Source organism: Salinispora pacifica DSM 45544, assembly GCF_000378845.1.
GTDB lineage: Bacteria > Actinomycetota > Actinomycetes > Mycobacteriales > Micromonosporaceae > Micromonospora > Micromonospora pacifica.
The window spans coordinates 3481875-3538534 of record NZ_KB905359.1 but is presented as its reverse complement, the minus strand read 5'-3'; the positions used below and the strand labels follow the sequence as shown (position 1 = coordinate 3538534).

General features: G+C 71.3%; 53 protein-coding genes and 1 pseudogene (2 of these 54 cut by a window edge). 25 read left to right on the top strand and 29 right to left on the bottom strand.

Features of this window, described 5'->3' with window-relative positions:
* The 3 genes from SALPAC3_RS0116100 to SALPAC3_RS0116090 form a co-directional block, all read right to left on the bottom strand.
* Window positions 1–262: the 5' portion of a glycine betaine ABC transporter substrate-binding protein gene (locus SALPAC3_RS0116100; RefSeq protein WP_018222239.1), read on the bottom strand. The gene continues 743 nt to the left of window position 1, outside the view; 262 of the gene's 1005 nt are visible here — the first part of the coding sequence; the start codon lies at window positions 260–262; the stop codon falls past the left edge of the window.
* Between the two features lie 174 nt (window positions 263–436).
* The gene (locus SALPAC3_RS0116095) at window positions 437–1171 is read right to left on the bottom strand and encodes an ABC transporter permease (protein WP_018222238.1); all 735 of its coding nucleotides are present in this window, start codon (window positions 1169–1171) and stop codon (window positions 437–439) included.
* Window positions 1168–1857 (bottom strand): ABC transporter permease, encoded by a 690-nt coding sequence (locus SALPAC3_RS0116090; protein ID WP_018222237.1) that lies wholly within the window; start codon window positions 1855–1857, stop codon window positions 1168–1170. Before SALPAC3_RS0116090 ends, SALPAC3_RS0116095 begins: the two co-directional genes overlap by 4 nt.
* 2 nt (window positions 1858–1859) lie before the next feature.
* On the opposite strand from SALPAC3_RS0116090, the gene SALPAC3_RS0116085 reads away from it, so the two are divergent.
* On the top strand, window positions 1860–2915 hold the full coding sequence (locus tag SALPAC3_RS0116085) for an ABC transporter ATP-binding protein (protein ID WP_018222236.1): 1056 nt from the start codon (window positions 1860–1862) through the stop codon (window positions 2913–2915).
* Here the strand turns inward: SALPAC3_RS0116085 and SALPAC3_RS0116080 are convergent.
* From SALPAC3_RS0116080 to folP, 6 genes are all read right to left on the bottom strand, one after another.
* Window positions 2893–3198 (bottom strand): hypothetical protein, encoded by a 306-nt coding sequence (locus tag SALPAC3_RS0116080; RefSeq protein WP_018217470.1) that lies wholly within the window; start codon window positions 3196–3198, stop codon window positions 2893–2895. The two genes, SALPAC3_RS0116085 and SALPAC3_RS0116080, sit on opposite strands and share 23 nt — an antisense overlap.
* 49 nt (window positions 3199–3247) lie before the next feature.
* On the bottom strand, window positions 3248–4450 hold the full coding sequence (locus SALPAC3_RS0116075; RefSeq protein WP_018811518.1) for an ABC transporter permease: 1203 nt from the start codon (window positions 4448–4450) through the stop codon (window positions 3248–3250).
* A 120-nt stretch (window positions 4451–4570) separates the two neighbouring features.
* Window positions 4571–5062: a DUF3180 domain-containing protein gene (locus SALPAC3_RS0116070; RefSeq protein WP_018222234.1), complete on the bottom strand. Its 492-nt coding sequence runs from the start codon at window positions 5060–5062 to the stop codon at window positions 4571–4573.
* A 67-nt stretch (window positions 5063–5129) separates the two neighbouring features.
* Window positions 5130–5657, bottom strand: a complete 528-nt coding sequence (folK, locus tag SALPAC3_RS0116065; RefSeq protein WP_018222233.1) for a 2-amino-4-hydroxy-6-hydroxymethyldihydropteridine diphosphokinase — start codon at window positions 5655–5657, stop codon at window positions 5130–5132.
* Window positions 5654–6016 (bottom strand): dihydroneopterin aldolase, encoded by a 363-nt coding sequence (folB, locus tag SALPAC3_RS0116060; RefSeq protein ID WP_018222232.1) that lies wholly within the window; start codon window positions 6014–6016, stop codon window positions 5654–5656. The genes folK and folB overlap by 4 nt, the downstream gene beginning before the upstream one ends.
* Window positions 6013–6909: a dihydropteroate synthase gene (gene folP / locus SALPAC3_RS0116055; protein ID WP_018222231.1), complete on the bottom strand. Its 897-nt coding sequence runs from the start codon at window positions 6907–6909 to the stop codon at window positions 6013–6015. The genes folB and folP overlap by 4 nt, the downstream gene beginning before the upstream one ends.
* A 339-nt stretch (window positions 6910–7248) precedes the next feature.
* Between folP and SALPAC3_RS0116050 the strand changes: the two genes are divergently transcribed.
* Genes SALPAC3_RS0116050 through SALPAC3_RS0116020 form a run of 7 tightly spaced genes read left to right on the top strand, consistent with a single transcriptional unit; the run spans window position 7249 to window position 15472 of the window.
* Complete coding sequence (locus tag SALPAC3_RS0116050) at window positions 7249–7560, top strand: hypothetical protein (RefSeq protein WP_018222230.1); 312 nt, start codon at window positions 7249–7251, stop codon at window positions 7558–7560.
* A gap of 15 nt (window positions 7561–7575) precedes the next feature.
* A complete protein-coding gene (locus SALPAC3_RS0116045; protein ID WP_018217477.1) occupies window positions 7576–7938 on the top strand; it encodes a hypothetical protein in 363 nt (120 codons plus the stop codon).
* 34 nt (window positions 7939–7972) lie between these two features.
* A complete protein-coding gene (locus SALPAC3_RS0116040; RefSeq protein ID WP_018222229.1) occupies window positions 7973–11227 on the top strand; it encodes an ATP-binding protein in 3255 nt (1084 codons plus the stop codon).
* A 1-nt stretch (window position 11228) separates the two neighbouring features.
* Complete coding sequence (locus SALPAC3_RS0116035) at window positions 11229–13154, top strand: hypothetical protein (protein WP_018222228.1); 1926 nt, start codon at window positions 11229–11231, stop codon at window positions 13152–13154.
* Window positions 13151–13705, top strand: coding sequence for a hypothetical protein (locus tag SALPAC3_RS0116030; RefSeq protein WP_018222227.1), 555 nt, complete (start codon window positions 13151–13153; stop codon window positions 13703–13705). Before SALPAC3_RS0116035 ends, SALPAC3_RS0116030 begins: the two co-directional genes overlap by 4 nt.
* Window positions 13702–14865, top strand: coding sequence for a M23 family metallopeptidase (locus SALPAC3_RS0116025; protein WP_018222226.1), 1164 nt, complete (start codon window positions 13702–13704; stop codon window positions 14863–14865). Before SALPAC3_RS0116030 ends, SALPAC3_RS0116025 begins: the two co-directional genes overlap by 4 nt.
* A 13-nt stretch (window positions 14866–14878) precedes the next feature.
* Entirely contained in the window at window positions 14879–15472 is a 594-nt protein-coding gene (locus tag SALPAC3_RS0116020) for a hypothetical protein (protein ID WP_018222225.1), read from the top strand.
* Window positions 15473–15474: 2 nt separating this feature from the next.
* Here SALPAC3_RS0116020 and SALPAC3_RS25885 read toward each other — a convergent pair whose 3' ends face one another.
* Entirely contained in the window at window positions 15475–16050 is a 576-nt protein-coding gene (locus SALPAC3_RS25885) for a hypothetical protein (protein ID WP_033774863.1), read from the bottom strand.
* Between the two features lie 201 nt (window positions 16051–16251).
* Between SALPAC3_RS25885 and SALPAC3_RS0116010 the strand changes: the two genes are divergently transcribed.
* Both SALPAC3_RS0116010 and SALPAC3_RS0116005 read left to right on the top strand, forming a co-directional pair.
* Window positions 16252–18783, top strand: coding sequence for an FtsK/SpoIIIE domain-containing protein (locus SALPAC3_RS0116010; RefSeq protein ID WP_018222223.1), 2532 nt, complete (start codon window positions 16252–16254; stop codon window positions 18781–18783).
* On the top strand, window positions 18780–19610 hold the full coding sequence (locus SALPAC3_RS0116005; RefSeq protein ID WP_018222222.1) for a hypothetical protein: 831 nt from the start codon (window positions 18780–18782) through the stop codon (window positions 19608–19610). Before SALPAC3_RS0116010 ends, SALPAC3_RS0116005 begins: the two co-directional genes overlap by 4 nt.
* Window positions 19611–19668: 58 nt before the next feature.
* On the opposite strand, the gene folE is transcribed toward SALPAC3_RS0116005, so the two are convergent.
* The 6 genes from folE to dacB all read right to left on the bottom strand — a co-directional run bounded on the left by folE (window position 19669) and on the right by dacB (window position 27319).
* Window positions 19669–20328 (bottom strand): GTP cyclohydrolase I FolE, encoded by a 660-nt coding sequence (gene folE / locus SALPAC3_RS0116000; RefSeq protein WP_026185632.1) that lies wholly within the window; start codon window positions 20326–20328, stop codon window positions 19669–19671.
* 59 nt (window positions 20329–20387) lie between these two features.
* The gene (ftsH, locus tag SALPAC3_RS0115995) at window positions 20388–22397 is read right to left on the bottom strand and encodes an ATP-dependent zinc metalloprotease FtsH (RefSeq protein ID WP_018222220.1); all 2010 of its coding nucleotides are present in this window, start codon (window positions 22395–22397) and stop codon (window positions 20388–20390) included.
* Between the two features lie 356 nt (window positions 22398–22753).
* Window positions 22754–23326, bottom strand: coding sequence for a hypoxanthine phosphoribosyltransferase (hpt, locus tag SALPAC3_RS0115990; RefSeq protein ID WP_018217488.1), 573 nt, complete (start codon window positions 23324–23326; stop codon window positions 22754–22756).
* Between the two features lie 135 nt (window positions 23327–23461).
* Window positions 23462–24463, bottom strand: a complete 1002-nt coding sequence (gene tilS / locus SALPAC3_RS0115985) for a tRNA lysidine(34) synthetase TilS (RefSeq protein ID WP_026185631.1) — start codon at window positions 24461–24463, stop codon at window positions 23462–23464.
* An 8-nt stretch (window positions 24464–24471) separates the two neighbouring features.
* The gene (locus SALPAC3_RS0115980) at window positions 24472–25542 is read right to left on the bottom strand and encodes a zinc-dependent metalloprotease (RefSeq protein ID WP_018222217.1); all 1071 of its coding nucleotides are present in this window, start codon (window positions 25540–25542) and stop codon (window positions 24472–24474) included.
* Window positions 25543–25651: 109 nt separating this feature from the next.
* Complete coding sequence (gene dacB, locus SALPAC3_RS0115975; protein ID WP_408640413.1) at window positions 25652–27319, bottom strand: D-alanyl-D-alanine carboxypeptidase/D-alanyl-D-alanine endopeptidase; 1668 nt, start codon at window positions 27317–27319, stop codon at window positions 25652–25654.
* A gap of 236 nt (window positions 27320–27555) precedes the next feature.
* On the opposite strand from dacB, the gene SALPAC3_RS0115970 reads away from it, so the two are divergent.
* From SALPAC3_RS0115970 to SALPAC3_RS0115960, 3 genes are all read left to right on the top strand, one after another.
* Window positions 27556–28062 carry an inorganic diphosphatase gene (locus SALPAC3_RS0115970; RefSeq protein ID WP_018222215.1) on the top strand — a complete coding sequence of 169 codons (507 nt, stop codon included), beginning with the start codon at window positions 27556–27558 and terminating at the stop codon, window positions 28060–28062.
* Window positions 28063–28329: 267 nt separating this feature from the next.
* Window positions 28330–29757, top strand: a complete 1428-nt coding sequence (gene mycP / locus SALPAC3_RS0115965; RefSeq protein WP_018222213.1) for a type VII secretion-associated serine protease mycosin — start codon at window positions 28330–28332, stop codon at window positions 29755–29757.
* Window positions 29758–29766: 9 nt separating this feature from the next.
* A complete protein-coding gene (locus SALPAC3_RS0115960; RefSeq protein ID WP_018222212.1) occupies window positions 29767–30489 on the top strand; it encodes a phosphatase PAP2 family protein in 723 nt (240 codons plus the stop codon).
* A gap of 5 nt (window positions 30490–30494) precedes the next feature.
* On the opposite strand, the gene SALPAC3_RS0115955 is transcribed toward SALPAC3_RS0115960, so the two are convergent.
* From SALPAC3_RS0115955 to SALPAC3_RS0115930, 6 genes are all read right to left on the bottom strand, one after another.
* A complete protein-coding gene (locus SALPAC3_RS0115955) occupies window positions 30495–31673 on the bottom strand; it encodes a MarP family serine protease (RefSeq protein WP_018222211.1) in 1179 nt (392 codons plus the stop codon).
* A gap of 63 nt (window positions 31674–31736) precedes the next feature.
* The gene (locus SALPAC3_RS0115950) at window positions 31737–32426 is read right to left on the bottom strand and encodes an NUDIX hydrolase (RefSeq protein ID WP_018222210.1); all 690 of its coding nucleotides are present in this window, start codon (window positions 32424–32426) and stop codon (window positions 31737–31739) included.
* Between the two features lie 43 nt (window positions 32427–32469).
* The gene (locus tag SALPAC3_RS0115945) at window positions 32470–33114 is read right to left on the bottom strand and encodes a TlpA family protein disulfide reductase (protein WP_018222209.1); all 645 of its coding nucleotides are present in this window, start codon (window positions 33112–33114) and stop codon (window positions 32470–32472) included.
* Window positions 33111–33926: an endonuclease III gene (gene nth, locus SALPAC3_RS0115940; protein WP_018222208.1), complete on the bottom strand. Its 816-nt coding sequence runs from the start codon at window positions 33924–33926 to the stop codon at window positions 33111–33113. The genes SALPAC3_RS0115945 and nth overlap by 4 nt, the downstream gene beginning before the upstream one ends.
* 42 nt (window positions 33927–33968) lie before the next feature.
* Window positions 33969–35108, bottom strand: coding sequence for a CapA family protein (locus SALPAC3_RS0115935; RefSeq protein ID WP_026185628.1), 1140 nt, complete (start codon window positions 35106–35108; stop codon window positions 33969–33971).
* A 93-nt stretch (window positions 35109–35201) separates the two neighbouring features.
* Window positions 35202–35927: an adenosylcobinamide amidohydrolase gene (locus tag SALPAC3_RS0115930; protein ID WP_018222206.1), complete on the bottom strand. Its 726-nt coding sequence runs from the start codon at window positions 35925–35927 to the stop codon at window positions 35202–35204.
* Window positions 35928–36142: 215 nt separating this feature from the next.
* Here SALPAC3_RS0115930 and SALPAC3_RS0115925 point away from each other — a divergent pair, with 215 nt between their 5' ends.
* The 8 genes from SALPAC3_RS0115925 (at window position 36143) to SALPAC3_RS0115890 (ending at window position 46255) form a co-directional block, all read left to right on the top strand.
* The gene (locus tag SALPAC3_RS0115925; RefSeq protein ID WP_018222205.1) at window positions 36143–36820 is read left to right on the top strand and encodes a Crp/Fnr family transcriptional regulator; all 678 of its coding nucleotides are present in this window, start codon (window positions 36143–36145) and stop codon (window positions 36818–36820) included.
* A gap of 142 nt (window positions 36821–36962) precedes the next feature.
* On the top strand, window positions 36963–37568 hold the full coding sequence (locus SALPAC3_RS0115920; RefSeq protein WP_018222204.1) for a TetR/AcrR family transcriptional regulator: 606 nt from the start codon (window positions 36963–36965) through the stop codon (window positions 37566–37568).
* A gap of 37 nt (window positions 37569–37605) precedes the next feature.
* Window positions 37606–38415 carry a TIGR03084 family metal-binding protein gene (locus tag SALPAC3_RS0115915; RefSeq protein ID WP_018222203.1) on the top strand — a complete coding sequence of 270 codons (810 nt, stop codon included), beginning with the start codon at window positions 37606–37608 and terminating at the stop codon, window positions 38413–38415.
* On the top strand, window positions 38412–40184 hold the full coding sequence (locus SALPAC3_RS0115910; protein ID WP_018222202.1) for an acyclic terpene utilization AtuA family protein: 1773 nt from the start codon (window positions 38412–38414) through the stop codon (window positions 40182–40184). Before SALPAC3_RS0115915 ends, SALPAC3_RS0115910 begins: the two co-directional genes overlap by 4 nt.
* On the top strand, window positions 40181–41353 hold the full coding sequence (locus tag SALPAC3_RS0115905) for an acyl-CoA dehydrogenase family protein (protein WP_018222201.1): 1173 nt from the start codon (window positions 40181–40183) through the stop codon (window positions 41351–41353). The genes SALPAC3_RS0115910 and SALPAC3_RS0115905 overlap by 4 nt, the downstream gene beginning before the upstream one ends.
* Window positions 41350–42951, top strand: coding sequence for an acyl-CoA carboxylase subunit beta (locus SALPAC3_RS0115900; RefSeq protein ID WP_018222200.1), 1602 nt, complete (start codon window positions 41350–41352; stop codon window positions 42949–42951). Before SALPAC3_RS0115905 ends, SALPAC3_RS0115900 begins: the two co-directional genes overlap by 4 nt.
* Window positions 42952–43010: 59 nt before the next feature.
* Window positions 43011–45095, top strand: coding sequence for an acetyl/propionyl/methylcrotonyl-CoA carboxylase subunit alpha (locus SALPAC3_RS0115895; protein WP_018222199.1), 2085 nt, complete (start codon window positions 43011–43013; stop codon window positions 45093–45095).
* On the top strand, window positions 45092–46255 hold the full coding sequence (locus SALPAC3_RS0115890; RefSeq protein ID WP_018222198.1) for an acyl-CoA dehydrogenase family protein: 1164 nt from the start codon (window positions 45092–45094) through the stop codon (window positions 46253–46255). Before SALPAC3_RS0115895 ends, SALPAC3_RS0115890 begins: the two co-directional genes overlap by 4 nt.
* Before the next feature lie 250 nt (window positions 46256–46505).
* Here the strand turns inward: SALPAC3_RS0115890 and SALPAC3_RS25880 are convergent, their stop codons facing one another.
* A complete protein-coding gene (locus tag SALPAC3_RS25880; RefSeq protein ID WP_018222197.1) occupies window positions 46506–46802 on the bottom strand; it encodes a hypothetical protein in 297 nt (98 codons plus the stop codon).
* A gap of 473 nt (window positions 46803–47275) precedes the next feature.
* Between SALPAC3_RS25880 and SALPAC3_RS0115880 the strand changes: the two genes are divergently transcribed.
* Entirely contained in the window at window positions 47276–47755 is a 480-nt protein-coding gene (locus tag SALPAC3_RS0115880) for a hypothetical protein (RefSeq protein WP_018222195.1), read from the top strand.
* Window positions 47752–48972, top strand: a complete 1221-nt coding sequence (locus SALPAC3_RS0115875) for an MAB_1171c family putative transporter (RefSeq protein ID WP_018222194.1) — start codon at window positions 47752–47754, stop codon at window positions 48970–48972. The genes SALPAC3_RS0115880 and SALPAC3_RS0115875 overlap by 4 nt, the downstream gene beginning before the upstream one ends.
* 204 nt (window positions 48973–49176) lie before the next feature.
* Here SALPAC3_RS0115875 and SALPAC3_RS27285 read toward each other — a convergent pair whose 3' ends face one another.
* Entirely contained in the window at window positions 49177–50007 is an 831-nt protein-coding gene (locus SALPAC3_RS27285; protein ID WP_026185626.1) for an epsilon-toxin family protein, read from the bottom strand.
* A 1229-nt stretch (window positions 50008–51236) separates the two neighbouring features.
* Window positions 51237–51722: a helix-turn-helix domain-containing protein gene (locus SALPAC3_RS0115865; RefSeq protein ID WP_018222191.1), complete on the bottom strand. Its 486-nt coding sequence runs from the start codon at window positions 51720–51722 to the stop codon at window positions 51237–51239.
* Between the two features lie 361 nt (window positions 51723–52083).
* Between SALPAC3_RS0115865 and SALPAC3_RS25870 the strand changes: the two are divergent.
* Window positions 52084–52343: pseudogene (locus SALPAC3_RS25870) on the top strand (SigE family RNA polymerase sigma factor); the annotation flags it as partial.
* Window positions 52344–52543: 200 nt separating this feature from the next.
* On the opposite strand, the gene SALPAC3_RS0115855 reads toward SALPAC3_RS25870, so the two are convergent.
* The gene (locus SALPAC3_RS0115855) at window positions 52544–53089 is read right to left on the bottom strand and encodes a hypothetical protein (protein WP_232430513.1); all 546 of its coding nucleotides are present in this window, start codon (window positions 53087–53089) and stop codon (window positions 52544–52546) included.
* Between the two features lie 207 nt (window positions 53090–53296).
* Here SALPAC3_RS0115855 and SALPAC3_RS0115845 point away from each other — a divergent pair, with 207 nt between their 5' ends.
* A complete protein-coding gene (locus tag SALPAC3_RS0115845) occupies window positions 53297–53527 on the top strand; it encodes a GntR family transcriptional regulator (protein ID WP_018222188.1) in 231 nt (76 codons plus the stop codon).
* Between the two features lie 224 nt (window positions 53528–53751).
* Here the strand turns inward: SALPAC3_RS0115845 and SALPAC3_RS0115840 are convergent, their stop codons facing one another.
* The 3 genes from SALPAC3_RS0115840 to SALPAC3_RS0115830 all read right to left on the bottom strand — a co-directional run.
* A complete protein-coding gene (locus SALPAC3_RS0115840) occupies window positions 53752–55161 on the bottom strand; it encodes a hypothetical protein (protein ID WP_018222187.1) in 1410 nt (469 codons plus the stop codon).
* Between the two features lie 240 nt (window positions 55162–55401).
* Window positions 55402–56391, bottom strand: coding sequence for an ROK family protein (locus SALPAC3_RS0115835; RefSeq protein WP_018222186.1), 990 nt, complete (start codon window positions 56389–56391; stop codon window positions 55402–55404).
* Window positions 56388–56660 carry the final stretch of a M81 family metallopeptidase gene (locus tag SALPAC3_RS0115830; RefSeq protein ID WP_018222185.1) on the bottom strand. The gene runs 1197 nt beyond the window's last position, so only the last 273 of its 1470 coding nucleotides appear in the window; its start codon lies off the right edge, out of view; the stop codon is at window positions 56388–56390. The genes SALPAC3_RS0115835 and SALPAC3_RS0115830 overlap by 4 nt, the downstream gene beginning before the upstream one ends.

Genomic DNA, 56660 nt, shown 5'->3' with positions numbered 1-56660 from the left:
AGACCTGATCCAGGGCGGCGATGAGCGGCGGGGTCGCGGCGTCGGCGTTGACCACGGGGATGATGTTGTCGCTGTTCTGCAGCGACTTGTCGTCGGTCAGCACGACCAGCTCGTCGCCGGCCACCGGGGCGCAGCCCGCCCCCGTCGCCGCTGTTTCGGGCGCGTCCGTGCCCGACGAACCGGCCTGGCCACAGCCGGTCAAGAGCCCGGCGGTGGTCAGGACGCCGACAGCGCCGATCCCCAAACGTGTGCGTGCGTGCATCTCTGCCCGCCTTCCGTGTCCCGGCACGGCTCCTGCGCCGGCCGCGTGTCCGACGGGCGATCGATGCCCGTGCTCCCACCCAACATCCTCGCGCCGGGGTACGACAAACTCCGGTCATACTTCGTCACCGGATCGTCACCGACACGTTGCCGGCGCCTGACTCCGTTGCCGGAGTCAGGCGCCGCTGACCGCGTCGGCCGCGCGCCGCCCCGCCCGCCGGCCGCGGCTGCGCAGCGGTCGCGGGGTGACCAGCCGCTCAACCAGCGCCAACACCAGCTCCACCAGCATCGCGAGCCCCGCCACCAGCAGCCCGCCGGCGAGGATCTGCCCGCCGCCGGCGGCGATGTCCAGGCCGAACCCGGCCCGGATGATCTGCCCCAAGCCGCCGCCGTTGACGAAGGAGGCCAGCGCGGCGGTGGCCACAACCTGCACCGCCGCGGTGCGAAAACCCGCCGCCAGGTACGGCACGGCGAGCGGCAGCTCGACCCGACGCAGTAACTGCCAGCTGGAGAAGCCCATCCCCCGGGCCGCGTCCCGCGCCTCCGGATCCACCGCACGCACCCCGGTGTACGCGTTGGCCAGCAACGGTGGGATCGCGAAGACCGCCAGCGCCACCACCACCGGGGGCCGACCAAAACCCAGGAAGGTCAACGGCAGGATGGTGAGCAGGGCCAGCGTCGGCATGGCCAGCGTCAGGTTGGCTACCAGCACGACCGACCCGCCGCCGCGCCCGGTGTGCCCGAGCCAGAGCCCGATCGGCCACGCGACCAGGCAGCCCAGGAGCACCGCCGCCGCGGAGATGGCGAGATGTTCGCCGGTCCGGTCCAGGATGCCGCCCGGATTGGTCCAGTTCAGCGGGTCGTTGAGCCAGACCAACGCCGCCTCGATCGGCCCCGTCGCCACGGTCATGCCGCGCTCCGGCGACGCAGCCAGGGGGTGAGCAGCCACCCGGCACCGGCCAGGGCGAGATCGAACACCAGGGCGAGCAGGACGCAGAGCAGCGTACCGGTCATGATCTGTGCTTTGTAGAAGTTGTTCTGGAAGCCGGCAAAGATCAACTGACCGAGTCCGCCCTGCCCCACGACCACCCCCACGGTGACCAGCGCCACCGTCGAGACCGTCGCCAACCGCAGCCCGGTGAGGATGCCCGGCAGGGCCAGCGGCAGATCGATCCGGAACAACCGCCCCCAGCGGCCGTACCCCATGCCCTCCGCCGCCTCCCGCACCTCGGGCGGCACCTGGGTGAGACCGGCCAGCGCGTTGCGGACGATCACCAGCAGCGCGTAGAGCACCACCACGGTGAGCACGGTCACCACCCCGATCCCCAGGTACGGCGCGAGAAAGGCAAACAACGCCAGCGACGGGATGGTGTAGAGCACACCGGTGACCGCCAGGATGGGCCCGGCCAGCGCGCGGAACCAGTACGCGGCCACGGCCAGCGGCACCGCGATCAACACCGCAATGAGCACCGCCCGCAGGGTAAGCGAGGTGTGCTCGCGCAGCGCGGCGAGGATCGTGTCAGAGTTGTCCCGCACGTACTGCCAGGAGAACCACGGGTTACCCGGGTCGGCCCGGTAGCTCAGGCGGAAGGACATGTGTGGACGTTACCCCGCGGGGATCCGCTGCCAACGAGGCACGTGCGGCCTCGATCTTCCTTGACGAGATCGGCAAACGCTACCCGGACGGCACCGAGGCGGTCCGCGAACTGACCCTGGAGATCGCCGCCGGCGAACTCGTGGTGCTGATCGGCCCCTCCGGCTGCGGCAAGTCGACCGTGCTCCGGATGGTGAACCGCCTGATCGAGCCGACCGACGGCCGAATCCTCCTCGGAGGGGAAGACGTCACCCGGGTGGACCCGGTACGGCTGCGCCGCCGCATCGGCTACGTGATCCAGAACGTCGGCCTCTTCCCGCACCAGACCATCAACGCGAACGTCGCCACCGTGCCGCAGCTACTCGGCTGGCCCCGGGAACGTCGCCGGCAACGGGTCACCGAGCTGTTGGAGCTGGTCGGCCTGGACCCGGCCCAGTTCGGCGCCCGCTACCCGCACGAGCTCTCCGGCGGTCAGCGGCAGCGGGTGGGCGTGGCGAGGGCACTCGCCGCGGACCCGGTGGTCCTGCTGATGGACGAGCCCTTCTCCGCGGTCGACCCGATCGTCCGGACCCGGCTCCAGGAGGAGTTCCTGCGGTTGCAGGCCGAGGTTCGCAAGACCATCGTGCTGGTGACGCACGACCTCGACGAGGCGGTTCGGCTGGGCGACCGGATCGCGGTGCTCTCCGAGGGTGGCCGCCTGGAGCAGTTCGACACCCCGGCCGCCGTGCTTGGCGCACCGGCCACCCCGTTCGTCCGGGAATTCGTCGGTGCCGACCGAGGTATCCGACGCCTGGCCGTCACCCCGGTCACCCGGGAGACGGTCGAGCCGGTCTCCGCCACCCCGATCTCCGCCGAGCTCCCCACGGTGCCACTCGGGTCGTCGGCGTACGACGCGCTGGGGGTCCTGTTGACCACCATGGCGGACCGGGTGGTGGTGACCGACCAGGAGCAACCCGTGGGGGTCCTCACCCGATCCCGCCTGCTCGGCCTGGGCCACGCCGACGACCAGCGCCGGCCGCCCGCCCCCAACGGGGCAGCTACCTCCGCAGATAGTCGATGAAGGCCGCCCGCAGCACCGGCGCCAACTCCTCGTAGCCGTGGCCGGTCAGCTCCCGCCACAACGCCACCGCCTCGTCGATGGTCGGACCGACCGAGTTCGGCGCGCCATCCAGGGCAGCGGCCTCGTCGGCATTCGGCAGGTGCCGCAGAACTGACCAGAAAAACCGCACGTCACGGCGCTCCCGCGCCACCGCGAACGCCTGCTTGCGCAGCTCCTCGGTGGAGAGTGCGTCCAACTCCTCGAACGACCGGCCGGCGGGGAAGGTCGAAGGTGTGTCGGTCATGCGGCTGAGCCTAGCCGGCACGCTCCCCGCCGACCTGCGAGACGCGGGGTCAGCGGCGGCTGGGGTCCCAGTGCCGTCCGGTCCCCCAGTCCGGGAGATCCCACTGATTGGTTGGGCGCTCGGCGGGCGGAGGCGGCAGCGTCGCGGCCCAGTCCGTGAGCGGCTCGGGACGGGGCATGCTCCAACCGGCATGCAGCTGCTCGTCCGCGCCGGGGCTGTCGGCAACCGCCTCCCGGTCGTCCCGCGCGCCCCCGTACGCCTCGACCATCCGGGTCACCACCAGCCCCACCCCGAGCGCTACCGCCCCGACGGCCCAGCGACTCGCCGCCAGGCCGCTCGCCTGCAGGTCCGCGCGGACGAGCGTGATCAACGAAACGGCGAGCAGGGTGCCGAGGATGCCACCTCGGCGGCCGAAGGCACTGGTGCCGGCGAGCAGCGCCGTCCCCACCGCCAGGACGGTCCAGTCCAGCCCCGACCCCACCGCGACCGGACCAGCGGCGGGAGTCCCCAGTAGGGAGCCGGCCAGCACGGCCAGGACGCTGGAGGCGACCAGCGCCCCGCCGGCCACCACCGGGCCCAGCGCCCCCTGCCGGCGGGCCGGATCGGTAACCGGTCGAAACCGGCCGATCAGCCGACGGATCGGCCGTACCGCGCCGAACAGCCCGCCGAGCACGGCGAGCGCTGCGAACCCGGCGAACAGGTAGAGCGCGTCGCTCGTCGGGTCGTAGCTACCCTGCGGCAGGACCGGGTCACCTCGCCGCTCGATGTACCCGACCAGCGCCGCGCCAGCGGCGAGGCTGGCCGCCCAGGCGGGGACGTGCAGCACCGTCACCACGAACGCCAAAAGCAGCCCGCCGAGCGCCCCGGCGGCGATCGCCGGGCCGAGGGCGGCCACCGCACCCCGGTCCCCCTGCTCCGCCATGTGCAGCGCCGCCGCGACGGCCGCCGGACCGATCGCCAGATTCACCGTCGCGGTACGCAGGCTCAGCCCGGCGGCGAGGGCCAACAACCCGAGGACGGCTCCAGCAACGAGCAGCGACCGCAGGCCGTCGCCCCGCAGCGTCTCCGGGTTTTCTCGCCAGAGCAGGTACCCGACCCCGACCGCGCACACCAGGAGCAGGAGTTCCCAGACGAGGTGCACGCCGAGCCGGTCCCCACCGGACTCAACCTGGTCCGGATCCGGGTCGGGGACGACGGTGTTCGCGCGGGGGGAGGTCTCCGAGCTTCCTCGCCCCGATTCGTCGTACCCCATGCAGCCGCCCTCCACCTGGCCGTCCGTCCCGGGTCCAAACGCGCGGAGCAGTCCGGGGCGGCCGATACGCTCCGGTGGCAGGCACCGTACCCGCGCGGGAAGCACGGCGGAAGCCCATGCTCAGCGCTGGCCGGCGCGGCCTCCCCGGTCGCCGGGCTCGCGGTCCTGGTCGTCCTCCTGCTCGGGAACCCGGCAGGAGCGCTCCAACCAGAGCGCGGCGGCCACCAGTGCCAGGGCGGCGAGCAGGCTACTCCCAGCCACGTTCCGGTCGCTCGCCGCGGCCTCGGTGCGCTCCACGAACAGCCACCCGGTCAGGCCCGCGTAGAAGCCGGCGAAGATCGCGCCCACCAGCGCGGACGCCTTGGCCAGCACCACGAAGCGGGCAACCAACAGCGGGTTCACCGGCTCCTTCCCCGGCCGGCGCGCAATCCGGGCCCGGGTGTTCACCGCGACGTACGCCTCCAGCACGGCGAGCCCGGCCAGGGTGATCACCGGCAGCCAGGGCAGGTCGCCGGGGAGATAGTCGTAGTAGAGAAAGCTGATCAGCAGCCACGCCACCCCGGCGGCGGCGAGGCCGGCGACCACCAGTGTGGAGATCCGGGTAGGGCCCATCCGGCCGGGACCCGCGCCGTCCGGAGGTGATGACCTCGCCTGCATCATGCCCGCCGGCTCCGTTGCCTCATGCCGTTGACTCTAGCCCCACTTCGGGGCAGGGACGCAGCTCCAACGCGTCCGCACCGACCGACGCCGAGTTCAGCAGGTCGGTCAGCCAGCCGTGGCCCGGCAGCCGCCCGTACGGTTGCAGGTCGAGCCAGGGCCGCAGGACGAAGGCGCGCAGGTGGGCGCGGGGGTGCGGCAGCGTCAGTTCGGGATCGTCCCGGAGCACCGGCGTGCCGTCCTGCGCCCAGACCGCGATGACGTCGACGTCGAGGGTGCGGGGCCCGAAACGCCGGGCCGGATCGCGCTCCCGGCCGGCCGCACGCTCGGCCGCCCGGGCCCGCGCCAGCCAGTCCTCCGGCGCCGCTGTGGGATCTACGGCCAGCACCACGGCGTTCAGGTACGCGGGCTGGTCGCGGTCGCCCCAGGGCGGAGTCTCGTAGACGCCGGAGACCAGGAGCACGGACTCACCCAGCGCGGTGACCGCCGACTGCAGGTGGTCGGCGCGATCGCCGAGGTTACTGCCGAGCGAGAGCAGGGCCCGGGTCACGAGGCGGACCTGGTCATGGTGACAGCCACGTCGGTGAAGCTACCCGAGATCGGGGCCTGCGGCTTGTGCACCGTCACCGTGGCGGTACGGACCCGGGCATCGGCCAGGCAGACCGTGAGCAGCCGGTCGGCGAGGGTCTCGATCAGGTTGACCGGCTCCCCGGCCACCACCGTCGCCAGCCGCTCGGCCAACTCGCCGTAGTGGACGGTGTCGGTCACCTCGTCCGAACGGGCGGCCGGGGCGAGGTCCAGCTCCAGCCGCGCGTCCACGACGAAGTCCTGCCCGTGCTCCCGCTCGAAGTCGTACACCCCGTGCCGGCCGTGCACCCGCAGGCCGGTCAGCTCGATCCGGTCGGTCATCGCTGCTCTCCTTCGGCCCGGGCACCGCCGGTGGTGGCCGGACCGGACGATCCGGTGGCGGCCAGCCGGGGCGATCCCGTGGCCCGCCAGACGGCCAGCGCGTCCGCGGTGGCCCGGACGTCGTGCACCCGCACTCCCCAGGCGCCGGCCGCGACCGCGAGCACGCTGGTGGCGACGGTGGCGACCTCCCGGCTCTCGGTCGGCCGCGGCGCGCCGTCAACGGCGAGCAGCGCGCCCAGGTGGGCCTTGCGGCTGGCGGCGAAGAGCAACGGGTAGCCGAGCGCCAGCAGCTCCGGCAGCCGGGCACTCAGCTGCCAGTTGTGGGCGGCGGTCTTGGCGAAGCCGAGCCCCGGGTCGATGACGATACGGTCGGCCGCCACCCCGGCGGCGAGGGCCGCCTCGACCCGCTGCGCCAGCTCGGCCTTGACGTCGGCGACGACGTCGCCGTAGCGCGCCAGCTCCCGCATCTCGCGGGAGTGCCCACGCCAGTGCATGAGCACCCAGGGGCAGCCGGCGTCCCGGACCACCCGGGCCATGTCCGGGTCGGCGAGCCCACCGGAGACATCGTTGACCACCTGCGCCCCGGCGGCGAGCGCCAGCTCGGCAACCCGGGCCCGGGTGGTGTCGATGCTGACCGGCACGCCGGCGGCGGCCAGCTCGCGGATCACCGGCCGGACCCGGTCCGCCTCGGTTTCGGCGGCCACCCGATCCGCCCCGGGTCGGGTGGACTCGCCGCCCACGTCCACCAGGTGGGCACCGTCGCCGCGTAGCCGCACGCCGTGTGCGATGGCGGCATCGAGATCGGCGTAGCGTCCGCCGTCGGAGAAGGAGTCCGGCGTGACGTTCAGGATGCCCATCACCACCGGGGACGCGGCCTGCACCAGATCGGTCACAAGGAGACCGTACCGGTCCTCGTTGGCGCTCCCGCGCCACCCGGCCCGAGGGGGCTGACATGCGGTTCGGTGCAGGTGTGGGGTCGGACGACAGAGTCGGATCGGGGTCATTCTTCGTGGCTTGTCGCAGACAGTGGGTGGCCGTACGCTTTGGGAATTGCCGAGCATCGAGATGGCGAAGCCTGGAGGGAGGGCCGAAGCGGGAAAATCCGCCCAGGACCCACCCGCTCGTGGTGGGCGACGACCGCGGCGGCCTAGCCGCAACGTGAGCACCGTTCCCGCCAGGCATGCCTACTGCACCGCCGCGGCGCCGCCGGCCGCGAAATGGGGAGGTTTCCAGTGATCGCCATCGAGCTGACGGAGGCGGCGTCGTCCGCCGCCCACGCTCTCACCGCCCTGAGCTCGACACCGCTCGCCGAGCCCGCGCCCACCGGCATCGCCACCGACAACATCGTCGCCTTCTTCGCCAGCAAGATCGCCCCGATCCTGCTGGCCGTGCTGGGCGTCATCTTCATCGGGCGCGCGAGCCGGGGCGAGATCTCCAAGGTGTTGACGAGCTCAGCCATCGCGATCGTCGGCCTGGCCTTCATCGCCGGGGCCGCCACCCTCTTCTTCGTCGGCGACTACCTGATCGCCCTGATCTTCGAATAGGCGCGGGGCACGATCATGCGGCTGCGCACCGACGACGACATCTACCGGGCTCGTCTGGTCTACCTCGGCCCCCCCGGCTACACCCTCCCGGTCCACCTCCCGTACGCCCAGTACGGGCTCTTCATGCTGCTTGTTCCCCTCTACATGTTCGTCCACTGGTTGTTCACGCTGCAGGTCGAGCTCTTCCCGGCGTGGGAGATCGCCCTCGCGATCGTGACCACCTCGTTCGTCTTCCGGTACGTCGACCCGGACCGGCCCGCGCGCATGGTGATCCACACCGCGCTGACCGACTGGCGACGCACCCGGGAGCCGGCCGCCGAGCAACGCGACCCCCGCCTGGTCGGCAGTCGGATCAGGATCCGAGAGGAACTGGCATGACCGGGCAGTACAACGACGCGGGTGAGGCGGTCGCATGAGTTCCCACTACGCGCCGGGATCCCCGGCCGGGCAGCCGGCCGCGACCCCAGGTGACGCGACGCAGCCTGTTGGCTACGTCGCGGAGCTCGATGAGGCCTGGCCCGACGCGGCCCGGGCCACCTCCCCGGGCCACGGTGGGGTCGGTGTCTTCCCGGCGCCCCGCCCACTACACCAGCGGACGCCCACCGAGCCGGCGCCGGCCGCCGGCACCGACATCGACTCCCCCTTCCTCGACCTGTTCGGCGCGACCCGCCCGGCCCGGTCCGCGTCGGTCGGATCAGCGGCGCGCGAACAGCCGCAGCCGCAGCCGACCATCCCACAGCAGTTCGTCGCCGCGGATCCACTCGCCGCACCGGCCGCTCCCGCCGCACCGACTGAGGTGGAGCGGTCGCCCGCCGGGCCGGCCTGGCGCGCCACCCGAGTACCGCACCAGGTCGGTGAGCGACTCGCCCGGACAGAGACCGAGGAGGCAGCCCCACCGGCAGCCGAGGTGACGCCGCGGCCAGCCGAGGTGACACCCCGCCGTCGCCTCGCCGAGCGGTCGGAGCCGGACGCCCGAGAGGTACCCCCGTCCGATCAACGCTCCACCGACCAGCGGGATCGCGCCACCAAAGGCGGCCGGCGGGATCGCGCCACCAAAACCGACCGGCGGGATCGCGCCACCAAACCGGCGCGAATTCGGCCACCGAAGATCAATTTCAGGGACCGGGACCCGTCGGTGGAGCTGGCCATCACCGAAATCGCCGGCCACCTGACCTTCACCCCCAACACGGTCACCGCCTGGTACTGGCTACCCGAGGTGCGCTGGGCCTTCCGCCCCGACGCCGAGCGGGAGGCGCTACTCGCGGCGATCTCCGAGCAGTACGCCGGGCTGGCCGGCTTCCGCCTGCATCTGCGACGTACCACCCGCCCCTTCCCGGCCGACGAATGGGCCCGCACCATCGACACCCACACCCGGGCACCGCTACCCGACGTCCCGGGGACACCGAGTTGGGCAGATCATCTGGTCGCCGCGCAACGGCACCTGCTCTCGGTCAACCACGCCGAGGGGCAGACGTACCTGGGGGTGACCTTCGCCCGGCGCTCCCTGGGTGACTCGCTGGTGGAGCGGGTACGCCGCAGCTTCGGTCGCGGCGTCGCCGAGGGCGAACGACGCAAGCTCAGCCGCACCGTCGAGCAGTTCGACGAGGTACTGGGCGCCTTCGGAATGCGCGGACGCCGGGTCACCACACCGGAACTGGAGTGGCTCCTCTACCGCTCGGTGGCGCTCTGCATGGCCCCACCCGGACGGCTCTCCCCGGTCACCAACGGGCACTGGGAACGCGGCGACCTACTCGCCCTGACCGAACAGGTGGAGCGCTACCGCACCCCGTACGGGTCCACGGTCAAGCTGGTCAACCGGATGACCGGGGAGGAGGGGCACGTCGCCGTCCTCGCCGTGGGCCGGATGGAGCCGCTGGAGATCCCCGAACGACACGAGCCCTGGCTGCACTTTCACGAGCGGCTGCCCTGGCCGATGGAGCTGTCCAGCCGGGTCGACATCCTCGGCTCCGGCGACTCCTTCCGCAACCTGGAGCACCGGCTGCGGATGATCCGCTCCCAGCAGCTCGACTACGCCGAGCACGGCATCGACGCCCCACCCGAATTGGAGCGCCTCGCGGAGCGGGCCCTGGTCATCGGCGACGAGATGACCACCGGGCTGCCGGTCGAATCGGCCCGCGCGCACGGCTGGCACCGACTCGCCGTCGGCGGTCGGACCCGAGAGGAGTGCCTGGAACGCGCCCGTCGGCTGATCCAGCTCTACTCCCGAGAGCTGCGGGTATCGCTCCAGCACCCGAAGAACCAGGACTGGCTGGCCCGCGAGTTCATCCCCGGGGAGCCGATCGCCAACACCGGCTACGTCCGCCGGATGCCGGTCAACCTCTTCGCCGCCGCGCTCCCGCAGGCCGCCTCGACCGTCGGCGACCGCCGGGGCGACCTGATCGGGCGTACCGCCGGCACCTGCCGTCGCCCGGTCTTCCTCGACCTGCACTTCCCGATGGAGGTCCGGGAACGCTCGGGGCTCGGGGTCTTCGTGGCCGAGCCCGGCGGCGGCAAATCCACCCTGCTCGGTGCCCTCGGCTACCTCGCCGCCCGCCGCGGGGTGCAGGTAACGCTGCTCGACCCCTCCGGCCCGCTCGCCCGGCTCTGCGCCATGCCGGAGCTGGCCCCGTACGCGCGGGTACTGAACCTGACCGGTTCCGAGCCCGGCACCCTCGCCCCGTACTCGCTGATCCCCACGCCGCTACGCAGTGAGTTCAGCGCCGGTGACGCGGGCGAGCGGGAGTTCGAGATCGCCGTCTCCAACGCCCGGGCCGAGCGCCGGATGCTGGTCCAGGACATCTGCATGATGCTGGTGCCGCCACAGGTCGCGCGGGAGGCCTCCACCGCCACGCTCTTCCGGCACGCCGTACGCCAGGTCCCGGCGGAGGAGACAGCCACCCTGGACGATGTGGTCGCCACCCTGGGCAAGCTCGACGACGACGCCGGCCGGGAGCTGGCCAACCTCCTGCTGGACACCGCCGAGATGCCGCTGGCCATGCTCTTCTTCGGTCGCCCCCCGGAGGGGCTACTCGGGCCGGACGCCACCCTCACCGTGATCACGATGGCTGGCCTCCGCCTCCCCGACCTCAAGATCGAACGAGAGTACTGGTCGGCGGAGGAGGCCCTCGCCCTGCCCATGCTGCACACCGCACACCGGCTCGCCGTCCGCCGCTGCTACGGCGGCTCGATGTCGTCGCGCAAGCTGGTCGGGCTGGATGAGGCGCACTTCATGGAGGGCTGGCGGTCGGGGCGGTCGTTCCTGGTGCGGCTCGCTCGGGACTCCCGCAAGTGGAACCTGGCCGCGCTGGTCGCCTCGCAGAACCCGAAGGACATCCTCGGCCTCGACGTACAGAACCTGGTCTCCACGGTCTTCGTCGGGCGGATCGCCGAGGACGAGGAGATCGCCTCCGAGGCACTGCGCCTGCTGCGGGTCCCGGTCAACGACGGGTACGAGGCCACCCTCGCCTCCCTCTCCGCCGCCGACAGCACCTCAGCCGCCCGTCTCGGCTACCGCGAGTTCGTCATGCGCGACGTTGACGGGCGGGTGCAGAAGGTCCGCGTCGACGTCTCGTACGTCGATGGGCTGCTCGACCACCTCGACACCACACCCGCGGCGGTCGCTGCCGCAGCGGGCGTACTGCCCGTCGTAGCCGAGCTGGAGGCGTGAGATGGCCGGGGCCCGGGCTCGGACGGTGGCGCTGTTGCTGGCCCTCGGCGTCCTCGCCGGGGCCACGGTCAGCTGGCCGGGGGTCGGCGCGGCGGCGGCACCGGAGCTGTCCACGCAGGCCCCAGCCGGTCCCTGCCTCACCGAGGAGTGGCAGGCCGACTTCCGCTCCTGTGTAGCCCGGCTCGGCGAGGTCGCCGAGGATGAGGTCACCTGCCGCAACGCCCCGACGCCGACGGCGCCGGACTCCGGCCTCGCCGGCTGGTTCGCGGCCCGCCCGGACTCCGCGAAGGAGCCCGGCCCGAAGGGGCTCTACAGCGACTACGGCTACGCCGGATACGGCTACACCACCTACGACATCGACACCGGCTGCGCCACCGCCGTGCTGCACCCGGACTACAAGTTCACCAACACGATCGCCAACGGCGAATTCATGATCGCCACCGCGATCATCGGTGCCTCGAACGCGCTGCGGGAGCGGGCCTGGGATCCGCGGTCGATGTGGGGCTGGGCCGATCCGCTGGTGAAGCAGGCGACCACGGCGGTCTACCAGAAGGTGTTCAGCGTCTTCGGGATCGTCACCCTCTGCGTGGTCGGGCTCTATCTGCTCTGGCGTTCCCGCCAGTCGGACATGAGCAACGCCATGACGACCGCCGGCTGGGCCCTGCTCGTGATGGTGGCGGTGACCGCGCTGGCCGCCTGGCCGGTGAAGTCCGCCAACGTCGCCGACGGCACCCTGGTCACCACGCTGGGGGTGGTCCACGACGCGGTCGGACCAAGCACCAGGGACGCCCCGCCGGACCAGTGCCCGGTCCCGAATCCGGAGGCCTGTGTCGACAAGCGCCCGCCGGCGGTGCGGGCGAGCGACACGGCCACCGAGACGATGCTCTACCGCAACTGGCTGCGCGGGGTGCTGGGCTCGGCCGACAGTGAGACCGCGCAGAAGTACGGGCCGGCGCTCTACGACGCGAAGTCCTTCTCCTGGGAGGAGACGGAGAAGCTCCGCGCCAACCCGGCCACCCGGGAGGCCACCGTTCGGGCCAAGCAACAGCAGTGGGCGCGGGTCGCCCAGCAGATCAAGCAGGAGGATCCGGAGGCGTACGAGTACCTGCAGGGGATCCGGGACATGGACCGGGTCGGCGCCGGCTTCATCGCGGTGCTCGCCGCGCTGCTCTTCGCGATGTTTGATCTCACCGCGTCAGTGCTGGTGCTGCTCGGCTTCCTGCTCTTCCGCTGGGCGGTGATCGCCGCGCCGATCCTCGGCACCGTCGGCCTGCTCCGGCCGGCGAGCGCCGGGCTGCGCCGGCTGGGTAACGCCGTGGTGGCGGCGGTCTTCAACATCGCCATCTTCGGCACCGGCGCCGCGATCTACCTCTTCGCCGTGGACCTCATCATGAGCACGCCGACCCTGCCCGGCTGGCTCCAGGTGGTGCTGGTCTGGCTCTGCGGCGTGGTCGGTTGGCTGCTGCTGCGCCCCTACCGGCGGGTCACCCAACTCGGCGGCAAGGGTGGTGGCGAGTCGGGCGGCTCGGCTGGCTCCTGGCACCGCCGGTTCTTCCGGGACATGCGCACGGCGTCCCGCCTCGACGCGGAGCCCCGCGGGGCCGGCGAGCCGAGCTCGGGTCGCCGCGGCGCGGTGGTGGCGACGCAGAGCAGGCTCCGGCCGGAGGCCCGGCACGAGGAGCTGGCGCCCGTGGCCGAGGGTGGGGCCCGGCCGGAGCGCCGCGAGCGGCCGGACGGGGCGCCGACGTCCGGGGAGCGCAGTTCCCCGGACCGCACCACTGCCGCACCGCGGCAACGGCGGACGCCGGCCAGCTGGACCGAGCCGGAGGGCCCGCGGGAGAGCCCCTCCTTCGTCATCTACCGACCCGGTGCGACGAAACCCGCGCCGGAACGGAGCACCCCCCGGGTCCGCTCCGAGGCCCGGTGATCGCGGTGCGGCGGGCCGGCGAACAGCTCCTCACCCGGGTGCTCCGGTCCCGGGTGGGGATCGCCCTGGCGCTCGCCGTGGTGGTGGTGGGCATCATCGGCACCACCCGGCTGGTCGTCGGGGCGGCGGAGCCGGGGAGCGGCCTCAGCAACCGCCCGGAGCAGCCAATCACCACGGTGCACCCGACGACCGGCGACGACGGGCTGCTCAACACGCGCTCCCCCACGCCGGTGACCCGGCCCGGGGAGGCGACACCGGAGCAGGTCGCTGACCAGTTCGTCACCGCCTGGCGGGGGCAGCCCGGGATGACCGCCGAGCGCTGGCACGCCGAGCTGCGCCCCCTGACCACCCCAACGTTGGCCGAGCAGCTCGCCGACGTGGACCCGGCCGATGTCCCGACCGGCGAGGTGGCGGGCGCCACGACGGTCACGGCCCGGTCGGACGCGGTCGTCGAGGCACGGGTGCCCTTCAACACCGGGCGGCTCCGGCTGGAGCTGGTGGCGCCGGACGGTCGGTGGCGGGTGGACGCGGTGGACTGGGAGCAGGAATGAGCAGCGCAGCCGAGCCGAAACGCCGTCCGCTGCGCGTCGGGGCGCTGGCCTTCGCGCTCACCGCAACGCTGACCCTGCTCTGCTGCGCCGGCGGTGCTGGCGCCTTCTTCCTCACCGAGCTCGGCGGCGATGACCGGCTCCGGCTCACCAACCAGGAGTGCACCGACGACTTCCGGGTCGAGGTCACCGGGGCGATGCCGCAGATGTCGCAGTACGGTGAGCTCCAGCTCCGCAACGCCGCCCGGATCATCCAGGTCGGGCAGGAGCTGCAGGTGCCGCCCCGCGGTTGGGTGATCGCCGTGGCGACCGCCATGCAGGAGTCCCGGCTGCGTAATCTCGCCAACCCCACGGTCCCCGGGTCGGAGCAGCTCCCCAACGAGGGCGTCGGCTCGGACCACGACTCGGTGGGCCTGTTCCAGCAGCGGGCGGGCTGGGGCTCGGTCAAGGAGCGAATGACGCCGGAGTACGCGGCCCGCAAGTTCTACGAGAAGCTGGTGGAGGTCCCCGGTTGGCAGCAGCTGCCGCTGACCCGGGCCGCGCAGGCCGTGCAGGTCAGCGCCTTCCCGGACGCCTACGCGAAGCATGAGGCGCTGGCGTCAGAGATCGTCAACTCACTGGCTGGCGGCGCGGCCCGGACCGTGCCGGTCAACGGCGGGCACGCCTGCGACGCCGCCGAGGATGGCCGGATCTCCGCCTCCGGCTGGACCGCCCCGATCCCCGGTGATGTCGGCTCCGGCTTCCGCACCCAGGATCGGCCGGCGCACCACGGGGTGGATATCGCCGCGCCGAAGGGCTACCCGCTCCGCGCCGCCGCCAGCGGGCGGGTCCTGGTCGCCCGCTGCGATCCGGACCGGGCCGGGGAGCTGAGCTGCGACGCGGACGGCTGGCCGGGCAAGGGCGGCTGCGGCTGGTTCGTCGACATCGAACACCCCGGCAAGATCATCACCCGCTACTGCCACCTGGTGGAGAAACCCGAGGTCAGCGCGGGTCAGACGGTGCGCGCCGGGGAGCAGATCGGGAAGATCGGTAGCAGCGGCAACTCCTCCGGCCCGCACCTGCACTTCGAGGTGCACACCAACGGCGACCGGAGCAGCGACGGCGCGATCGACCCGGTGCGCTTCATGCGGGAGCAGGGCGCGCCGCTGCGAAGCGTGGAGTGAGGCACCGACGGCGATGACAGACCCCCTCCCCGACCCCTTCCTGGAGCAGCCGGACTGGGCGCCGCTGCCGCCCCGACCGATCGCGGTGCTGCCGGCCTCCGGTCGGGTCGAGCTGCGTGGGCGTCGGGTGCGGGTCGGCCAACCCGGGCTGGGCTGGCGCGGCGACCTCCGCGCGGACGACCGCGTGGTGCAGGGCAGCCGCACCTACGTGCCGGTCATCGCCGAGCACGAGTGGTACCGCGCCGAGGCCGATCAGGTCGAGGTCTTCGCCCCCCTCGTTCCGGTCGACCGAGTCTGGGTGGAGACGGTTGGGCTGCGATCGGAGCAACCGCCCGCGGAGGCGGATCGGCTGGTCTCCCTGGACGCGCCCACCCATCGGGCGCCGACGCCGGTCTTCGAGGCCGACGCCGTCGCCGGCCGACGGGTCGTGCACGTGGTGGGCTCGGTCGAGCACCGGGACCTACGCGCGGTCACCGAGACCTACTCCAGCGCCGAGGGCGACATCTGCGTCCGGGTCACCCCCGAGGTCGAGTGGTACCGGTGGGCCTGGGGCGGGCAGACCCCGACCACGCTCGAGGTCCCCGTCCACCTGCTCTGGATCGAGTAGGGTCAGTCACTCCGCGCGCCGGTACAGACCCGCCAGTCCTCGCCCAGCCGGGTGGTGAAGCGCCACGGCTGTCGGTCGCTGTAACTGATGCCGTCTACAGAGGCGGAGATCACCAGCTCCAGCTCGACGACCGCCTCGTCCCCGTCCCGTTGGACCGCGAGGCTCCCCCAGCTGACGGAGATGGGCACCGCGAAGCGCGCCTCCCGCGCGGCCAGGTCCTCGCGCAGCGCCCGCAGCTCAACGGTGGGCGCCCCGCCAGCGCAGACGAACACGTCTGCGCGAATATCGTTTCGGTCCACGAGATAGGCACGCAGGTAGTTGTCCACGACCACATCGGGTGCGCTGCGGTCGGGGGTGGTGGCCCGGGCGTAGAGGACGTAGCCACCGACGATCCCGCCCAGCACGAGCGCCGCCAGCACGGCGGCGGTCACGGTGAGGATGGTGCGCAGTCGTCGCCGCGGCGGCGGGACCGGGGCCCCCGCTCCTGGCGCGGGCGCCGAGGGTGGGGCCGCCAGCTGCTCCGAGGGAGGCCGCTGCGCCGGTAGGCGGGACACCTGGGAACCGGCGGGGGGCTGCACTGATTCCACCCCCTGAGGCTAACGGCTGCCGCTCGCAGACCCAATGCCCAGATTAAGCGGATCGTGACGGCTTCCTCTCCACCGGTGACACCGGCAACAACACCGGCGCAGCACCGCGGTGCCTCCGCCGGAAGCAGGTCATCCTGCGCTACGGTCTTCGCGCGGGGTGGGTCGCCGACCTCGCGAAGAGGGGGTGGACGGGTGGGTCCGAGGAGGCGGGCGAACCGGGCCGCCGCCCTACACCGGCAGGCTGCCGCCACCGCGCTCGCCGCCGCCGACGTCCTCGACGACATCCGCCCCGCTCCCGCCGACCACGCCCGCCAGTACGAGCTCGCCGACCGGCTGCGGAGCGCCGCCGGTCAGCTCGCCCCCGGCTGGGCGGGAGTCGCGCTGGAGACCCTGCCGGCGGAGACCGTCGCCGGGGAGGGGCCGCCGCGCTTCGTCCGGGTCGGCACCGCCGCCCCCCTCGACGAGGCGCGCTTCCCCGCACTGGTCCCGCTGATCGGCACCGGGAACCTGACGATCGACGCCGACGCCGGAGATCCGCGGGCGGCGGGCCTGGTCCGGGGCGTCCTGTTCCGACTGCTGGCGGCCACACCGGCCGGGGCGCTGCTGGTCCGGGCGGTCGACGGTACGGGTACCGCGCTGGCCCCGTTCGCGGCGCTCGCCGATGCCGGCCTCCTGCCGCCCCCGGCTACGGACCTCGCCGGCCTGCGGACGGTGCTGGCGGAGGCGGAGCGGTGGATGGCCCCGGTCGCCGACGGCCGGCGCCGGCACGACCGGACCCTGCTCCTGGTCATCGCCGCGCTGCCCGAGTCCACCGATCACACCGACCTGACCCGTCTGGCCGCGCTCGCCGAACAGGGCAGCGCGAGCGGGCTGCACCTGGTGGTGGCGGGGTGGCCGGCTGGCCCTGCTCCGCTGCCACGCGCCGCCTCGCTGACGATCCGCAGTGCGTACGCGCTGCTCACTGGCCCTCCCGGCACGGACTTCGGGACGCCGGAGGCGGATCCGTCGGGCGGCTTGAACTCGCCGGTCTTTCTCGAGCCGGATCCCCCGGCGAACCTCGTGGACGAGGTCTGCCGGCGCCTCGCCGAGCAGGTGGAGGAGGGCTCGCGGCTGGCCCTGGCCGAGCTGCTTCCGGAGCCGGGCGAGCCGGTGTGGACAGCGAGTTCCCGCGATGGGATGGCGACGACGGTGGGGGGCGCCGGGGGGCGGCCGGTCTCCCTGGGTTTCTCCGAGCTGACGCCGCACTGGTTGGTGAGTGGCCGTTCCGAAACCAGCCGATCGACGTTCCTCGCCACCGCTCTGCTCGGCCTGACCGCCCGCTACGGTCCCGAGGAGCTCGTCGTCTACCTGGCCGACCTCGGCGCCGGGGAGTCCTTCGCCGAGTTCCTCCAGACCGAACGCGACCGCTCCTGGATTCCGCAGGTCCGTGCCGCCGCCATCACCGCGGACCGGGAGTATGTGCTGGATCTGTTCGACCTCCTGGCCACCGAGGTCCGCCGCCGCGCGGAGGCCGGCGCCCGAGCCGGCGGGCAGCGCTACCAGGAGCTGCGGCAGCACCGGGAGCTGCCGCGGATCGTCGCCGTGGTGGACGGTCTACCGCGACTGCTCACCGGCCGGGACCGGATCGCCACCGAGGCCCGGGCCCTGCTCGAGGCCGTGGCGCGCACCGGCCGGTCGTACGGCGTGCATCTGCTCCTGGCCGGGGAGGGGGACCTGGGTCTTCGGGCGCGCAGTGACCGGGATCCGCTGCTTGGGCAGTTCCCGGTGCGGGTGGCGCTTCCCGGTGGGGGCGCGGTGTTGGCCTCGACCAACGACTCGGCGGCCGGGCTGGCGGTGGGGAGCGCGGTGGTCAACACCGCTGGTGGTCTCGGGGGGCCGCGTGGCGCCATCCGGGGACATGAACGGGTGGTCCGCTTCCCCGATCCGCTGGAGCACGGCGAGGTGGTGGCGGGCCTGCGGCACCGGCTCTGGGCGGCCCGCCCGGAGCGGAGCGCCCCACCAGTCGTCTTCGCCGGTTATGCCCAGCCGCAGCTCCGCAACGATCCCCGGTACCGGGCGGCGGTGGCCGGCGGGGCAACCGGGCCGGTGGCGCTGCTGGGCCGTGCGGTGGATGTGACCCGCTCGACGGTGGCGGTGCCGCTCGGCCCCGCCCCGGGGCGCAATCTGGCGGTGCTCGGCACCGGTACGGCGGCCGCTGGCCTGCTGGTCACCGCGGCCCGCGGTCTCGCCGCCCACCACCGGCCAGGTTCCGCCCGGTTCGTGGTGGTGCCTTCCGCGGATGAAACGGGGCCACTCGCCGCGGCACTCGCCGCCGAGTTGGCCACCCAACACCCGGTCGCGGTGGTGGATCCGGCTGATCTGCCGGCCGCCCTCGACTCCGCCGAGCCGGCCTACCTGGTCGTTTTCGACCTGGACGGGCCGGGTGCCGGGCGGGTGCCGCCGGACCGGCTCGCCACCCTGCTCCGGGAGGGGCCGCCAGCCGGTCGTCACCTGCTCGGCCGGTGGGGCACCGTACCCGCGTTCGCGTCCCTACTCGAACCAGGAGACGAGTTGGCCAAGCTCGCCACAGTCGCCGTCGTGGACATACCGGGCGTCCAGCTCGGGGCGCTCTTCGGCCGCCCGGTGGAGTGGCGTCCTCGACCGGACCGGGCGCTGCTCTGGGACGGGCACAGCGAGCAGGGCGTCGTCCTGGTTCCGTTCGCCACGAATCCGGTCCTGACGTGAGCCGGATACCCATCCAGGATCGGGACCCGGATCGGCAGCATCCCCCGGCTGCCCCGCCGCCGCCGATCCACGTACCGCAGCCGGTCCCTCCGCCGGGTACGGCCCATCAGCCGCTTCCCGACCCCACGCCGACCGAGGCGACCCACGAGTCCGAGCCGGACCATGCTCCCGAGCCGACCCACGAGCCCGCGGCGGCCGAGGCGGCATGGGCCGAGTACCTCGCGGCGACCCGGCAGCTCGACGAGGTACGCCGCGGTGCGGCCACCGCCGCGGGCGAGCAGGCCCGCGCGGTCGCGGCTGCCCGGGAGGAGCTGGCGACGGTCCGGGCCCGGCTGGCTGGGCAGGAGGCGCGGCTGCGCGAGGCCGGCGTACCGCCGATCTCGCTGGCGCCGACACCACCGGAGCTCTCGGCGGCGAACCGGTCGATGGCGAGTGGGCCGGCGCCGGTGCTGGCCGCGCTGCGGGGGGCGGCCGACCGGGTGGAGTCGGCGGACGCCGCACTGGCCGCCCGCGGGCTGGTCAACCTGGCCGGCTGGCCCGTCGTCGCCCGTAACCTGCTCTGCTACGCCCCGCTGGCCCTGCTGATGCCGCTGGTCCAGCTGGTCCTGCTCGCCGTCACCGGCCCCAGCACGGTGAGCGCCGCCGCGCTGATCGTCGGGCTGGCGACGCCGGCGGCGGCGTTCGCAGCGGGCTGGTGGTGGGTGGGGCGCCTCGCCGTGCCGGACGCGGGCGGGCAACCGGACCGCACTCCCCGGCTCGGGGCGTTGGTCTGCCTGGTCCCGGCGGTTCTGGCCAGTACGGTGCTCCTGCTCGCCCTGCTGGGCTGAGTTCGGCGGAGGCGTAGCGATGTCCCGGGGTGGCTGGTGAGCCGCCGGGCGGGCGAGGTCAGCGCGAGTTGATCAGGGCCATCGCCTCGGCGCGGGTCCTCGCATCCGCCTGCAGGCTGCCGCGTACGGCGGAGGTGATCGTCCGGGCCCCCGACTTCTGGATGCCGCGCATCGCCATACACATGTGTTCGCACTCCAGGACGACGATCACGCCACGCGGCTGGAGCTGCGCCATCAGCAGGTCGGCGACCTGCGCGGTGAGCCGCTCCTGCACCTGGGGGCGACGCGCGAAGACCTCTACCAGCCGGGCCAGCTTGGACAGACCGGTGATCCGGCCGTCCGTGCCGGGGACGTACCCGATGTGGGCGCTGCCCCGAAACGGCAGCAGGTGGTGCTCGCAGAGGCTCATCACATCGATGTCCCGGACCAGCACCAGCTCGTCGTGGCTGGCCTCGAAGGTGGTGCTGAGCACCTGCGCCGGGTCGACCCGGAGCCCGGCGAACAACTCGGCGTAGGCCCGGGCGACCCGGGCCGGGGTCTGCTGGAGCCCGTCGCGGTCCGGGTCTTCGCCGACCGCGATCAGGATCTCGCGGACCGCCTTCTCCAGCCGGATCAGGTCAACGCTCTCCTCGACCGGACGGCCGGCGAGCCGACCGCTGACCAGCCGAGCGGCGACATGGTCCAAGTCGCCGTCGGGTTCGGTGGCGGAGGCGGCCAACCCCGGCGGGAGGTTGGCCGCCTGGTCCCCCTGCACGGGGTTGGCCGCCTCGTCGCTGTTCAGTGCGAGCCGTCCGAGTTGTTCGAGGCGGCGCCGCTGATGGAGGCGGTGTCGGCCGAGCCCTGCGCCTTGAGCGCCTCGTTCTCGGCGGGCGTGCGCACCGGCGGCTCGGTGGAGGGCTGACGCTTGCCGAACCCGTTGTACGGAGCCATCGGCGGGCGCTTCGCCACCCGGTCGCAGATGCGGGCCATGTCGGCCGTCGAGAGGGTCTCCTTCTCCATCAGCTCGAGCACGATGTTGTCCAGGACATCGCGGTACTCGACCAGGATCTCCCAGGCCTCGTCGTGGGCCAGTTCGATCAGGGCCCGCATCTCGGCGTCGATCTCGGCGGCGACGGCGTCGGAGTAGCCCCGCTCGTTGCCCATGTTGCGACCGAGGAACGGCTCGTCACCGCTGCTGCCGTACTTGAGCGCACCGAGCTTGGAGCTCATCCCGTACTGGGTGATCATCGCACGGGCCAGCTGGGTGGCCTTCTCGATGTCGTTACCGGCGCCGGTGGTCGGCTCGTGGAACACCAGCTCCTCGGCGGCCCGACCACCCAGCGCGTAGGCCAGGGTGTCGACCATCTCGGCCCGGGTCTGGGTGTACTTGTCCTCGGTCGGCAGGACCAGGGTGTGCCCCAGGGACCGGCCGCGGGACAGGATCGTCACCTTGTGCACCGGAGCCGCGTGCGGCAGCGCCCAGGCGACCAGCGCGTGCCCACCCTCGTGGTACGCCGTGATCTTCTTTTCGTTGTCACTCATCACCCGGGTACGGCGCTGGGGGCCGGCGATCACCCGGTCGATGGACTCTTCCAACGACTCGTCGGTGATCGCCCGCTTGTCCCGGCGGGCGGTGAGCAGCGCCGCCTCGTTGATCACGTTGGCCAGGTCGGCACCGCTGAAGCCGGGGGTACGCCGCGCCACCGCGTCGAGATCAACGTCGGGGGTGAACGGCTTGCCCTTGGCGTGCACCCGCAGGATCGCCTTGCGGCCCTCCATGTCCGGCGCGTCCACCGGGATCTGCCGGTCGAAGCGGCCCGGCCGCAGCAGCGCCGGGTCGAGGATGTCCGGCCGGTTGGTGGCGGCGATCAGGATGACGCCGCCCTTGGTGTCGAAGCCGTCCATCTCGACGAGGAGCTGGTTCAGGGTCTGCTCCCGCTCGTCGTGACCGCCGCCCATTCCGGCACCCCGGTGCCGACCGACCGCGTCGATCTCGTCCACGAAGACGATCGCCGGTGCGTTCGTCTTGGCCTGCTCGAAGAGGTCCCGGACCCGGCTGGCGCCGACACCGACGAACATCTCGACGAAGTCCGAGCCGGAGATGGAGTAGAAGGGCACCCCGGCCTCGCCGGCGACCGCGCGGGCCAGCAGCGTCTTACCGGTGCCGGGCGGGCCGAAGAGCAGCACACCCTTCGGGATCTTGGCGCCGAGCGCCTGGTACTTCGCCGGGTTCTGCAGGAAGTCCTTGATCTCGTGCAGCTCCTCGACGGCCTCCTCGGAGCCCGCCACATCGGCGAAGGTCGTCTTCGGCGTGTCCTTGGTGATCATCTTGGCCTTGGACTTGCCGAAGTTGAGCACCCGGGAGCCGCCGCCCTGCATCTGCGACATGAAGAACAGCAGCAGGGCCACCAGCAGCAGGATGGGAAGCAGGCTGATCAGCAGGGTCATCCAGACGCTGTCGCGGGAGACGTCCGCGTCGACGGTGCCGGTGATGCGGTCGTTCGCCTCGGCGTCGCGGACGTCGTTCCAGATCTGGTCGCCGACCTCGTACGGGAACTGCGCCTCGATCCGGTCGGTGGTGGTATCACCGAACTTGGCCGGCGCGGCCAGCTTCAGCTGGAGCGTCTGCTCCTTGTCGGCGAAGACGGCCTCCTCAATGCCACCCTTGTCGAGCTGCTCCAGCGCAACGGAGGTTTCCACCTGGTGGTAGTCGGGCTCATTGAAGGCCACGTTGTATAGCAAAAAGGCGCCGAGGCCGACCAGGAGGACCCAGACCAACGGTCGGCGGAAGAAACGCGTACGTTCCATACTATTGTCGAGCGCCGAGACGCTCGCATCCTCCTGATCGACGTCCGGACCGTCTGAATAGTGTCGCCGCCAGCGCGGCGGCTGAGCCGCCGTGCGGGCCGGTCTGACCCCGGGGCACCACATCGCGCCACGGTCACTCGACGGTACACCGTTCGTGCCGGATGCGAGCATGCCAGCCCCAGCACTTACGCGTAGGGCGAACCGGTTCCCGCCAGCGGGACGCGAGCTCCGCACCCGGCCACCCAACCGCCCGGTCTCGCGGTTACGGAGGTCAGGCCTGGAGATTACCTCCACCCCACCGGACCCAACCCTAGTCCGTCCGGCTGAGAGTCCGCTGAGCGTCGAAGCAAGCGCTCCTACCGGGCATAGACCTCGGGTCGGAGTACGCCGACGAAGGGCAACTCCCGGTAGCGCTCACCGAAGTCGAGCCCGTAGCCGACGACGAACTCGGTCGGGATGTCGAAGCCGACGTACTTGACCGCGACCGGCACCTTCACCGCCTCCGGCTTGCGGAACAGCGCGACCACCTCGACGCTCGCCGCCGAGCGGGACTCCAGATAGCGCAGGAGCCAGGAGAGGGTCAGCCCGGAGTCGACGATGTCCTCCACCACGACCACGTGCCGGCCGGCGATGTCCCGGTCCAGGTCCTTGAGGATCCGCACCACACCGGAGGAGGTGGTGCCCTGCCCGTACGAGGAGATCGCCATGAACTCCAGCTCCGCCGGGGGGCCCTGCCGGCCCAGCGCCCGGGCGAAGTCGGCCATGAACATCACCGCGCCCTTGAGGACGCAGACGAGCAGCAGCCCGTCCTCGACGTCGGCGTAGTCCGCCGATATCTGCTTGGCCAACTCCGCGGTCTTGTCGCGGATCTGCGCCTCCGAAATGATCACGTGGTCGATATCGGCGTCGTACCAGGAGCCGTCAGCCATGACTCCTAGCCTGCCGTACGCACGATGGTCTCCGTCGGCGGGGCCGCTCCTTTTATCCGACCCAGGCCGGGTTTCTCCGCAAAGACCAGCAAACGGGACCGATCGCCCCCCACTGACCAGGAGGACCTCCTCCGGTCACACCTGCGCGTCCGAGTTGACGGCGGCGAGCCGACCCGCCCGGCGGAGCACCCGTAGCCCGCCCGGCAGGTGTGCCGCCCCCTGCCCACGCCAGTCGATGACCAGGGCCTCCAACGCGCCCACGTGCCGGTGTGACAGGGCGGCGGGGCGAGCCCCCAACTCCCGGGCCCAGGCATGCAACACCCGCCCCCGGATCGCCGGCGCCAGCTCCGCGAGCCCGGCCACGCGGAGCCCGCCATCGGGGTGCCGCACCGCGTCCAGCGCGATGCCGGCCTGTTCGTCCAGCGCCGCCGTGTCGACGGCGACCAGCCGGGCGGTACGGGCCAGGTTGTCCAGCACCGCCGGCCCGAGTGCCCGCACCAGCACCGGCAGCACCTCGGCCCGCACCCGAGCGCGGGCGTACGCCGGGTCGGCGTTGTGCGGGTCCACCCAGGGTTCGAGCCCCAACGCCGTACAGGCCGCCCGGGTCTGCTCCCGACTCACCTCCAGCAACGGACGCAGCAGCAACGCCGCGCCGAGCCGCCGCCGAGCCGGCATCCCGGCCAGCCCGCGCGGGCCGGCACCGCGCGCCAACGCCAGCAACACCGTCTCCGCCTGGTCGTCGCGGGTGTGTCCGGTCAGCAGCGCCGCCGCCCCAAGCCCATCGGCCACCTCGGTCAACGCTCGGTAGCGGGCTGCCCGGGCAGCGGCCTCCGGGCCACCGGGCTGGCCGGACACGTCAACCCGGACTGCCGCAACGGGGGCGAGGCCGATCGCCCGGGCCCAGGCGGCCACCGCCGCCGCCCGCCGCGCGGAGCCCTCCTGCAGGCCGTGGTCAACGGTGACCAGACCGGCGGACCGCCCAAGTCGGGGCGCCACGAAGGCGGTCGCGGCGGCGAGTGCGAGCGAGTCGGCTCCCCCGGAACAGGCCACCAGGACCGGCCCCGGACCGGGTAGCTCGGTCAGCGCGTGCCGGATCGCCCGGCGGATCGCGGCGACCGGTGGGGCGAGTGCGGCCACGGGTCGGGTCAGTCGCCGGCCGGAAGCGGACCGGCGGGCCCGTGCACCCGGGCCACCCAGGCGTCCGGGTCGCTGAGCTCGGCGAGCCGGGGCAGGGTCAGCGGTGAGGCGAAGACCCGGTTGAAGCCCGCCATGCCGACCCGTTCGACAACACCGTGCACGAACCGCCGCCCTTCGGCGTACTGGCGCAGCTTGACCTCCACCCCAAGCAGCCGACGCAACGTCTTCTCCACCGGGTTGCCCGACTCCCGACGGCGGTTGAACGACGCCCGGATCCGCTCCACGCTCGGGATCACCTGCGGCCCCACGCCGTCCATCACGAACTCGGCGTGCCCCTCGAGCAACGTCATCAACGCGGTGAGCCGGTCCAGCACCGCCTTCTGCGCCGGGGTCTGGACGATGTCCAGGACGCTGGTGCGACCGGCCGGCTCCCGTACCGCGTCGGCGAGGAGGGCGACGCCGCGACGCAGCCGCTCGACCAGGGGGTCGGCGCCGCTGCTGGAGGCATCCACGAACGCCTGCACCTCGCCGAGAAAGTACGCCCGTAGCCACGGCACCGCGGTGAACTGGGTGCGGTGGGTGACCTCGTGCAGACAGACCCAGAGCCGAAAGTCGCGGGGATCGGCCGCCAGCTTCCGCTCCGCCTCGACGATGTTCGGCGCGATCAGCAGTAGCTGGCCCGGTTCGCCGGAGAAGACCTCGTACTGGCCGAGGACCCGGCCGGAGAGGTACGCCAGCACCGTGCCGGCCTGCACGCCGGTGATCCGCGAACCGATCGCCTCGGTCAACACACCGGGCTGTTTGTCTCCTGCCAGGCGACCGACCAGGGGGCCAATGACCTCGCGCAGACCGGCGATGTTGGTCGCCGCCCAGTCTCGCCGGTCCACCACCTGCACCGGCGGGTGCGACACCTGCGATCGGAGCCCGGTGAAGTCGCCGACGTGCTCGGCCGCCTCGTCGGTCAGCCGTCGCAGCTCACCGACCACCTCCGTGGCCTCGACATAGGAGACGCGCGGGCCCGTCTTGCCGAGCGTCCCCGCGGTCGCTGCGGCCAGATCCCAGTCCACGAACTGCGCCATGGGCCCACCGTACCCGCGCGGCCGTCCGCCGGCCGGGCCACGACCCGTCCCGGCCGGTCCCCAATCCCCACCGCGCCCCCACCTCCAGGTCGGAGCGCAGAAGCTGAGCTCAGCGGCAGCCGCAGGCGGCGAGGGCCGCGGCGATCCGGTCCAACGTCATCCGGGCCGCCGTCAGCCCGTCGCCGGGCGCCTGGTCGGTGAGCACCGCGAAGGTGAGCAGGCGCCCGTCGGCGGTGGTCACCAAGCCGGCGATCGCGTGCACTCCGGTCAACGTGCCGGTCTTGGCACGGACCATTCCGGCACCGGCCTGCGCCGCGACATCGGTGTAGCGGTCGGTGAGGGTGCCCGACCAGGCGGCGACCGGCAGGCCGCCGAAGAGCGTCGCCAGCTCCGGACGGCTCCCGTCGGCGGCGAGCCGCATCAGGTCGGTCAGCAGCGCCGGACTGATCCGGTTGGCACGGGACAGGCCGCTGCCGTCGGCGAGCGTGAGCGCGTCAACCGGCAGCCCCAGCTCCTCCGCCACCGCCTCCATCGACTCCCCCGCACCGGAGAACGACGCCGGCTGCCCCCGGGCCAGGGCCACCTGCCGGGCCAGCGCCTCGGCCACCACGTTGTCGCTGTCAGCGATCATGATGTCGACCAGTCGCACCATCGGCAGCGACTGCACCACGCCCAGCTCGCCACCCGGCGTACCCGCCGTCGCATCCGCTCCGGCCTCGGGTGCCCGGCCCCGCTCGACCGCGTCCGTCGGCACGCCCAGCAGCCGGGCGAACGCCTCGCCGGCGTGCAGGTCCGGCTCCGGCACCCGTTCGGCGGCGTGGGTGCCGTTGTCGTGGTCCCGCTTCGCCTGCTCCAGGTCACCGCGGGCGCCGTCGGTCATCAGCGCGGTGATCGCTGAGCCGTACCCGCCGGTGGGAATGTCGTCGTCCCAGCCGGGCGCGTGCACCGGCCCGGAGTACAGCGACGAGTCGACCACGACCCGTGACGGGGTGGCGTCGCCGAGCGCGGCCTTCACCTGCGCGGCCAGCTCATCAAGGCGCGCCGCGCCCGGATAGAAGCCGGTGCCGTCCACGGCAAGCGTCGGGTCACCCCCGCCGATGAGCACGACCTCACCGGGAGCGGCCCCGGCGACAGCCCGGGTGGGGATCCGGTGCCCCGAGCCGCGCGCGGTCAACACGGTCGCGGCGGTGACCAGCTTGGTCACCGAGGCGGGTACGGTGCCGTCGGCAGCACCCCGGTCATACAGAACCGACCCGGTCGCGACATCCGCGACCGAGACGTTCACCCGGTCGCCCAACGCGGCGGAGCTGACCAGCGGGTCGAGCGCGGCGCGCACCCCGGCGGCGGCGGGTTCGAGCGCGTTCACGTCGGCCATGGCCAACACCGCCGGCGGCGGCTCCGCGACGATGTCGCCGGCGCGCCACTGGGCCGCCGGGCCCGACCGCGTCACGGTGACCCCGACCGCGGCCAGCGCGAGGAGCAGCACCGCGGCCAGCACGGCCGGCAACAGCCAACGCCGGGGCCGGGGCCGACCGGTCGAGGTCGAGTCGGACGGCACGGGGACGTGAGTGCCGCCGTTGCCCGCGGGCTCGCGCGGTGCGCCACCCGGGTGCGGAGCGGGTTCATCGGATCCTCCGGGGGCCGAGGGACCGGCGGCATCGCCGCCGTTGTCAGAAGCCACCGCTGGCTGTTCGGCCGGGCTTGGTCCATCCGACGGCGCTCCCGGCGGCGACCCGACGGGAGGCCGCTTATCAGGGTGGGCATCAGGCACCGGCACCCGCCCGACCGCGCCGCCGCGAGCAGATTCGCCGGTCTCCCGTCCAGCACTCTGCTCCGGACGGTAGTGTGAATCTTCCCTCCCCACGGCCCCCTCCTCGCCCCGCGGAACCTGCTTGGGTGACACTACTTCGGTCCGAAGACTATGCGGCCACCGGACCGTCAGGCGGGAGTTCCGCCTGTCCGGCGACGGATACCGCCGGTCATTGCCAGCGTGGGCAGACGAGGAGCGTGCAGATGGATTTCGACGTCACGGTTGAGATCCCGAAGGGTCACCGCAACAAGTACGAGGTTGACCACGTGACCGGTCGGATCCGACTGGACCGTACCCTCTTCACCTCCACGCAGTACCCCGCCGACTATGGCTTCATCGAGGGCACCCTGGGCGAGGACGGCGACCCGCTGGACGCCCTGGTGCTGGTCCCGGAGCCGACCTTCCCGGGCTGCCTGATCCGGTGCCGCACCATTGGCATGTTCCGGATGACCGACGAGAAGGGTGGCGACGACAAGGTTCTCTGCGTCCCGTACGAGGACCCGCGTCAGGAGCACCTCCGCGACATCCACCATCTCGGCGAGTTCGACCGCCTGGAGATCCAGCACTTCTTCGAGGTGTACAAGGACCTCGAGCCCGGCAAGTCCGTCGAGGGCGCCACCTGGGTGGGCCGGCAGGAGGCCGAGGAGGAGATCGTCGCGTCGATCCGGCGCGGCCGGGAGGCCGCGGAGCACGGCGACTCCGCGCACTGACCGACACACCGACACACCGGCGGGCCCGGGGGGCGCTCAACCGAGCGGCCCTCGGGCCTGTTCGTACCGGTTGAACCACCCGCCGACCGAGACCACCGGGGCGGCGTTGACCGGCTCGGCGCGCTTCGGCCCGTCGTCGCCGGTGGCACTCGTCGCCTCCGGCAGCCACGTCTGACCTCGGCTCGCCAGCTGCCGCCGCCAGGACCGAGGGCGCCGGGTACACCATCGGGGCCGCGGGAGCCGGTAATCTCCGAACGTTATGACTAGATGGGTCGAACGCGAGGGATCAAGGACGTGACCGGGGTACGGCGTGGTAACAGGTCCGCCACCCGGCGGGGGGCCGCCGGGCGGGTGTTGCGCTCGCTGACGTCGGTCGCCCTCGTCGTACCGGTCGCCGCCGTCGTGCCGGCCAGCACCGCCCTCCCCAGCCCGGGGCAGGTCGCCACCGTGGGCCCCGGCCACTCGGCCAGCAGGGCCCTGGTGGAGCTGACCGGGAGCTCCGCCGACCAGGTTCGCGACGACCAGTGGCAGCTGGACATGTTGCGCGCCAGTACGGCGTGGCGCCACTCGACCGGGGCCGGGGTGGTGGTGGCGGTCATCGACTCCGGTGTGGATGGCGCGCATCCGGACCTGGCTGGACGGGTGCTACCCGGTCTCGACCTGGTCGGGTCGTCGCGCACCGCCAACCCGGATCCGGTGGGCCACGGTACGACTGTGGCCGGGTTGATCGCGGGTCGCCACGACGGCAGCAGCGGAGTGGTGGGCCTCGCGCCCGACGCCCGGATCCTGCCGGTACGGGTCCTGGACGCGGAGAACCGTTACGACGACGCGTTGATCGTGGCGAACGGCGTACGGTGGGCGGTTGACAATGGCGCCCGGGTGATCAATCTGTCGCTCGGCGGCAGCAATACCAGCCCGGCCCTGGCCGCCGCGCTGGACTACGCGTTCGCCCGGGACGTGGTGGTCGTCGCCTGCACCGGCAACGAGACCGCCGCGAACTCCAGCACGGTCTGGTACCCGGCCCGGGAGCCGGGGGTGGTCGCGGTCTCCGGGCTGGACCGGGAGGGTGAGAAGCTCTGGTCCGGCGCGATCACCGGCCGGGAGACGGTGCTCACCGCGCCCGCGACCGGTCTGGTGGGCGCGCGGCCGCCGGACGGGTACTGGCGGGTTCAGGGCACCAGCTTCGGCGCGCCACTGGTCTCGGCCACCGCCGCGCTGATTCGCGCCCGCTACCCAGAGATGCCCGCCGGCGACGTGATCAATCGAATGCTGCGCACCGCTTCGGACATCGGCCCCGCCGGACGGGACGACAGCTTCGGGTACGGGCTGGTCGACCCGGTCGCGGCGCTGACCGCCGAGGTGGAGCCGGTCGGGCTCAACCCGCTGGACGACCAGTCCTCGCCGGGGGTGGTGGGCTTCGGTCCGGCGCCGACCACAGCCGGCGCGGCTACCGATGGCGCCGGGCTCGAATTCCTCCCGGCCGTCCCGTCGGCGTCGTGGAAGCCGTGGTCGATGGGAGCTGGCGGGGGCGACTCCACGTCGGAACGGCCGTGGTCCGGGCTGGCGTTTCCGGTCGCGCTGTTCGCCGGGGGTGGGCGGCGCGCTCGCTCCTTCCCACCACCGCCGGTTCCGCCGGTGGGGACGCCGCGCCGGGCCGGTCCGCCGCGCCGGAATGGCCGCTGGCGATCCGGGTAGACGGGGGCCATGTGCGCGCCCGGCCCCGGCTCGGCCGCCCGGCCATCGTGGCGCCACCGCCGCCTGCACCCCGACAACGGGCTGGGGTTGCGGCTGACCCTAGCCGTTGTCTCCGCGTTCCTGGTGTTGGTGCCGTTCCTGCTCGCGCTGCTGGTACTGGCGTCCTGGCCGCCGTTACGGCGGCTGGATCGGGCGGTGACCGAGGCGCTCGTCGACTACGGCCTGCGGCATCCGGAATGGGCCAGGGCACTGAACGTGTGGACCGAGGTCTTCGCGCCGATGCCGCTACGGTTGGCCGCGCTGGTGGTGGTTGGCTGGCTGGCCCGGCGTCGGGCCCGACAGCTGGCGCTCTGGGTCGTCGTCACCATGACTGTCGGCGGGCTGCTGAGCCCGCTGCTCAAGTTGCTCGTCGGGCGACCCCGGCCGGAGTTCCCGAAGCCGCTGGCCCAGGCGGTCGGGCTCGCCTTTCCGTCCGGGCACGCGCTGAACGCGGCGCTCGCCGCCGGCGTGCTGCTGGTGGTCTTCCGACCCCGACCGGGCCGCTCCGCGAAGCGGTACGCGGTCTGGGCAGCCGCGCTTCTCCTCGCCGTGGTGACCGGGTTCAGCCGGGTGGCGCTGGGCGTGCACTGGAGCAGCGACGTGGTTGCCGGGTGGCTGCTGGGTACCGCCGTGGTGGCCGCGACCGCCGCGGTCTTCACGGTCTGGCGGGCTACCCCACCGCAGCGTCGTTGACGCGCTCAGGTGCACTCACCGGTGCTGACGCCGCGCACACGTTCGGCTCCGGCCAGGGCGACCGAGTGGGCCTCGGCCGCGGTCACCGCGAAGCCGGTGTTCGGGTCGTCGGCCGCCGCCGCGAAGATCACCCCGAGTACCAGGCCGTTCGTGGAGACCAACGGGCCGCCGGAGTTCCCGCTCTGCACCAGGGCCCGGATCGTGTAGACCTCCCGGGTCACGTTCCCGCTTGAGTAGATGTCCGGGCCGGTGATCTCGTCCACCTCCCGGACCCGGGCGGACTGCGCGTTGTACGGGCCGTCGAGCGGGAAGCCGAGCACGATCGCGTCCGCGCCGCTGACCTCGTTGCCGGCGGCGAAGCGCATCGACGGGCCGGGCAGGCCCGGGACGTGCAGGACTGCCAGGTCCCGGTCCGGGTCGTACACCACCACCTGAGCGTTGTACCGTTCGCCGCCGAGCTCGACGACGGTGGAGCGGGTTCCGGCAACCACGTGCGCGTTGGTCATCACTCGGTCGTCGGCGTAGACGAAGCCGGAGCCCTCCAGGCGGCGGGAGCAGCTCGGGGCGGAGCCGAGCACCTTGACCACGGACTTTTCACTGTTGGCGACCACCTGTGAACCGGCGAGGGCAGGGTCGGGCGGGGCGACCTGCCGGGCGCGGGTGGGCGCCAGACCACCGAAGACATCCGGGAAGCCGTTGGTGTCGACGGTCTCCCGCAGCGCGGTGGAGAGCTCCTGCGCCTGGTCGGGCAGGACCCGGTCGACCACGGTGAGTAACGCGCTGTTGCGAACCGCGGAGGCCAGCCAGGGCAGCGACGACGAGCCCAGTGGGACCGCGACCAGCCAGGCGACGAGGAGCACGGCGAAGAGCGAGACGAAGGCGCCGCCGATATCGTCCGCCTGCCGCCCGAAGTCACTGCTGATGGTGCGGCGCAGATGCGTACCGATCCAGCCGGCGAGCGCCTGCCCCACCACCGCCAGCCCAAAGATCGCCACCAGGGAGACCAGCACCCGGGTGCCGCTGTCCAGGAACTGCTGTGCGAGCCGGGGGCCGAGCTGTAGGCCGGCCAGCGCTCCGAGAAAGAACCCGGAGAACGACAGCACGCCGGTGACGAAGCCCTGGCGGTAACCACTGATCGCGAACACGAGCATGAGCAGGAGCAGTACGAGATCCACGACGGACACGGGTCCAGCCTACGGGGCGCGGGCCCACGGGGCCGCTGCTGCCGCTACGCAAGGTCACGGGAGTCAGCGCAGAGCGCTCTCGTCCGCCTCATCAGTCCCGGCGGAGGGCGCCGGGTCGGCGGCCACCGGGGGAAGGTCCAGCACCCGCTCCCGGCGCCATGGGCGGGCCCAGCCCCCCATGTCGAGCAGGGTGGAGAGCACCGCTGCGGTGAAGCCCCACACCAGCATGCCGCGGGCGGAGAAGGCCGGGCCGATCCAGCCGCTCGGGTGGCGTACGCGCAGCCGATTCTCCGGGTCAACCAGTTCGGTGATCGGCATCCGGGCCACGTGCGCCACCTCGGCCGGCTCCCGGGGGTGCACCGGGTGGGGGGCGTGCCACCAGCCCAGCACCGGGGTCACCACGAAGTCGCTGACCGGAATCCACAACTTCGGCAGTTCGGCGAGGACGGTGACGGTTCTCGGATCGAGATCAACCTCCTCGTTCGCCTCGCGGAGCGCGGTCGCGGAGGCGTCCGCGTCCTCCGGGTCGGCGGCACCACCGGGAAAGGCGGGCTGCCCCGCGTGGTTGCGCAGGGTGGCGGCTCGCTGAAGGACCAGCACGTCCGGCCCGGCGCCGGGGTCCTCGCCGAGCAGCACCAGCACGGCGCTCTCCCGCCCACCGCTGCTCGGGGTGGCCAGCCGGGTGAAGTCCTCCGTCCGGGCGCTGCCCAACCGGGTCAGCAGCGGGTCGAGCCAGGATGGCGGCTGACTCATCCCACCACCGCCGTACTCCGGCAGCGGGCGAGCGGCGGGCGGCTCATTCCGGCACCGCCACGCCCAGGTGTACCCGGACCAGCTCGGCTAGGCGGGCGTCGTCGAGCGCCCCGGAGACATCGACGTGCCGGATCCGGCTGTTCGCATCAACGAGGACGGTCATCGGAATGGCTTTGCGCCCCAACGACCGCTGCAGCGCCTCGCCCTGGTCGATCAGGCTGGGGAAGCGGACCCCGAAGTCCTCGCCGATCGACTGGGCGCCGCTGCGGGTGTCCCGCATGTTCACCCCGACGACCGTAAGCTGCCCTTCGGCCCGCTCACTGAGCCGCTGGAACGCCGGCAGCTCGGCTCGGCAGGGGGCACACCACGAGGCCCAGAGGTTGATCACGGCTGGGCCCCTGATCTGGTGCAGATCGACCGGGGCGCCACCGGTGAAGCAGGCCAGCGTCAGCTCCGGCAGGGGCGTGCCGGCGGCGGCCGGGGTGGCGGAGGCCGTGCCGGCGGCGGTCGGGGTGGCCGGCGGGGCGCTGGGCCGGTCGGTGGTCAGACCGGAGCAGTCCGCGAACGGGGACGGCCGGCTCTGCGCCGCCTCGTCCCGGGTGCGGGGGGCGTTCTCCGGCCCGGCGTCGGTGCAGCCGGCCACCGCCAGCAACGCCGGGACGAGCAGGGCGACGAGCCGCTTCCTCACGGCGCCTCCACCGCCCCGTCCTGGGCCGGCACCAGCTCCGGATCAACGCCGGCGGCCACCGCGAGTTCTCGGGCCCGGGGGCCCTTGAGCAGCCGCGCGGTCACCGCCGGATCGGTCGGCCCGATCCCGTACGACGGGCAGAGCTTCGTCAGGGTGCAGGCGCCGCACGCCGGCTTTCGGGCCAGGCAGACCCGGCGCCCGTGGAAAATGATCCGGTGCGACAGCATCGTCCAGTCGCGCTTCGGATAGAGCGCCCCGATCGCGTGCTCGATCTTGACCGGGTCGGTCTCGGTGGTCAGCCCCCACCGCCGTACGAGTCGGTTGAAGTGCGTGTCGACGGTGATTCCCGGCACGTTGAAGGCGTTGCCGAGAATGACGTTCGCCGTCTTACGGCCGATACCGGCCAGGGACACCAGGTCGGTCAGCTTCCCGGGAACCTGACCGTCGTGTCGTTCGACCAGCCCCTGGCCCAACCGGATCAGGGAATCGGCCTTGTTGCGGTAGAAGCCGGTGGAGCGGATCAGCTCCTCCAACTCGGCCCGGTCGGCGCCGGCGTAGTCGGCCGCCTGCGGGTAGCGGGCGAACAACTTCGGGGTGACCTCGTTGACCCGCTTGTCCGTGCACTGGGCGGAGAGGATCGTCGCGACCGCCAACTCCAGCGGGTTGGAGTGGTCGAGTTCGCAGTGCGCGTCCGGGTGGGTGTCGGCCAGCACCCGCCCGATCCGCCGGGCGCGGCGGGTCCGACCGAGGTCGGTCTCCCTGAGGCTGATGGTCACGCCGGCCAGCCTACGTCGCCGGCCGGCGGTCCCCATTCGTACCCGCGCGATGGAGCCGACCGCCGACCCCCAACCCGGCTACGGCGGGCTGACCTGTCCCAGGTGATCGAAGACCGCACCGGTCTCCGGGAAGTCCGCGGCACTGAGCTCGCGCACCAGCCCCAACCCCCGGTTATCTGGGTCCGTTGCCGGCAGCCCCGACTCGCTCAGGTAGGTCGAGGCGAACGACCCACCGGCCCAGGTGCCGTCGGGCTGCAGCGAAACCTTGAGCACGCCGCCCCAGCCGAGCTTGCCGCTGCGGTTGAACGTGTTGCCGCCGCCGGCGAAGTTGCCCAGGCTGTACGCGATCAGCCGACCCTGGTAGAACTCCATGCCGCGCAGGACGTGCGGGCCGTGCCCGACGATCAGATCCGCGCCGGCGTCAATCATGGCCCTGGCGAACCGGACCGGGTCGCCCCGGTTCTCCCCCAGGTACTGCTCGGTGCCCGGTTTGACCTGGGTCTTGTCGGCCCCCTCCGCGCCCATGTGTACCTGCACCACCACCAGATCCGCCTGCGCGGCGGCCTTGGTGACGACCTGTTCCGCCGCCGGGATGTCGGTCAGCGGGTTCGACCACGCGTACGACGAGAAGCCCGCCACCGCCACCTGGACGCCGCGTACGTCGATGAGGGTGATCTGATCGGGTGCTCCGGTGTGCGCGAGTTCGTACTGTTCAAGTGCCTGCCGGGTGTTCTCCAGGCCCTTCGGGCCGAAGTCGTTCCCGTGGTTGTTGGCCAGGTTGAGCAGGTCGAACCCGCCATCGCGCAGGTGCGCCGCGTACTCCGGTGGGGCCCGGAACTGGTAGCAGTTGGTGGAGTCGCCGCACTTGCCGGTCCCGGTGTCGACGGTGAGCGGCTCCTCCAGGTTGCCCATCACCAGGTCGGCATCGAGCTCCGGGCGCACCTCGTCGAAGAAACCCTCGCCATCGTTGGGGGGCAGCCGGTCCGGGGCGTTACCCAGGAGAATGTCGCCGGTGGCGCTGAGGGAGACCACCGCTGCCTCGGTCGGGGAGGCGGAGGGGGCACCGTCGTCGGGGCCGGACTGCCAGACCCCGCCGGACCTGACCGCATCGGAGTCGACCGCGCCGCAACCGGCGACAACCAGCACGGCGAGCAACGCGCCGGCCGACCAAAGCCGACGTCGGGTCGCGAATGTGAATGTTTTGGGGTGGGCGCGCATCGCCCGAGACACTACCGGGCCCGCGCCCTGCCGACGAGGCCGATTCGGCCACTGCTCAGCGTCAACACCTGATCGGGTTCCTGGTGGGGTCACTCAACCGGCTGACCGCTGCGACCACGGCCGCACCGGGCGGGCGCCACCGGCCAGGACCGCCCGGTGCACCGCCCGGGCCAGCGGTGCGCCCCAGGTGGAGCGGGGGCCACCGTACGGCGCCTCGGGCCCCTCGGTCGGGCAGCAGACGGCGACCGCGTCGGTCGGGGTGCCGGTACCGGGCACGCCCAGTTCAGCGATGGCCTGCGCCTTCGCCTCCGTAGCGGTCGCCACGGCGTTGATCAGGGCGGCGGGACCGAGCCGGGCCGGCACGTACACCACGATGTTGACGGTGCCGACCGGATGACCGTCCGCGCCGGGCACGGCCGGGGCAGGCACGGCCGAGGCAGGCACGGCCGAGGCAGGCACGGCCGGGGCGCACTCGGGTGGGGCGGCGGCCCAGATCGGAACACCGAGCCCGACGGTCGCCCAGACCCGTACCCCGGTGTCGGTTCGGGCCACCACCTCCGCGACGTCCACCCCGGTCAGCAGCCCCACTCCAGAACTGTCGAGGCCGAACCCCGCGGCCAGTTCGGCCAGGTGTTCGATGGGGTCGTCCCGGTCGTACGACATCGGGACGGTCGCGTTGATCACCCAACTCCGTACGCCCAACCCGCCGCCGAGCGCCGCTGAACTCGCGCTGAGTAACGGCCGCTCAGCTCGCCAGACCAGCACCGGAAGGTTCCGCCCGTCCTCGCGACGGGTACACAGTGACGGTTCGTTCAGCACGGGGCGACCCTACGGCGCGATCCTGCACCCGGCACATCTCACCTGCTGCGGCGCGGTAACGTAACGTCAACGACGGCCGGCAGGTTACGCTCAACGCTCACGTTTCCCGGGGTGCACCTCGGAATATCCGCGCACGTGCGCCTAGACTGACCGAGCGCGAGGGAGAGCGGACGGCGGACCCGCCGACGGACGGCACGCGCAGGCGGAGGTGCGCGATGGACGAGGTACTGGCCCGGAGTGGGATCTTCCAGGGGGTCGACCCGGAGGCTGCCGAGGCGTTGGCCAAGGAGATGGAGACGATCGAGGTCCGCAAGGGCGATGTCGTCTTCAACGAGGGCGAGCCCGGTGACAGTCTGTACATCCTCCTCTCCGGCAAGATCAAGGTCGGGCGCCGGGCGGCCGACGGGCGCCAGAACCTGATCGCGGTCATGGGCCCTTCGGACATGGTCGGCGAGCTGTCGCTCTTTGACCCGGGGCCCCGGACGGCGACGGCGACGGCGGTGACCGACACCCGCCTGGTGCGGCTCCGTAAGCAGGCGCTGCGCCCCTGGCTGAACAACCGGCCGGAGATCGCTGAGCAGTTGCTGCGGGTGCTCGCCCGTCGGCTGCGCCGGACCAACGACTCGCTGGCCGACCTGATCTTCACCGACGTGCCCGGTCGGGTCGCGAAGAACCTGCTCCAGCTGGCGGGGCGCTTCGGCACCCGGGACGGTGGGGTGCTGCGGGTGACCCACGACCTGACCCAGGAGGAGATCGCCCAGCTCGTCGGCGCCTCCCGGGAGACGGTCAACAAGGCTCTCGCCGACTTCGCCTCACGGGGCTGGCTGCGCCTGGACGGCAAGAGCATCATCATCCTCGACCCGGAGCGCCTGGCTCGCCGCGCCCGCGTCTGATCGCTCCCACCCACCCGTCGATCCGGAATCCACGGGGGATGGTGTTCACCGCTGCAACGGCGGCCGGCGAACCGGCCGCCGTTTTGCTCGCCCAAAAAAAGTCAGGCTTGACTGTTTGTTTTGGGGGCGGCACGCTGAGGCCGTGTCCGGCACATCGACCCGCGTCCCCCAGCAGGAACGCAGCCGCGCCACTCAGGCCCGACTGCTTGAGGCCACCGTGGCGTGCCTGGTCGAGCATGGCTGGTCCGGCACCACGACGACCGTCATAGCGAACCGGGCCGGGGTGTCCCGGGGCGCCCAGCTACACCACTACCCCACCAAGGCAGCCCTGGTCACCGCCGCGGTCGCACACCTCGCCGAGCGGCGCGCGGAGGAGTTGCGTGTCGAGGCGAAGGCCCTGCCCGCCGGCCCACAGCGGTTGGACCGGGTGGTGGACCTACTCGCCGCGGCCTTCACCGGGCCGCTCTTCATCGCCGCCCTGGAGCTGTGGGTCGCCGCCCGCACCGACCACGAGCTACGGACTGCGCTGGTGCCGTTGGAGGCCCGACTCGGCCGGGAGATGCACCGACTGACCGTCGCCCTGCTCGAGGTTGACGAGCGCCAACCCGGTGTACGGGAGGCGGTGCAGGCCACCCTCGACCTGCTCCGCGGCCTCGGCGTGGCGAACCTGCTCAACGACGACTCCGCCCGGCGCACCGCACTGCTCACCGCCTGGAAACGCCAACTCACCGAGCTCCTCACCCCCTGACCCGTCCCGCACCACCGCCGACTCCCCCGGAGGCACCATGGTCAACCTGACGGACCTGCTGACCGATCTCGCCGCCGAGTCAGCCGAACTGGACGCGCTCGTGGCACCGCTCTCGACCGCCGAGTGGGCCCGCGCCACGCCCGCGCCCGGCTGGACGATCGGCCACCAGATCGCGCACCTGGCCTGGACCGATCACGCCGCGCAGCTCGCCGCGACGGACGCCGACGCGTTCTACGCCTCCGTCACCACCGCAGCCGACCCGGCCCGGCTGGTGGACGCGGGAGCGGAGGAGTTCCTCGCCCCACCGGCCGAGCTGCTGCCCCGCTGGCGCTCGGGCCGGGCGGCGCTCGCCGCCGCCCTCGCGGCCACCCCGGCCGGCGAGAAGCTCCCCTGGTACGGCACCAGGATGTCCCCCGCGTCGATGGCCACCGCGCGGATCATGGAAACCTGGGCACACGGCACGGATGTGGCCGATGCGCTCGGGGCCACTCGGCCGGCCACAGCGCGGCTGCGGCACATCGCGCATCTCGGCTTCCGGACGCTGCCGCACTCCTTCGCCGCACACGGTCGTCCGCTGCCGACCACACCGGTCCGAATCGAACTGACCGCACCGCCGACCAGCGCCGACACCGCCGGCGCGACCTGGGCCCACGGTCCCGCGGACGCCCCCGACCGGGTGACCGGACCGGCACTGGACTTCTGCCTACTGGTGACCCAACGCCGACACCGCGCCGATCTCGCCCTCACCGCCACCGGGCCGGTCGCCGAGGCCTGGCTGGACGTGGCCCAGGCCTTCGCCGGCCCGCCTGGCGCTGGTCGGGCACCAAAAGCGCAGGCGACGACGTGAGCACCGGCGACGGCACCAGCCCCGGCGCCGCCGACAGCACTAACACCCAGCTGCGGGTCGGCAACGCCTCCGGCTTCTACGGCGACCGCTTCTCCGCCTGGCAGGAGATGCTCGACGGTGGCGAGCTGGACGTGCTCACCGGGGACTACCTCGCCGAGTTGACCCTGCTCATCCTGGGTCGGGACCGGATGCGCGACGCCGACCTCGGCTACGCGCGGACGTTCCTGCGCCAACTCGAAGGAACCCTCGGCACCGCACGGGAACGCGGCGTCCGGATCGTCACCAACGCGGGTGGGCTGAACCCCGCCGGGCTGGCCACCGCCGTCCGCTCCCTCGCCCACCGGCTCGGGCTCGACCTCAGGGTCGGGTACGTCGACGGCGACTCCCTTCCCCGACCGGACGCGCTGACCGCGAACGCGTACCTCGGGGCGTTCGGTATCGCCGCCGTACTCGACGCCGGCGCCGACGTGGTGGTCACCGGGCGGGTCACCGACGCCTCCCTGGTGGTCGGGCCGGCGATCGCCCGGTTCGGCTGGGACCGCGACGACCTGGACGCCCTCGCCGGCGCGACGGTCGCCGGACATCTACTCGAATGCGGCGCCCAGGTGACCGGCGGCAACTTCAGCTTCTTCACCGAGCTGCCAGACGGTGGGCACCGGCCCGGCTTCCCCCTCGCCGAGCTGCACGCCGATGGCTCGTCGGTGCTCACGAAGCATCCGGGCACCGGGGGCGCGGTCACCGTCGAGACGGTCACCGCCCAACTCCTGTACGAGGTGGGCGCGCCGGCCTACCTCGGGCCGGATGTGGTCACCCACCTGGACTCGGTACGCCTCGCCCCGGACGGGCCGGACCGGGTCCGGGTGTCCGGGGTCCGGGGGACACCCCCACCGGAGACGCTCAAGGTCGGTGTCAACAACCTCGGCGGCTTCCGCAACTCGATGACCTTCGTGCTCTGCGGGCTGGACATCCCGGCGAAGGCGGCCCTGGTCCGCGGGCAGCTGGAGGAGACAGTCGGCAAGGACGGGCTGGAGTTCGTCCTCGCCCGCACCGACCACCCCGACACCGCGGACACCGAGGCGGCGAGCGCCCTGCTCCACGTCCACCTACGGGACGGGGACAAGGCGCGGGCCGGTCGGGCCTTCTCCGCCGCGGCGGTGGAGCTGGCGCTGGCCTCGTACCCGGGATGCACCCTGACCACGCTGCCCGGCGACGCGACTCCGTACGGGGTCTTCACCGCCGACACGGTTGCGCAGGACGGCGTCGAGCACGTGGCGGTCCTGCCCGACGGCACCCGCGTACCGATCTCCCCGCCACCGCGAACGCAGCCAGCCCCGTCCTCGACCGGGGCACCGGCTTCCGGCGCGGGCCGCACGGCGTACCCGACCGGGTCGCCGATATCCAGCCCGGTCGGCACGACGCACCCGGACCGACGCCGACCTCTTGGGGTGTTGGTCGGAGCGCGGTCGGGGGACAAGGGGGGCGATGCCAACCTGGGGGTCTGGGCTCGAACCGACGCCAGCTGGGAGTGGCTGCGGGGATGGCTGACCGTGGAGCGCCTCGCCGAGTTGCTGCCGGAGACCGCCCCGCTGACCGTCGAGCGGTACGAGCTACCGAACCTGCGGGCGGTCAACTTCATGATCCGGGGGCTGCTCGGGCCGGGGGTGGCGGCCACGACCCGCTTCGATCCGCAGGCGAAGGCGCTGGGGGAGCTACTCCGCTCCCGCCTGGTTCAGATTCCGGCCGAGTTGGTCCCGGAGGGGGCATCATGACGATCCTCGACACCCCGGAACGTCGGCAGCTCCGTGAGCTGACCCGGGCGTTCATGGACAAAGAGGTGCTACCACACTTCGATGACTGGGAGCGGGCCGGCGAGGTCCCCCGAGAGCTACACGCCACCGCCGCCAAGGTCGGTCTGCTCGGCATCGGCTTCCCCGAGGAGGTCGGCGGCAGCGGTGGCGACCTGCTGGACTCGGTCGTCGTCACCGAGGAGATCATCCGGTCGGGCGGCTCCTCCGGGCTGGTGGCGGCGCTCTTCACGCACGGCATCGCCCTGCCGCATCTGGTGGCCGCCAGCGACCACGGCGGCGCGGGGACCGCGTCGGACGGCGGCACCGACCTGATCGCGCGCTACGTTCGACCGACCCTCGCCGGGGCGATGATCGGCGCACTGGCGGTCACCGAGCCCGGGGGCGGATCGGACGTGGCCGGGCTGCGCACGACGGCCCGCCGGGACGGTGACCACTACCTGGTGAACGGGGCCAAGGCGTACATCACCAGCGGGCACCGGGCCGACTTCGTGACCACCGCGGTGCGTACCGGCGGGCCGGGCGCGGAGGGCGTCTCCCTGCTGGTGATCGAGAAGGGTGCCCCGGGCTTCACCGTCGGCCGACGGATGGAGAAGCTCGGCTGGCACTGCTCGGACACCGCCGAGCTCTCCTTCGCCGATGTCCGGGTGCCGGTGACGAATCTGGTCGGCGCGGAGAACACCGGCTTCCTCGCCATCATGCAGAACTTCGCCGCCGAGCGGGTCTCCCTGGCCACCCAGGCGTACGCGACGGCGCAGCGCTGCGTGGAGCTGACCCTGGGCTGGTGCCGGGACCGGGAGACCTTCGGCCGCCCGCTGGCGAGCCGGCAGCTCGTCCGGCACCGGCTCGCCGAGATGCACACCCGCGCCGAGTCGGCCCGCGCCCACGTGCTCGACGTGGCGGCCCGGGTCGCCGCCGGGGAGATGGTGATGACCGAGGTGGCGATGGCCAAGAACACCGCCGTCGCCGCCTGCGCCGAGGTGGTCGACGCGGCGTTGCAGCTGCATGGCGGCTTCGGCTACCTGCGCGACTCCGAGGTGGAGCGGCACTACCGCGACCAGCGGATCCTCGGCATCGGCGGCGGCGCCACCGAGATCATGAACGAGATCATCGCGAAGGGCATGGGGCTGTGACCACACTCGACAGCGTGATCGATCCCGCTGCGGCGACGTTCCGGGAGAACCGGGAGGCGCTGCTGGCTCGGTTGACCGAACTGGACTCCGCGCTGGACCAGGCGCGCGACGGTGGCGGCGAGAAGTACCGCGCCCGACAGCACAAGCGCGGCAAGTTGCTCGCCCGCGAGCGCGTCGAGCTGCTGCTCGACCCGGACGCCCCGTTCCTGGAGCTGTCACCGGTCGCCGCGTACGGCACGGACTTCCCGGTCGGTGCCAGCGTGGTCACCGGTATCGGCCCGGTCGAGGGCGTCGAGTGCATGATCATTGCCAGCGATCCGACGGTACGCGGCGGCGCGGTCAACCCGTGGTCGCTGGCGAAGAGCCGGCGGGCCGGGGAGATCGCCCTGGCCAACCGGCTGCCGATGATCAACCTGGTCGAGTCGGCCGGGGCGGACCTCCCCACCCAGGCGGAGATCTTCATCCCGGGTGGGCGGGTGTTCCGTGACCTGACCCGGCTTTCGGCGGAGCGGATCCCCACGGTCGCTGTGGTCTTCGGTAACGCCACGGCCGGCGGCGCATACGTGCCGGGAATGTCCGATCACGTAATCATGATTCGGGACCGGTCGCAGGTCTACCTGGCCGGTCCGCCGCTGGTGAAGATGGCCACCGGCGAGGACGCCGACGACGAGTCGCTGGGCGGCGCGGCCATGCACGCCACCACCTCCGGGCTGGCCGACTACCTGGCCGAGGACGAACGCGACGCCATCCGGCTGGCCCGGCAGTGCGTACGTCGGCTCAACTGGCGCAAGGCGGGACCCGCACCCCGTACGGCCGCACGCCGGCCGCCCCGATACGACCCGGAGGAGCTGCTCGGCATCGCCAGCGCCGACCTGAAGGTGCCGTTCGACCCACGCGAGATCATCGCCCGGGTGCTGGACGGCAGCGAGTTCGACGAGTTCAAGCCGACCTACGGCACCGCGCTGGTCACCGGCTGGGGCGAGCTACACGGCTACCCGGTGGGGGTGCTCGCCAACGCCCGGGGGGTGCTGTTCAACGCGGAGGCGCAGAAGGCGGCCCAGTTCATCCAGCTCGCCAACGCCGCCGACACCCCGTTGATCTTCCTCCAGAACACCACCGGCTACATGGTCGGCACGGAGTACGAGCAGCGCGGCATCATCAAACACGGCGCCCTCATGATCAACGCGGTGTCGAACTCGACGGTGCCGCACCTGACGGTGAACCTCGGCGCCTCCTACGGCGCCGGCAACTACGGCATGTGCGGCCGGGCGTACGAGCCGAGGTTCCTGTTCACCTGGCCGAACGCGAAGTCGGCGGTGATGGGCCCGACCCAGCTCGCCGGAGTGCTCTCCATCGTCGCCCGGCAGGCCGCCGCCGCGAGGGGCCGGGAGTACGACGAGGATTCCGACGCCGCCATGCGGACGATGGTCGAGCAGCAGATCGAGTCCCAGTCCGGGGCGCTCTTCCTCTCCGGCCGGCTCTACGACGACGGCGTGATCGACCCACGGGACACCCGTACCGTCCTCGGGCTCTGCCTGTCGGCGATCCACACCGCACCGGTGCGGGGCGCCGACGGCTTCGGTGTCTTCCGAATGTGACAGCCACACAGCACAGTCAGGCCGGATCCGTAGACGCGAACGAAGGAGACGCAGCGCGGATGATCAGCAGACTTCTGGTCGCCAACCGGGGCGAGATCGCCCGCCGGATCTTCACCACCTGCCGGGCACTCGGGATCGAGACGGTCGCCGTGCACTCCGACGCGGACGCCGAGGCGCCCTTCGTCGCCGAGGCCGACCACGCCGTCCGGCTGCCCGGGAACACACCCGCCGAGACGTACCTGCGGATCGATCTCGTTTTGGCCGCGGCCCGGCGCGCCGGCGCCGACGCCGTCCATCCGGGCTACGGCTTCCTCGCCGAGAACGCCGAGTTCGCCACGGCGGTCACCGACGCGGGGCTGGCCTGGATCGGGCCACCGGCCAAGGCGATCGCCGCGATGGGGGACAAGTTGGCGGCCAAGACGCTGCTCGCCGAGGCCGGTGTCCCCATGCTGCCCAGCTGGACCGACGCCGACCAGGTCAACGGCTTCCCGGTGCTGGTGAAGGCCGCCGCCGGAGGCGGTGGGCGGGGCATGCGGGTGGTCCACGCCGCCGATGGTCTCGCCGATGCCATCGCCAGCGCCCGCCGCGAGGCGGCCTCCGCGTTCGGCGACGGCACCGTCTTCTCCGAGCGGTACGTCGAACGCGGCCGGCACGTCGAGGTGCAGATCCTGGGCGACCAGTTCGGGACGGTGGTGGCCCTGGGGGCGCGGGACTGCTCGATCCAACGCCGACATCAGAAGATCGTCGAGGAGGCGCCGGGCGTACTCGCGCCCGAGATACGCCAGCGGCTCCACGCGGCGGCGGTGGCTGCCGGCCGGGCGGTCGACTACCTCGGTGCGGGCACCGTCGAATTCCTGCTCGCCTCGGACGGGGAGATCTACTTCCTGGAGATGAACACCCGCCTGCAGGTGGAGCATCCGGTGACCGAGCTGACCACCGGCCTCGATCTGGTCCGGCTGCAACTACTCGTCGCCGAGGGCAACCCGGTGCCGATCGACACGACCCCACCGGCAACCGGGCACGCGATCGAGGTACGCCTCTGCGCCGAGGAGCCCGCGCACGGGTACCGGCCAGCGACGGGCACCCTGCACCGGTTCGCGGTCCCCGGCGTGTCGGCCGAGTTCGGGCCGCTGACCGGGGCCGGCCTGCGACTGGACTCCGGCGTCACGGACGGCTCGGTGGTGGGCGTCCACTACGACTCGATGCTCGCGAAGGTGATGGCCTGGGCACCAACCCGGGGCGAGGCGGCCCGCGCGCTGGCCGGCGCGCTGGCCCGGGCCGAGCTGCACGGGGTCGCCACCAACCGCGATCAGCTGGTCCGCATCCTGCGCAGCCCGGACTTCGCCGCCGTCGACATCGACACCGGCTTCCTGGACCGGCACCCCGAGGTGCTCGCGCCGCTGGTCTCCGCCGGGGAGTTGCCCGTGGTCGCGGTAGCGGCGGCGCTCGCCTCGGCCGCCGACCGCCGGGCCGCCGCCCCGGTGCTGGCCGGGCTCCCCTCGGGTTGGCGCAACGTGCCCGCCTTCGCACAGGTCACCCGCTACGCGAGCGCGGACGGCGACGAGATCGAGGTGCGCTACCGCCTGGACCGCCGCGGCGCGCTCGTCGAGTGGACGGTGCACGGCGGTCCGCCCGCCGCCGGTACCGCCGCCCCGCCCGGGCCGGACGCATCGCCGCCCGGGCCGGACGCATCGCCGCCCGGGCCGAACGCGTCCCCGCCCGAGCCAGCCGCAGCGCCGGCCCTCACCCTGGTCGAGGCGCACCCGGACCGGGTGCTGCTGGAGGTCGCCGGGGTACGCCGGACCTACCGCGTACACCGGGTGGGCGCGGAGGTCTTCGTGGACGGCCCGGACGGGGCGGTGAGCCTGACCGAGCTGCCCCGCTTCCCGCTACCCGGCGCGGAGTTGGCGGCCGGGTCGCTGCTCGCGCCGCTGCCCGGCACGGTGACCCGGGTGCAGGTCGAGCTCGGCCAGCGGGTCGCCGCCGGTGACCTGCTGCTGACCCTGGAAGCGATGAAGCTGGAACACCCCGTGCTCGCCCCCACCGACGGCGTCGTCGCCGAGCTACCGGTGTCCGCCGGTGGCCAGGTCGAGACCGGCGCCGTACTGGCCGTGGTCAACCCCGACGAGGAGACACAGTCATGAACTTCGACCCCACCCCCGAGCAGGAGCAGCTCCGCGACGCCGTGCGGGCGCTGGGCAAGCAGTACGGCCACCGGTACTTCGTCGAGAAGGCCAAGGCCGGCGAACGCACCACCGAACTGTGGAACGAAGCCGGCGGGTTGGGCTACCTCGGCGTGAACATCCCCACCGAGTACGGCGGCGGGGGCGGCGGCATCACCGAACTCGCGATCGTCTGCGAGGAGTTGGCCGCCTCCGGTTGCCCGCTGCTGCTACTGGTGGTCTCCCCCGCCATCGTCGCGACGATCATCAACCGCCACGGCACCGAGGAGCAGCGCAAACGCCACCTGCCCGGCATCGCCGACGGCTCCCAGCGGATCGCCTTCGCGATCACCGAGCCGGAGGCCGGGTCGAACTTCCACCGACTTGGCACGGTAGCCCGCCGGGACGGCGACGACTGGTTGGTCTCCGGCCGCAAGTGCTACATCTCCGGCGTCGACCAGGCGGGGCACGTGCTGGTGGTGGCGCGGACCGAGGACGCCACGACCGGCAAACTGAAGCCGGCACTGTTCCTCGTACCGACGGACGCAGCGGGGTTGACCTTCTCCAAGCTGGACATGGAGATCCTCTCGCCGGAGGACCAGTTCCTGCTCTACCTCGACGACGTACGGGTGCCGGCGGCGGCGTTGGTCGGCGAGTCACTGGACGCCGGCCTGCCGGCGCTCTTCTCCGGACTGAACCCGGAGCGGATCACGATCGGCGCGATGAGCGTCGGCTCCGGCCGGTACGCGCTCGAACGCGCCTCGGAGTACACGGCGACCCGGAAGGTGTGGGGTGGGCGGTCGATCGGCTCCCACCAGGGGGTATCGCATCCCATGGCCCACGCGGCGGTGCAGGTGGAGCTGGCCCGGCTGATGGTCCAGAAGGCGGCGGTGCTCTACGACGCCGGGCGGGATCTGGAGGCGGGGGTCGCCGGCAACATGGCGAAGTACGCCTCCGGGGACGCGGCGGCGCTGGCCGTGGACACGGCGATCCAGGCCCACGGCGGGGCCGGCATGACCACCGAGTACGGGGTGGCGACGCTGCTCGGAGCTTCCCGGGCCGGACGGATCGCCCCGGTCACCCGGGAGATGATCCTGAATTTCGTGGCCCAGCACGTCCTCGGCCAGGAGAAGTCGTACTGACCTGGGGTCACGCTACGACGACCGGGTCCATCTGGCGGCCGTAGCCGACGCGGCGAGCGGGCCGCCAGGTGTCCTGGCGGCCCGCTCCACCGATCAGTGGAACTCCACGCCGTACTCGGCCAACACCTCTCCGATCGGCTGGTAGCAGGACCAACCGTCGGTCGGGAACAGGCACCGCAGACGGCACCCGAGGTCACGCCGAGCGCGGTGGTACCGGCGAAGAGCGGACCGCCGCTGTCGTCGCCGCCGCTCAGCTCCCGCACGCGACCGACAGCCGGGCCAACACACCGGCCGGATCGTGCACAATGCGGTGCCCGTCCCCGACGATCCGGCGGGTGCCCGCGTCGACCGGGTCGGTGTCTGCCCAGCTCACCGGCGCGACGCCGACCTCCACCACCAACCCCGACGGACGTCGTACGCGGACCTCCCGGAGCGGGCCCCACTCGGCCAGTCGGACCACCTCGCCGCCGAGCAGACCGGTCCACACTTCCACCGCGGAATAGCGGGCCTGGTCCGTCAGAACCACGATGTCGACGTCGGAGTCCATCCGGGCGGCCCCGCGCGCCTACGAGCCGACCACCACCACCCCGCGCACCTCCGCACGCCCGGTCGCCCACCCGACGACCACACCGAGAACCGAACGAACCTCCCGCGAACGCGCCTGGGTCACCACGGGACGGAGTCTAAATATCCCTCCATCCCATCGCCTCCACAGCGCGTTGCCGACCGGCGCGTTGGGCCTCAGCCCAGGTGGCGACGCCGGTCCCATGACCGGGCGGGCCGAGCAGGCCAGCGCCGAGGATCCCGAGGGCGCCCGCTGGTCAAGGCCAGTATCGCTGCCAGCACCGGGCGCGTTTACACTGGACCGCTGTCCCGGAACCGTTGTGTGGGTTGGCGATCCGCTGCGTCGGCCATCATGCTCATTGTTTGCTCGCTACCCAGTCGAGATTGATGTGCGACAGAATCTGGGGGCTTCGTCCCGTGCCGAACCGAGACCTTGAACAATACTGCGAGGAGCAGGTGCAGCGCCTCGTGCGCGAGGTGGGGATCCCTCGTCCGTTCGCCCTCAGCGTCTTCCTCGACCAGTTCGCCGAGTGGCGTGGGCGTCGCATCGAACTTTGGCCTTTCGACCATATTCCGAGAGGAATGTGCGGATTGTGGCTTGGCTTCCCCGACCACGATGTCATCGCCTACTCAAGAGCTACGCCATTACATAGCGAACACATCATTTTGCACGAAGTGGGGCATATGCTATGCGACCACAAGGGAACCGCGAGTGTCGGCGATGACCTGGTCCGCCTCCTTCCCAACCTGAACCCGGCGCTGATCAGCAAGGTTCTGGGCAGGACCTCCTACTCCGACATCGAAGAACAGGAGGCCGAACTAATCGCCACGCTCATCGCCAAAAGGGCAGCGGGCGGCCGACCCCACAGACCCTCATCATCGACCCCTGGGTTAGCCCCGGAGCTTGACCGCCTGCGGTCCACGTTCGAGGAGTGATCATGGCGGTACAACGAGCCATCATGATCATCGCTGGAGTCGCCTCGATCACGGCAGGGCTGTGGAAGATCCGAGCCGTACGGCGGCAGCCGGATTCACCCAGCGTCAGGGCGTTGTGCCTGGGGCTGCTTGCCTTCGGCTTGGCGTCCCTGGTCATGGCGCCGCCACACAGGATCATCATCAGCGAGTTGCTGACCGTACCCAACATCGGACGCCTGCTCGGCAACCTCCTGACGTTGGCCGCCGCTGGGGCGATGCAGATCATGATGCTGCACCTGGTGCATCCGGCAGAGCGTGCCCGACCACGCGTCCGAGCCCGGCTGATTGTGCTGGTCGGCATCGCGGTGATCATGACGACGCTGTTGTTGACAGCGGACACCGAGAACGAAATCAATTTCGTCAAGCGGTACGCGACCTACACCCCGATCGTGATCTACCAACTGCTGTACCCCAGTTTCCTGGCCGTGGCGGTCGTGGACCTCATCCATCTGTCGATCCGGTACTCCCGGCACGTCACCTCGACGTTGAAGACCGGGCTGCGGATGGTCGCCGCCGGCGGCGTGATCTTCGCCTTCCACACCAGCTACAAGCTGAGCCTGATCATCGCGCCGTGGGCTGGCTGGACCGTGCCGGGTGACGAGTCAGCCATCGCAACGACCCTGGCGGCCAGCGGCGGAGTGCTGGTTGCTGGTGGCACCACCCTGCCGGTCTGGGGGCCCCGCGTGATGCTGCCGTGGCGGTGGCAACGCCAATACCGGGCGTACCGTCGACTTGAGCCGTTGTGGCGCCAGTTGTCCACGGCGATTCCCGAAGTCGTGCTCTCCCCGGTCGGTGTTTCCCGGCCCTGGAACGTCGAGATTCGCCTCTACCGCCGAGTCATCGAGATTCGCGACGCCCAGCTACTCCTGGAGCCGCTCGCCGACCAGGAGGCGGTCGCCGAGGCGGCGGCCGACGCGCGCCACCGGGGCCTGACCGGGGACCACGCGCAGGCATACGTCGATGCGGTCACACTGGTCACCGCCCTGGCCCATTGGCAGAGCGACAAAGCTGGCAGCCCACCGACGAATCTGCCCGAGAAAGCTACGGGCGATGCCAGTCTGACCAGGGATGTTCGATACCTCGAGCTGGTTGCCAGGGCATTTCTTCCCCTGGCACGCTCGGCACCGGCGCGCACTCGCAGTCCCGCCGGGCCGCATCGCAGCCTCGGCGCGGGCTGAAAGTCGCCGCACGAGGGTGCCGGCGGCCCTCCGGGGTGCCCTCGATGCGGTGGCCGAGGAGCTACTAGGCGGCCTACCGTCAGGGATGGCCCGGCTAGCGCCGGGCCATCCGCTCGATTCTGCCGGTTGTGGTCGACTCAGAATGAGTTGGTTACCGTCTCCAACTTCTTACCCGTCACGTGGTGCGATTGGGTAAGCACAGGGTCATGCGACGCACGCCCCTGGTGACATCCCACTTGGCAGCTTCTCCATCACCCGCGCAGTGAAGTTCACCCCGGCCACCATGGTGTAGGTCCCGGTTCCCTTGAAGTCCAGGGTCCTGGTCGAGGAGTTCAGCGAAAACCCGGTGGGGAGGGTCGCTCCCTTTCCTGTGGTCGTGACAAAGTAGTTGTAGAGATCCAAGAACTGTACCTGGTCCCGGCTGATCCGGGGCTCACCCACGAACGGCCCACTAAGGCTGGTGTTGAGTGCCAGGGTACCGGAGTAGGTGGTGGGCGTTAGCGATGCAACGACGTAGCGAGTTTGTCCGGCGGGCACGGTGACAGCCTGTGACGGCGCCGTATGGGTTTCCCGTACCGCGCTGGTTTGCGTATTCGCGTTTTGGTAGGAAATTGTTACTGATTGCTCAATACCGATGTTTGCCACCTCAGATAGTTTAAAGCTGCCCGACACCTTGTTCGTCGTCGATACGCCAGTGGTGACGGTGGTCGACACGGTGTTTGTGTAGTCTCTCCTGAACGAGTTACTCTTCATGGTCTGGGTTATCGAGGTGTGGTTGGCTAGCGTTGCGCATCCCAGGTAGTACGGCGTGCCCGTGACCACCTTAGGTGTTCCCACAGGAACTGCCGCGCTTTCTTGCGCACGGATGCTCAAGGTATGGACGGGAAGGAAGCCGAGCGGCACGTAGGTGCTCGAGTGACTTTCGATTAGTGAGTTGAGATCGGTGACCGTTGCCGCCTGTGCGGGAGAGGCCGCCATCAGCACCGCGGCGGCGGTGCCGACCGACACCGTGATGAGCATTCTCTTCAGTCTCATGTCACACACCTTCTTCGGTATGGGCCCTTACCCCTCGATTGAGGGATAGACGCTGGGCATCAGGGTGGGGTGCAACCTTGCTGACCCGTTGGCCCTCCTTCGGGATCAATATGCAACAACCCCTGTCGGGTCAAGGGTTGTTACCGTGCGGGGTCGACGCGAGTAAAAGTAGGTGGCGGTGGCCGTGATACATCCGCATCCGGTTTCTTGGAACTAGCACTCGAGCCGCAGTCGGCTCTGCGTCGCATGTGCTGGTGGCGCGCTTGTTGGTGCAGACTGGCCTACGAAACGCCAACATGACCACCAGTTGACGTGGTTACGGTTCGCCTGCAAATTGAACGGATTGCCAAGAAGCGTCAAGTATCTGTAGCACAGTCTGCGGCTAGCGAATACGGGCTCTAGCGTGCGGTCGGCAACTGGACACTGGGAGCTATTCGGCGAGGGTGACATGGCGTCACAGGAGGTTGAGGTTCGCTCGACCATTGGGCACCTCTTGCATGCAGGTGACCATACGCGAGATGACTTCCGCTCGCAGCTTCGGATTTATTTGGTAAAGAAAACTATCTCGTGACATTCACGCCTGTAACTACAGGTCAGAGTGAATGCCAGCGACACTCTACGGCCGACACTCGGGAGGGATTTCTTGAGCAAAACTTAAGCTTGGGATGACCGGCGACCCACCTCATGCCTGAGCACGGCCGGCTTGCCCAACAGCACACCCAGCCACAACCACCGCACCTCCGCCCACCCCCGCACCAACGCCTGGTGGCGGCCACGGCCACCTCCACCCCGCGATCGGCACAGTCGACGAGTCCGTCACGGCTGGACTGGGCGGAGTAGAAGGCCATCCTTCGAGGCGCCGGCGTCTCAGCTGACACGGCAGGCCGCGACGGCCATGGAGGCGGGGCCCTACGGACCCAGCCAACCCCTCCCCACCCCGGGAAACTGGCGACTGCCACCGATGGTCCCGAACGCCACGGATTCAGACGAGGACGTGGCTTCATGACCGACCCGCAACAGCAGAGCGTGTCTCACCGATTCCTACACGTGGAATCCAGCTTCTTGCCTGCCCTACAGCCGGCCCTAAGGCCCTGAACAAACGTCCAGGCCTTCGCGTATCCACAAGATCTTTGTTGCTGTGGGCCGCGTCCTGGTCGGCGCGGGGTGGCTGGACAACAGTCGTGGGTCGAGCACGGTCACGAACCCTACTGTGGCGGTAGTGGTCCTAGCTAGACGTCGCGGCTCTGGGGCGGGTTCGGCTCTAATCCCTCTGCCATCCGAACCGACTCAATGACCTGGGTGATGGCTTCGACGCCACGGGGGGATAGCCCGCTGAGCCGGGTGGCGATGCGTTCGAGACCACTGTTCTTGATCTTGAGCAGTAGCTCCAACTCGCTGGCGATGGCCCGAGATTTCTCGTCGTCAAAGAAGTAGGCCGGCGGGACGTCGAAGAAGCTGGCGAGCGCCTCAAGATGCTTCTTCGTGGGGTTGTCACGCTCGTTGTTGCGCAGGTACCACAGGTAGGAGCCGGAAATTTTCAGACCCTCGCCGCCCCTGCGGCAGATCTCCGCAGCGACCTCGTCGTTGGTGTAGGGCTTGCCATCGGGACGCCTGACAACGTCGAACAGCCTATTGATCTTGGAGGCCAGGTTCCACTCCGCGTCGGTAGCCAGTCCGGTGTCGTCCTGCCCCTGAGGCGGCTCGTTCGCGGTCATCAGAACCCCCAGGAATTATGACTGTCGTGAGAGTTTCGAGAAAGAAGCTCTCACAGTGGTTGACAAGCGGTGCTGGTGACAGTCTAGGGTGGGGGACAGCCGCCCTTCAACTGGCGTGACAGCCCGATCGTAGGGCGGCTGACTCAAATGAGTCGCAACGGGGGGCGCGGGGATGTCGACGAGGGAACGCAGGGCCGGGGGGAGCCCTCCCTCGTCGACACCCCCGTCATGCGGCAGACCGGTGATTCCAGTCCGGGTTGAGCCCGGCGGGATGCGCCTTTTCGGGATCAGGGCGGGCATTCTGTGCGACCAGTACCGAGGCGCGACTCAACCTTTGGTATAGCTGCGGCGTTATCAGGACATGGAGCCGCCGTCGAGCTTCCGGACTTTCGAGTACTTCGTACGCGGCAGTGGCCGGCGCCTCCTCCGGTTCGCCATCTTGATGTGTGGCGGCCCATCGCACGCCGAAGCTGTCCTACAGACAGTCCTGGAGCAGACCTATCCGCGGTGGAACCGGTTGCGCGACGGCGATCCCGAGCGCTACGTACGCCGCGCGATCGCCAACCGGGTCATCAGCCGATGGCGGTCACCTGGGTCCGCCGACGCGTTGCGGAGGTGCCGGGCAGCAGAGGCACTCGGCTGCTCGGTTGGAGCGGTCAAGAGTCAGCAGGAGCCGCGCCCCTGACCCGAGGAAAGTCACCAACCGCCCCATCGGCAGCCCTTCGAGGAGGCCGGGTTCGAGGCCCTCGCCAGGACGGCTTGTGGCCTGTCGCCCCAGGCCAGGGCGACAGGCCACAAGGTGTCCGGTCGAAGGGCGGCGGTCAGGAACTCTTGGGGAGTTCCTCGGGCCACCGCTGGCGGTCGACGTTGGTCTCCCACTCGGCCACCGGGCCCGACCCCCCAGCACGGACCGCGGCCCGGTCGACGATCGGGACGTCCGCCCCGCCCACCAGCTGATGCGTTCCGCGCCCCTGCTCCGTCTTCGCGGCCAGCACGTAGGTCGTGCCGGGCCGCAGCAGGGGCTCACCGTCGACCCGCCAGGTGTCCTTGCCGAGGGTTCCACCCAGCTGGACCACCCGCAGCGTCTTGACTGGCTCACCCTTGAGGGTCTGGTCCACGGTGACGTTGTAGACGGTGTAGGGCGTGCCGTCGCGTTCCTGCACCTCGGCGATACGGTCCACCGTCGCGACGACGACGTAGTCGGCGAACCCCGCCACCTTCGTCTCATCCTTCACGTCAAACGCGTAGGACGAGTGCACCGAATGTGTCTCACCCCCGCGCAGCGAGTCGTAGGCCAACCACCCGCCAGCGGCCACCGTAACGGCGGCGGCACCTACGACCAGCGGTCGAACAAGGCGGTGGTTCATGCTCAGGACCCCCATACGCTGTGATACGAGTTGATGTCCCACGACTGCAGGTTGTTGCTCATGTTCGGGTTGTAGCACGCCGGGCATGAGTCCATCACTGCAATCTCCGGCCCGTGGCCGAGCTTCAGGGAGTGCCCGAACTCGTGGGTCATGACCGCATGCTTCTGCGATTCGTTGTATCCGTCCATGTAGTGTGTATTCAGTTTGATGTCATCCGCGCCCGCGCTGAAGCCTGAAGGTCGCCAGCGTTTCCGGGAACAGATCAGTTCCGGCCAGTTGCAGCCGGGCGACAAACTACCCTTCTTCGCCGCCCTCTGCGAGCACTACGAGGTCGGCAACACCGTCATCCGCGCCACCGTGCTCCTCCTCAAGACAGAAGGGTTGATCGACGGCCGGCAGAGCAAGGGCGCACACGTGGCGAACCCACTTCCCCAGTAGTCCACACGCCGATCCAGCCGACTGCATCTGCTCTGGGTGCCGATCATGACAATAACCGCGAAGCCGACAGCACCACGGCCAGCCTCACCGCCGGCGGCGTCCAACAGACGTCGCACGATCTCCCATGGTGATCCGCACGTGGCTGGCAGCACGCGATGCCGGCGGGCCCGTTCCCACCACATGCCGGCAGAAACGGGCCCTCCAAGCCCAACGCAATCAAGCCGCTATCCGACGCAACCGGGCACGTTGATGCAGTTGTTTGGCCGATTCTTGACCACGACGGTACCCGTGGCCGTGTTCAGGTTAACCGTTCCCGAGTTGACGATGCCTCCGCCGTTGCTGGTGGCGATGTTCTTGATGACCTTCGTGTTGGTGAGCGTGACCGTGGCGTCGACGCCGACGTTGAAGATTCCGCCACCAAGTGGTGCCTGATTAGCCGTGATGTGGGTGTTCCGCACGTTGAGTGTGGAGGCGAATACGCTCGCGGAATTGACGATTCCTCCACCGTTCAGAGTACCGACGTTGTGCGCGATTGTGCTGTCCTCGACGGTGGCCACGGTCGCAGCGTTGAAGCCTCGGAGGGTGAGGCCGCCCCCCTGGAAGGTGCCGGTGTTGTTGATGGCCGTGACGTGGCGTAGGGCCAGCATGCCCCCCTCCGCGAAGACCGCGCCGCCGTTGCTGGCTCTGTTACCGGTGATGGCGGTGTTGGTGATGGTGACGTTCGCGTTGAAGCCGCCGGCACCTCCACCAGCCTCGCCGGCTCGGTTACCGCTGATAGTGCTGCCCGTCACGACCGTGGTGCCGCCGGGGAAACTACCGACACCACCACCGAGCCCGCCCACGAGGGCGTTGGCCATGTTTGTGGTGACAGAGGAATTCTTGATGGCGAGTTGACCGGTGTTTCCGATGCCTCCGGCGGCGGTTGCCGCAGTGTTACGGCTGACGGTGGAGTGTTTGACGGTGGTGGTGCCGTTGTTGGCGATACCGCCGCTACTTCCGCTGCCGTCGCTGCCAGCGATGTTGCGGGTGACGGTGCTGTGGTTGGTGGTCAACGCCCCTCCGGTGTTGACCAGGATTCCTCCGCCGTCGCCGTCGGTCTGTCCACCGGTGATTTTCAGGTGGTTGAGGGTGAGGTGGCCGCCGGTGTCGACGGTGATGATGCGGAACTGCTCGACGTCGGCGGCGCGCTCAATGGTGGTGTGTCTACCGCCGTTGAAGGTGATGGGGGCGGTGATGGCGGGTAGGCCGGCACCATCGTCGATGTTGGCGGCGAGGAGATAGGTGCACTTCTTGGCGAGTTCGAGCACGGCGCCGCCGCGGGCGTTGGCCAGGGTGATCGCGGCGATGAGTTTGTCCGCGTCACAGGGGATCGGAATGCCCTTCGGCTTCGACTCCTTCTTCCCCCTGCCCGTGCCGGGCTCACCCTTGCCGGACTCTCCCCCGCGACGGCGTTCGTCGGCGGAGGTGAGCGGGCGTCCGACCGCGTCCGCGGCCGGGACGGCGACACCCATGGTGGTGAGAGCCAGGCCGGTCACCGCGGCCAGCCCCGCAGCCCACCACCGCCACCGTGACCCCGGCCAGCCCTCGTCGGGGCGGGCCGGTTCGTACCCCCGGGTACGGTCCTGATGGTTCATCGCGATCTCGGTGTCCTTCCCCGTGAACGGCGAGGAACTTCGCCGCCCCGAGGGCAGACCGGGTGGTGTTCCTCGGCTACCGGAAGGCGGTAGCAACCATCCCGAGCTAAACCCAAAGTTAGCCTCACAAAGGCGCTAACATGACTTATCCCCTCCAAAACGTGACATAATCCCTCAATTTACATACCTGGCTATCCGACCTGCCGGAGCTCGTGGGTGTCCAGACAGCGTGCCTCGCGGCTAGTGAGGCAGTTCTCTCACGGCAGGCGGTACGAGATCGGGTGCGCCCCAGCCGTCGGGGACGGACAGCCCGGCCTTCCGCCGCGCCAGGACGGCGGCGCCGACCTGTGCCGCCTGGGCACCGAAGGCGGAGCGCAGCACCGGGGGCGGGGTCCGCCAGGCGAGGGCGTCGCGCATCGCCTCGCGCACCGGGTCGAGGAAGGACGCGCCCGCCTCGGCCAGCCCACCTCCCAACACGACCCGGGCCGGGTCGAGAGCCAGGGTGAGGGTTGCCAGGGCGATCCCCAACGCCCGGGTCGCGTCGTCCCAGACGACGCGGGCGTCCGGATCGGTATCCACCGCGTCGGCAATGGCTTGGCTGTCCCACCCCGACCCGCCGACGCGCCGGGCATAGCGGCGGGCCATCCCGCCGGCCGAGGCGTACACCTCCAGGCATCCCCGCTGCCCGCAACTGCACGGCTCCCCGCCCGGGTAGACCGGCATATGGCCGACCTCACCGGACGCGCGGGTCGCGCCGGCCAGCGGGACGCCGTCGACCACCACCGCCGCGGCGATGCCGGTACCCAGGGGCAGCAGCAGGAAGTTGTCCAACCCGACGGCCACACCCGCCGTGGCCTCCGCGACGCCGGCTGCCCGGGCGTCGTGCCCGATCGCCACGGGCAGTCCGAGGTCGCCGCTGATGAGGTCGCGCAGTGGCACATCACGGAGGCGGAGGTTGGCCGCGTACCGCACCACTCCGTCCCGCTCGTCCACGAGGCCGGGCGTCACCACGCCGATCGCGGCGGGTTCACTGCCGAGGGAGAGCGCGTGCTCGCGCAGGTGGCGGCACAGGGACCGGATCGCCAGGACGGGGTCGTCGTCCGCCTGCGACGGCGCGGTCAGTGAGCTCAGGAAGCGGCCGTCCTCGCCGACCACGGACGCCTTGATGGTCGTCCCGCCGACATCGACGGCGAGGACACAGTGGCCCTCGGGCTGCGTCACGCCGCTCACCCGAGCACCACGGCGAGGTCCGTGTCGAAGTCACGGTCCAGGGGAAACATGGGCCGCTCCACGTTCTGGTACGGCAGTCGCGCGAGGTCCTGATCGACGCCGCCCGGGGTCAGGGCGAGCAGCCAGTCACCGGCGGCGGAGAAGAGTTCCGGCTCCAGATAGCCGATCTTCACCACGACCACGTCCACCTCGTCGACGCGGACCCCCAGCCGGGCGTACGACGCCAACAGCCGGTACTGCATCCGGCGGGACGTGACGAAGACGCTGAG

Excerpts from the sequence above, each read along its gene's own strand:
- SALPAC3_RS0115840 (WP_018222187.1), bottom strand. The coding sequence starts at position 55,161 with ATGAACCATCAGGACCGTACCCGGGGGTACGAACCGGCCCGCCCCGAC.
- nth (WP_018222208.1), bottom strand. The coding sequence starts at position 33,926 with ATGGGGACCGCCGGCCGGCGACGTAGGCTGGCCGGCGTGACCATCAGC.
- SALPAC3_RS0115845 (WP_018222188.1), top strand. The coding sequence starts at position 53,297 with ATGTCATCCGCGCCCGCGCTGAAGCCTGAAGGTCGCCAGCGTTTCCGG.
- SALPAC3_RS0115865 (WP_018222191.1), bottom strand. The coding sequence starts at position 51,722 with ATGACCGCGAACGAGCCGCCTCAGGGGCAGGACGACACCGGACTGGCT.
- SALPAC3_RS0116095 (WP_018222238.1), bottom strand. The coding sequence starts at position 1,171 with ATGACCGTGGCGACGGGGCCGATCGAGGCGGCGTTGGTCTGGCTCAAC.
- SALPAC3_RS0116090 (WP_018222237.1), bottom strand. The coding sequence starts at position 1,857 with ATGTCCTTCCGCCTGAGCTACCGGGCCGACCCGGGTAACCCGTGGTTC.
- SALPAC3_RS0115890 (WP_018222198.1), top strand. The coding sequence starts at position 45,092 with ATGAACTTCGACCCCACCCCCGAGCAGGAGCAGCTCCGCGACGCCGTG.
- SALPAC3_RS0116040 (WP_018222229.1), top strand. The coding sequence starts at position 7,973 with ATGAGTTCCCACTACGCGCCGGGATCCCCGGCCGGGCAGCCGGCCGCG.
- SALPAC3_RS0116045 (WP_018217477.1), top strand. The coding sequence starts at position 7,576 with ATGCGGCTGCGCACCGACGACGACATCTACCGGGCTCGTCTGGTCTAC.
- SALPAC3_RS27285 (WP_026185626.1), bottom strand. The coding sequence starts at position 50,007 with ATGAGACTGAAGAGAATGCTCATCACGGTGTCGGTCGGCACCGCCGCC.
- SALPAC3_RS0115925 (WP_018222205.1), top strand. The coding sequence starts at position 36,143 with ATGGACGAGGTACTGGCCCGGAGTGGGATCTTCCAGGGGGTCGACCCG.
- SALPAC3_RS0116070 (WP_018222234.1), bottom strand. The coding sequence starts at position 5,062 with ATGGGCCCTACCCGGATCTCCACACTGGTGGTCGCCGGCCTCGCCGCC.
- SALPAC3_RS0116020 (WP_018222225.1), top strand. The coding sequence starts at position 14,879 with ATGACAGACCCCCTCCCCGACCCCTTCCTGGAGCAGCCGGACTGGGCG.
- ftsH (WP_018222220.1), bottom strand. The coding sequence starts at position 22,397 with ATGGAACGTACGCGTTTCTTCCGCCGACCGTTGGTCTGGGTCCTCCTG.
- SALPAC3_RS0115915 (WP_018222203.1), top strand. The coding sequence starts at position 37,606 with ATGGTCAACCTGACGGACCTGCTGACCGATCTCGCCGCCGAGTCAGCC.
- mycP (WP_018222213.1), top strand. The coding sequence starts at position 28,330 with ATGGGTCGAACGCGAGGGATCAAGGACGTGACCGGGGTACGGCGTGGT.
- folB (WP_018222232.1), bottom strand. The coding sequence starts at position 6,016 with ATGACCGACCGGATCGAGCTGACCGGCCTGCGGGTGCACGGCCGGCAC.
- SALPAC3_RS0115905 (WP_018222201.1), top strand. The coding sequence starts at position 40,181 with ATGACGATCCTCGACACCCCGGAACGTCGGCAGCTCCGTGAGCTGACC.
- SALPAC3_RS0116035 (WP_018222228.1), top strand. The coding sequence starts at position 11,229 with ATGGCCGGGGCCCGGGCTCGGACGGTGGCGCTGTTGCTGGCCCTCGGC.
- SALPAC3_RS0115855 (WP_232430513.1), bottom strand. The coding sequence starts at position 53,089 with ATGAACCACCGCCTTGTTCGACCGCTGGTCGTAGGTGCCGCCGCCGTT.
- SALPAC3_RS0115950 (WP_018222210.1), bottom strand. The coding sequence starts at position 32,426 with ATGAGTCAGCCGCCATCCTGGCTCGACCCGCTGCTGACCCGGTTGGGC.
- SALPAC3_RS0116080 (WP_018217470.1), bottom strand. The coding sequence starts at position 3,198 with ATGACCGACACACCTTCGACCTTCCCCGCCGGCCGGTCGTTCGAGGAG.
- SALPAC3_RS25880 (WP_018222197.1), bottom strand. The coding sequence starts at position 46,802 with ATGGACTCCGACGTCGACATCGTGGTTCTGACGGACCAGGCCCGCTAT.
- hpt (WP_018217488.1), bottom strand. The coding sequence starts at position 23,326 with ATGGCTGACGGCTCCTGGTACGACGCCGATATCGACCACGTGATCATT.
- SALPAC3_RS0115935 (WP_026185628.1), bottom strand. The coding sequence starts at position 35,108 with ATGCGCGCCCACCCCAAAACATTCACATTCGCGACCCGACGTCGGCTT.
- SALPAC3_RS0116075 (WP_018811518.1), bottom strand. The coding sequence starts at position 4,450 with ATGGGGTACGACGAATCGGGGCGAGGAAGCTCGGAGACCTCCCCCCGC.
- SALPAC3_RS0115980 (WP_018222217.1), bottom strand. The coding sequence starts at position 25,542 with ATGGCGCAGTTCGTGGACTGGGATCTGGCCGCAGCGACCGCGGGGACG.
- SALPAC3_RS0115895 (WP_018222199.1), top strand. The coding sequence starts at position 43,011 with ATGATCAGCAGACTTCTGGTCGCCAACCGGGGCGAGATCGCCCGCCGG.
- SALPAC3_RS0115960 (WP_018222212.1), top strand. The coding sequence starts at position 29,767 with ATGTGCGCGCCCGGCCCCGGCTCGGCCGCCCGGCCATCGTGGCGCCAC.
- SALPAC3_RS0116025 (WP_018222226.1), top strand. The coding sequence starts at position 13,702 with ATGAGCAGCGCAGCCGAGCCGAAACGCCGTCCGCTGCGCGTCGGGGCG.
- SALPAC3_RS0115970 (WP_018222215.1), top strand. The coding sequence starts at position 27,556 with ATGGATTTCGACGTCACGGTTGAGATCCCGAAGGGTCACCGCAACAAG.